The sequence below is a fragment of the Priestia sp. 179-F W1.4 NHS genome, assembly GCF_045369295.1.
Classification (GTDB): domain Bacteria; phylum Bacillota; class Bacilli; order Bacillales; family Bacillaceae_H; genus Priestia; species Priestia zanthoxyli.
Map to the genome: position 1 here is coordinate 115344 of NZ_JBIQFF010000001.1, position 57671 is coordinate 173014.

Consider the following 57671-nt stretch of genomic DNA (forward strand, 5'->3'; position numbering starts at 1 on the left):
TTGATATTGCCATTGATCAAGGCGGAATTTTTGAAACAACTGATCGTATTACCACTCACGATAACCCGACTTACTCGAAGCATGAGGTCTTGCATTATGCTGTTGCTAATATGCCAGGGGCTGTTCCCCGCACGTCGACCTTAGCGCTGACCAACGTAACGGTTCCTTATGCTCTGCAAATAGCAAATCAGGGATATAAAAAAGCGTGCTTAAAAAACCCTTCCCTTCTTCAAGGCATCAACACCCTAAATGGGTTTGTCACTTACGCGGCTGTTGCAGATGCACACGGTCTAACTTACGCTGATGCAACAACTTTATTAGACCAAGCATAATAAGGCATGTTTTTGCGCAGTTTGTGATATGATAGCCGCGTATTCACTCGTTTTGTAACCAAAACAGACGGGTAGAATATAGAAAAGGTTAGTGTAAAAGGAGAGAATATATGATGCACGTTTCTTATCATGGACATTCTGTTGTTAAAATTGAAACAAAAGGAAAAACAATTTTAATTGACCCGTTTATCACTGGAAATGAATCAACAGATTTACATGCTGAAGATGTAAAAGCAGATGTGATTTTACTGACTCATGGCCATAATGATCATGTAGGCGACACGGTGGAAATTGCTAAGCGCAGCGGTGCACTTGTTGTGGCAGTAGCAGAATTAGCTACATATCTTAGCTGGCAAGGCTTAAACGTACATCCAATGAGCATAGGCGGAGCCTATACATTTGATTTTGGTACGGTAAAATTGACACAAGCTTTCCACGGTTCAAGTTATACAGAAAATAATGAGAAAATTATTTATACAGGAATGCCGGCTGGTTTGCTTTTAACGATTGAAGGAAAGACAATTTATCATGCTGGAGATACGGCTTTATTTTCTGATTTAAAGTTAATTGGTCGCCATGAGCCTGACGTAGCATTTCTTCCAATTGGAGATAACTTTACAATGGGACCTGAAGATGCGGCTATCGCAGCGGAATGGGTGCAGGCAAAGCTTGTTGTGCCAATTCACTACAATACATTTCCTGTAATTAAGCAAGATCCTCATCAATTTGTTGAGTCTTTATCTGGTATTGAAGGAAAAGTATTAAAAGTTGGAGAAGGATTGGATCTTTAATCATAGAGGATGGGACAAAACGATTTCAGTTAAAGTTAAAAAAGAACGAGTAATCGATAATATCGATCACTCGTTCTTTTTTTATTGTTAAGGTGAACGTAGGTTTCACATTTGTTCATCTTTAGATTGAATCGATGCAGTTATGTCTTAATCTCTTTTTATTTGCAAAGAAACGTTCTGCTTTTTTTACTTTCCCGCATACGATAGTAATAATAAGGAGGGAGAGTTATGGAAAAAAATCGAGTTATTTTATCGCTTTTACTATGCGGAGTGATGCTTTACTATGCAATGCCGCACTTAGTGTTAACAACTGCGAGTTTGCAAGGGATTTTTAGTATAAGCTGGCTTACCTTTGCTCTTTTTGTAGCCGGAGGCAATTTGTCATCACTACTTTATGCACCGCGCCGTAAAAAGACAGGTATTCAAAAAAATAGTGCGAGAAAGCCTTTGCGTCAAAGAGGTTAGATTGAATCCATTTCACTTCCCCCGTATAATAAAAGAAAAGACATATGAAACGTAAAAACGTTTTAGAAGGGTGAAGTACACGTGGCGACAAAACATGAGCAAATTTTACAGTATATCGATTCGCTTCCAATTGGTGAAAAAATTTCAGTGCGCCAAATTGCCAAAGAACTGACTGTCAGTGAAGGCACGGCGTACCGAGCAATAAAAGACGCGGAAAATAAAGGATATGTTTCAACGATTGAACGAGTAGGGACTATTCGAATTGAACGAAAGAAGAAAGAAAACATTGAAAAGCTCACGTTTGCCGAAGTAGTAAACATTGTAGATGGACAAGTGCTGGGCGGACGTGAAGGTTTGCATAAAACGTTAAATAAGTTTGTTATTGGAGCGATGAAGCTTGATGCTATGATGAGGTATACCGAGGCCGGAAACCTTCTTATCGTAGGGAATCGAGTAAACGCTCATGAATTAGCCCTTGAAGCAGGAGCAGCCGTTTTAATTACGGGCGGCTTTGATACGGAAGAATGGGTTAAGAAGCTTGCGGATGATCTTAAGCTTCCTATTATTTCAACGAGCTATGATACATTTACAGTTGCAACGATGATTAATCGGGCTATTTATGATCAGTTGATAAAAAAAGAAATTGTGCTTGTAGAGGATATTTTAACACCCGTCTCTGAAGCGGTTAGCTTGCAGTTAACCGATACGATTGAAAAATGGCACGAATGTAACGATCAAACGCACCACAGTCGTTTTCCTGTAGTAGATCAGCATATGAAAGTTCATGGAATGGTTACCTCAAAAGATGTTATTGGATATGATCTTTCCACTTCGATTGAAAAAGTGATGACGAAAAATCCGATGACCGTTCACGGGAAAACATCGGTCGCTTCTTCCGCTCATATGATGGTATGGGAAGGGATTGAAGTGCTGCCTGTAGTGGACGATTACCACCGACTAGAAGGCATTATCAGCCGTCAAGATGTCTTAAAAGCGCTGCAAATGATTCAGCGTCAACCACAGGTAGGAGAAACCATTGATGACATTGTAACGAATCAATTTATGGACGTACAAGAGACAAAGGAAGCACCTGTCTATCGCTGTGAAGTAACGCCACAAATGACAAATTATATGGGAACTATTTCATACGGAGTTTTTACTACTATTGTGACGGAAGCTGCCAATCGTGTTCTGCGCTTATATAAAAAAGGTGATTTGGTTATTGAAAACATTACCGTTTATTTTATTAAACCGGTTCAAATTGAAAGTGTAATTGAAATTCGCCCTAAGCTATTAGAACTTGGTCGGAAGTTTGCTAAATTAGATGTAGAAGTCTACAACGCCGGAGTTGTAGTAGGAAAAGCGATGATGATGGCTCAGTTATTGGACAGAGTATAAAAAAAGAAGCTGGGACAAAAGTATGTTAGACGAAGTGAAAAACGAACCATTTATCAACCATGTTGATGAGTGGTTCGTTTTTTTTGTTAGGGTAAACGTAGGTTTCACCTGTTGAGATTCTTCTAGCCGTTGATTGGAGGGCAAGACGAAGACTCCCGCGGAAAGCGAAGTCTTGCACGGAAATCAACGGCGGTGTCTCAAGCGGTTCAGCTCATGTCTCCCATTTGTTCGTCTTTAGATTGGATTCCTCTCGTTATGCCTCAGCCTTTTTTACATTTGATTTGCTTCTTTTATTGCATAAGGCTGATAGTACTTATAAGCTTTGACACCTGCTATTATGCTACCTGAACCGAATAATACAAATAATATGCCGATGATAAGCGAAAGGTTTGTTTCGTAAATAAACCATTGATTGATCCCAAAAAATAATACAAAAGAGCCAAGACAAATACTCGACTTAGCGGAAATCCACTTTCGTTCCATTGGGCGTTTTGAACGTACGTATTTTACTTTTAAATACATGTAGAAAACAAAGGACACAACGATTAAAATCATAAAAAATGGCACAGACGCCCCTCCAGTCCGGTGTATTTCTATCCGTAATGTTTCTAGATGCTAGTAATGCGTAGTGTTGAAAGTGTTTACAGTAGTATCTATTATTTTACAGGTCAATAACAGAAAATTCTACTATTGATTGATTCTTCTTTTAAAAAGGAGAAGAGATATGATTTAATAAAGATTATGGATACAGCGCTGGGGAAATATAAGTGCATGTGGTACGTACATAAAACAAGAACAGTATTGACAGGAGAGAGAAAATGAAAGCACAAATATTAGAAGCTATTAAGCAGTTTGACACCATCATTATTCACAGGCACATTCGTCCAGATCCAGATGCATACGGATCTCAGTGCGGATTAGCGGAATTGTTAAAAACATCTTTTCCGGAGAAGAAGGTATACGTAACGGGAGAAGAAGCGGAGTCGTTAAAATTTTTATACCGTATGGATGATATCGCTGATGACACCTATGAAGATGCGCTTGTCATCGTTTGTGATACGGCGAATGAAGCGCGTGTATCAGATCAGCGCTACGCAAGTGGAAAAATGATCATTAAAATCGATCACCATCCGAATCAAACTCCTTACGGTGATTTACTTTGGGTTGAGACGTCTGCTTCTTCAACAAGTGAAATGATTTATGAATTTTACTTGGAAGGAAAAGAAAAGGGGTTAGCTCTTAATGATGAAGGAGCAAAGTTAATTTTCACTGGTATTGTCGGTGATACGGGCCGATTTTTATTTCCAAATACAAAGCCGAAAACGTTTTGCTATGCAAGTGAATTGATTCAATATGGCTTCAATTTTAAGGATGTATATAATCAGCTATACAAAACAAAAGAAAACGTCGCTCACTTACATGGATATGTGTTGCAAAACTTCACGATGTCTCCAGCGGGAGTTGCTCACATGAAAATTCCGAATGAAATTCTTCGCAAATATGATGTGACACCTGCTGATGCCTCTCAGCTAGTCGGCTCGTTAGGACAAATTGATGGAGTGAAAACGTGGGTATTTTTTGTAGAAGAAGAAAATCAGATTCGGGTCCGCCTGCGTTCAAAAGAGCTTGTGATTAATACAATTGCTAGAAAATACAACGGAGGAGGCCATCCTCTTGCGTCCGGCGCTTCCATTGACTCATGGGAAGAAGTAGAGCCTTTACTACTTGATTTAGAAGAGCTCTGCAGTCAGGAGTAATCTGTAAAATAAGCCGTTGATTTTAAATCAGCGGCTTTTTATAGTACTTTTTCCATCTTTTTAATTCGAACTTCAATCGAAAGCGTTGTATAAAAATAAATTTGATGAACTTCAACTTCATAAATCGTTTTATCGAATTCGTATTTTTTGTTTTCAATTGCTTTTTTTAAGATATCCCTGCTTCGATACGCACTTTCAATATCTTGGGCAATTAAGTGCTGCGCTTCTTCGTCGACGCTTTTTTGAATATTGTATTCCACCACAGAGTTTACTTTATAACGATGGCCGTTCACTAATTTTACTTTCACATTTTGAATAATCAAATGCTGCTTCATTTCCTTGTTTAATGCTTTTACATCTTCTTGCCATGCGCTAATTTGCAAATTTGCTTTTTTTAGCTTATCATTAGCAATTCGAATCTCCTCTAGCTCTCTATCTCTTGAAACGCCGTAAATTGTTAAAAACACTCCCCAGCTGACAATTGCTCCAATGACAATACCGGCGAAAAAACGCTGCCAGTCGGAGCGCTTGAACATTCGCTCGCTGGGTACTCTCATACAAAGTGCTCCTGCGTTAACCACTTGATGATCAGAGCTCCGGTCTGAGCTCCTCCCATAGCGGATAGAATTAAAAGAATTTGTTTGAATACATCTTTTGTCGCTCCTTCAAAGAGTCCTCGCTCAAAGCTGTAAAACGTATCAAATGTTCCTCCGATGGCTCCGACAATTGCCCAGATTTTTAAGCTATTGCTGAGGGTATGCATAACGTACAGGGGAGATTTTCCAATTAAAAACCCCGCAAATGCTCCGATTAATGAACCGCCTAAAATAATACCTAATGAAGTAAAGTAACTCCAAATGAAAAGAGACATAAAAGGCTCTTTTGTCATGACGCGTCCTCCTTTACTATTTTATTGATAACTCATGCTTCCTACATATATATGGACAAACGTTCAGAGTTATGTAATTTGTCTACGCCCGCAACAAAATTTATAATGAGAATAAAGAATTAAAGAAAGGTGGGAAGTCCTGTGCCTTTTGTTCACTTACAGCTTCAAAGTTCTTATAGCTTACTAAGCAGTTCCGTTCGTATTCATGAACTTGTAGAAACAGCTAGAAAAATGAACTATGAAGCGATTGCTTTGACCGATGAAAATGTAATGTACGGAGTCATTCCTTTTTATAAAGCCTGCGTGAAAGCGGGGATTAAGCCGATTATTGGGCTTACACTATCAATTTTGGAACATGAAGAAAGCGAGCAAGCGTATCCTTTAGTTTTGCTAGCAGAAAATGATAAAGGCTATGAAAATCTATTAAAACTAAGCAGTTTAGTTCAAACAAAGGAAAAACACGGTGTAAAGAAAAAATGGCTCCAGCATTATAGCAGCGGGCTGATTGCTATTACACCTGGCGTAAGGGGAGAAGTAGAAACTCTGCTAGCAGAAAACAAACTTCAAGATGCAAAGCGAGTGCTTCAATTCTTTAAAAAAGTATATTCTCAGTCTTTGTATATATCTATACAGCGCCATGGACAGGATGAAGCTTTGATAAATCAGCAGTTAACGGAGCTTGCTGCTGAAGAAAATGTCCCGCTCGTAGCAACGAATCAAGTAAAATATTTAAAAAAAGAAGATCGGGACGCATATGATTGCTTAGCGGCTATTCGAGACGGAGAGAAATTACATAGTGGTGAACAGGTGCAAGAAGAAAGCAGCGAGTACTATTTCAAATCACCTCATGAAATGGAAGTTCTCTTTCATGATCAGCATTTTTTAATAGAAGAAAGTATAAAAATCGCAAGACGATGCGAGCTTAAAATTTCTCTAGGCGTCATGTCTATTCCAAAATACCCTGTTCCTCCGTCCGTTACATCATCAACCTACTTACGCACTCTTTGCGAGAAAGGACTGCAAGAAAGAGTTCAAGTGATTACGGAACAATACCAGAAACGCTTAGATTATGAGCTGAACATTATTGAAAGTATGCGCTTTAGCGATTACTTCCTTATCGTGTGGGATTTTATGAATTATGCTCATGAACATGGTATTTTAACAGGTCCAGGTCGTGGCTCAGCGGCGGGCTCACTAGTTTCATACGCCTTACGAATTACAAATGTTGATCCAATTCAGCATCAGCTTCTCTTTGAGCGCTTTTTAAATCCTGAACGTATTTCGATGCCTGATATTGATATCGATTTTCCTGATAATAAACGGGATCAAGTCATTCAGTATGTGGCTCAAAAATATGGAGCGCTGCATGTAGCTCAAATTATTACATTTGGAACATTAGCGGCTAAAGCAGCCGTACGTGATGTAGGAAGAGTGATGGGATTTGATCAAGAGGCGTTAAACAAAATGTCTAAAGCGATTCCAACTAAACCAGGTACAACGTTAAAAAGCGCCCTTCGTGATTCAAGAATTCTTCAAACTTATTTAGCAGAAAATGAAGCCAGAAAGCAATGGTATAACATTGCCATGAAGATAGAAGGACTGCCAAGGCATACTTCCACACACGCAGCAGGCGTTGTGATCAGTGAGAAGCCGCTGACGCAATCTATAGCTGTACAAGAAGGACATGATGATGTATATCTGACTCAATATCCAATGGAAGCTCTGCAAGACGTTGGGCTTTTGAAAATGGACTTTTTAGGTTTACGTAACTTAACCATTTTAGATCACATTTTAAAGAAAATTGAGCGGGATATGAACCAAAAGCTGTCACTGTCTCGTATTCCATTTAACGATCAGAAAACTTTTGAACTGCTGAGCAAAGGAGATACGACGGGGATTTTTCAGCTAGAGTCAGATGGAATGAGAAGGGTTCTTCAGCAATTAAAACCTACAGAGCTAGAAGATATTGTAGCAGTTAACGCGCTGTATAGACCCGGTCCGATGGAAAATATTCCAACCTATATTAAGCGCAAGCACGGAGTGGAGAGCGTCATATATGACCATCCCACGCTTCAAGGCATTTTACAATCCACCCATGGCGTTATCGTGTATCAGGAGCAAATTATGCAGATTGCTTCAAAGATGGCCGGTTTTTCTCTTGGAGAAGCAGATTTATTGAGAAGAGCAGTTAGTAAAAAAGAACGATCCGTGCTTGATCGTGAACGATCACATTTTGTTCAAGGAAGCGAGAAGAAAGGATATGACCTATCCGTTGCTAATCGAGTATATGACCTTATTGTGCGCTTTGCTGATTATGGCTTCAACCGGAGCCATGCCGTTGCTTACAGTATGGTGGCTTATCAGTTAGCTTATTTAAAAACACATTATCCGCTACAGTTCTTTTCAGTGTTGTTAACGAGCGTTATTGGAAACGAAGGGAAAATTGCTCAATATATTAATGAACTCAAAAGAAAAAAAATACAAGTTCTCCCACCTTCTATTAACAAGAGCATGTATTCGTTTAATGTAGAAGGTGAAAGAATAAGATATAGCCTTGCAGCGATTAAACATATTGGTGCGGCAGCTATGCAGGAAATAACAGAAGAGAGAAAGAAAAAAAGATTTGAAGACTTATTTGATTTTTGTGCACGTGTTTCACCAAAAGCCGTGAATAAAAAAGCGCTTGAAGCTTTGATTTTGTCCGGAGGCTTTGATGAATTTGGAGAAAATCGAGCAACTTTATTAGCAACCATTGATGTAGCATTTGAACATGCAAGCTTGGTCCTCCCTGATGATGACTTTGGATTTGGAGCTGAATTTTCGTTAAAGCCTAAATATATGGAAAAAGAGGAACTGAAAATAGAAGATCGGCTTCAGTATGAAAAAGATATGCTAGGTTTTTATTTATCAAGCCACCCTGCTTCTCAGTATGAAGCACTGAATTCCTTTTATTCTGTTGTTTCTCTTCACGATATGAAAGAACACGCTTCAGGAAAAGCGGTCTCTCTTTTAGTATTTGTATTGGAAATTCGCGTCATTCGCACGAAAAAAGGAGAGCAAATGGCCTTTTTGCGCATTACGGATGAAAGTGGAGAAGGAGAAGTTGTTGCGTTTCCCCGCGTATTTGAGCAGAATCGTCTGCTGTTTGAACAAGGTAAGGTTTTACTGATACACGGAAAGATAGATGAAAGAAATGGGCAGCAGCAAATTGTTTGTCAACGTGCTGAAGCTGCTAGCGAAGCGGTTCAAAAATTACCGTCAGAAGAATTGTACTTACGTATAGAAACAAAGCAAGGTACGGAAAAGCTGCTTCATACTATTTATCAGCATTTTCAGTCTCATAGAGGGAAAATCCCCGTGAAAATTTATTATGAGGCAGAACGCCAATTGGTCAAGCTTCCTGTTCACTATTCTGTTGAACGAAGCGATGAGTTGATCAAAACGTTAAAAGCAATGCTTGGAGAGAAGCACGTTGTGTTCAAGAAGATATAGTCTTTACAGATTTCATGTGATGTTATATGGTAAAATAGTTAAAAAAGTGGTCTGACCACCGTTTTTTTATAAAATATACGAATTAGATGCGTTTTTCTTGAAATGAAATGCAATTGGATTTATAACATCATATGAGTGTGGGAAAGAACATGGTTCAGGCGCAGTATTTGTTATCATTTTGTTTATTGGGAGTGAAATTCATTGTCTTTACGTGAAGAAGCATTGCATATGCACCGCATTAACAAAGGTAAACTAGAATCAAAGTCCAAAATTCCTGTTCGAAACGCAGAGGATTTAAGCCTTGCTTATTCCCCTGGTGTAGCAGAACCTTGCAAAGAAATATATGATGATGTAAACAATGTATATGAATATACGATGAAAGGAAATATGGTAGCTGTTGTATCTGATGGCACTGCCGTATTGGGCTTGGGCAATATAGGCCCTGAAGCTGCTCTGCCAGTAATGGAAGGGAAAGCTGTCCTTTTTAAAAGTTTTGCCGGCGTAGATGCATTCCCAATTTGTTTAAACACGACAGATGTGGACAAAATTATAGAAACTGTTAAATTGCTAGAACCAACTTTTGGAGGCGTTAATTTAGAAGATATTGCGGCTCCTAACTGTTTTGAAATTGAAGAGCGGTTGAAAAAGGAAACAAATATCCCGGTTTTTCATGATGATCAGCATGGGACGGCTATTGTTACGGTAGCGGGTCTTCTTAATGCCCTGAAGCTGACAGGAAGAAAAATGTCACAAATCAAAGTAGTAGCGAATGGAGCAGGAGCTGCTGGCATTGCTATTATTAAATTATTATACAGCTATGGAGTGCGCGATATTATTATGTGTGATTCCAAAGGAACGATTTATGACAAGCGTCCTCACGGCATGAACCGTATAAAAGATGAAGTTGCAGCCTATACAAATCGAAGCAAAGTAGAAGGTACGTTAGCCGATGCGTTAGAAGAAGCTGATGTATTTATTGGAGTTTCGGTTGAAGGAGCACTCACATCGGAAATGATTGGAAAGATGAATCCAGACCCAATCATTTTTGCAATGGCAAATCCAGTGCCTGAAATTATGCCAGAAGAAGCTAAAAAAGCTGGCGCGAAAGTAATCGGCACCGGACGTTCAGATTTTCCTAATCAAGTGAACAATGTCTTAGCGTTTCCGGGGATATTCCGAGGTGCACTGGATGTGCGTGCTACTCATATTAATGAAAAAATGAAAATGGCTGCAGTTGAGGCCATTGCTAATTTAATTACGGAAGAGGACTTGAATACAGACTATGTGATTCCAGGGCCATTTGATGCACGAGTGGCTCCGGCAGTAGCCGCAGCTGTTGCAAAAGCAGCTATGGAAACAGGCGTTGCCCGAATAAAAGTAAAGCCAGAAGCCGTAGCTGAAAATACACGCCGTTTAGCGATTATTGAATAAGGTTACATCAACTGTTCTTTGACAGGCATGATGCTTCAAGCATGCCTGTTAAAGTAATGTAAAGTGAGTGGTAATAAACTTGAAGAATGAACGTTCAAAAGTATATGTAGAAATTCTAAAACAAATTCGCCAGCTAATGGAAGATGATCGTTTAACTACGGGTGATAAAATCCCGTCAGAACGAGAGCTTTCTGAACGGTTAGGCGCAGGACGTTCTTCCGTTCGAGAAGCGCTCAGAGCGTTAGAGCTAATTGGATTGATTGAAACTAGAAGAGGTGAAGGTACGTTTATTAAAGAAGTGGGAGATCATCAATTTATTGATTTATTAGCTACTTTTTTAATACAAGACGGCAAAACAAAGTCAGACTTAATTCAGACGAGATATATTCTGGAAAAAAGCTGTTTGTTTTCTGTTTTAGCGGAACAGAACAAAATCAATGTTTCAAAAGTAATTCAAAAGCAGAATGACGATCGCTTAAAGAACTTGTTTGACTATTTGTTTTCTTTGCAGGCTAATCGGCTATTGCACCGAATTTGGCTGATTATTTGCCGCTTTTCTCAAACCTTTCAACAAAACTCAGCGCCAAGCGACACTCTTATAAATGAATTAGTAGAGGCGCTAGTTAAAAAAGATGAAGCAGCTGTATTAAATCTTCACCATCAGTGCTACAAACAAGTGTGAAAGAAGGAATTTGTCGAAAGAGACATGCCATCTTTCTACACAAAATCAAACCGTCATCTAGTAAAGTAAATAGCAACTAATAAAGTGAAGCGAATAATTCATCCAATTTTTTCTTATATGTCGCTTGTTTTTGCGTTTGAGACGGGCTTTCATAACGTGTAAAGTAGAGGAAGAGGAAGAAGAAAGGTTCTTATGTTAAAGAAAAGAACCAAAAGGAGGTTACACCTTGTTACGAGATTTATTTACAAAAAACACAAAAACTCCAAAAAAACGAAAATATGCTACGATTCCTTCTGAGCATATGAGACAAGATGTACCTGAAGGGATTATGACCAAGTGTAAAAAGTGTAAGAAAATCATGTATACAAAAGAGTTAAATAAAAACTTAAAAGTATGCTTAAACTGTGGATACCATCATCAAATGACAGCACCAGAGCGTATTGAAAGCTTGATTGACAGCGGTACGTTTGTTGAATACGACAAAGATATGACGTCAGAAAATCCTCTTGGATTCCCGGATTATCTTGAAAAGCTCGAAAAAGATCGTGAGAAAACTAATTTAAGTGAAGCGATTGTTACGGGTGAAGGAGATATTGAAGGAATTAAAGTAGTGGTTGCTGTAATGGATTCACATTTCCGTATGGGAAGCATGGGTTCTGTAGTAGGTGAGAAAATTACTCGCGCCATTGAAAAAGCAAAGGAAATGCATGTCCCATTCCTTATTTTTACAGCTTCAGGCGGTGCACGTATGCAAGAAGGTGTTCTGAGCTTGATGCAAATGGCTAAAACTAGCGCAGCCCTTAAAATGTTCAGTGACGAAGGCGGCTTAATCATTTCGATCATGACACATCCTACTACGGGAGGAGTGTCAGCAAGCTTTGCTTCGCTAGGCGATTATAATTTAGCCGAGCCGGGCGCGTTAATTGGCTTTGCTGGAAGACGTATTATTGAACAAACAATTAGAGAAGAGCTTCCAGAAGATTTTCAGACGTCTGAATTTCTGTTGAAGCATGGTCAATTAGATGGAGTTATTGACCGTCACGATTTAAAAGACACGTTAACAACTATTTTAGATATACACGTAGCAGGAGGTGACATCGAGTGGTAAGTGAATTAGAGTTTGAACGTCCAATTGTTGAGTTACGCGACAAGATTGCAGAACTGAAAGAGTTTGCTAAAAATACAGAAGTGGATTTATCTAGCGAAATTGATAAGTTGGAAAAGCGCTTAGAAAAAGTAGAAAACGATATTTACAATCATCTAAGCCCGTGGAACCGTGTTCAAATTGCTCGTCATCCTGAGCGTCCTACAACACTCGATTATATTACTCGCTTGTTTACAAACTTTTTAGAGTGTCATGGCGATCGCTTTTATGGAGATGATGAAGCAATCGTAGGAGGAATTGCCAAGTTTAATGGCGTGCCTGTTACCGTGATTGGACATCAGAGAGGTAAAGATACGAAAGAAAATATTCGTCGTAATTTTGGTATGCCTCATCCTGAAGGCTACCGTAAAGCACTGCGTCTAATGAAGCAAGCGGAAAAATTTAACCGCCCAATTATTTGCTTTATTGATACAAAAGGAGCTTATCCAGGAAAAGCGGCAGAAGAACGCGGACAAAGCGAAGCTATTGCGAAAAATCTTTTCGAAATGGCTGGCTTAACTGTACCTGTTATTTGTATTGTCATTGGAGAAGGAGGAAGCGGAGGAGCCTTGGCATTAGGTTTAGGAAATCACCTTCATATGCTTGAGAACTCGACGTATTCAGTTATTTCTCCAGAAGGAGCGGCTGCCATTCTTTGGAAAGATTCTTCTCTTGCTAAAAAAGCTGCTGAAACGATGAAGATTACAGCACCAGATTTGAAAGAACTGGGTATTGTAGATGAAATGGTTTCAGAGGTAAAAGGCGGAGCTCATCGAGATATCGATGCACAAGCTGGATACATGGAAAGCATTATTAAGAAGTCATTAAAAGAACTGATGAATTTATCAAAAGAAGAGCTAGTGGAAGAGCGTTATTTAAAATACAAAAAAATCGGACAATTTGCAGCTGAAAACGATGCCATTACTATAAAATAAAGAAACGTGCACTCTTGAAAAATAAGGGTGCGCGTTTTTGTGCGGTTTGTATAGCCCTTCTCTATTGTGTTTACAAGTTCTTCGTGGTATTTTATAGACAGCAAAAACCTTTAAGTAAAAGTAGAAAAAGAGTGTTTTTAAAAAAATTCCTATGGTTATTAGTAGCTGTGCGAGCGTTTGTCTTTTCTCTAAAACGTGAGATATATAAGACAAATCACGCAGCAAGTATTGCTGTATGAATTGCAGGGAATAGTAAAACAAGAAGCAAACGATGAAGAAATTCATCGTTAAAGTGCTGTGTATTTGTTTGCTATTTGATTCAGCGCTATGTAGGTATTTCATAAGTTACACGTAAAGCAAGGTGAACAGGTTAAGGCAACAAAATATTTGTTCACAGCCTGCTTGTAAAAGGTTAGTAAAGGAAATAGCTGTTTGCTCTACCTAAAGAGTAAATAGTAAATATATAGGAGGAAATTTGAATGCGTAAAACTAAAATTGTATGTACTATTGGACCAGCGAGTGAAAGTGTAGAAAAATTAGTTGAACTAATTAACTCAGGCTTAAACGTTTGTCGCCTAAACTTCTCTCACGGTGACTTTGAAGAGCATGGTGCACGTATCGTTAACATTCGTGAAGCTGCGAAACAAACAGGTAAAACAGTAGGTATCTTACTTGATACAAAAGGACCTGAAATTCGTACAAACACAATGGAAAATGGTGCAATTGAGTTAGAAGAAGGCGCTGAAATCATTGTTTCTATGACAGAAGTAGTGGGAACAACTGAAAAATTCTCAATTACATATCCAGGTCTAATTGATGACGTACACGTAGGATCAAAAATCCTTTTAGATGACGGTTTAATCGGTCTTGAAGTACTAGATGTCAATAAAACTGATGGTGAAATCAAAACGAAAGTACTTAACCCTGGTACATTAAAAAATAAAAAAGGTGTAAACGTGCCAAACGTAAGTGTAAACCTTCCTGGTATCACTGAAAAAGATGCAAACGATATTGTATTTGGTATCGAACAAGGCATTGATTTTATCGCTGCTTCTTTTGTGCGTCGTGCATCTGATGTATTAGAAATTCGTGAACTACTAGAAAAACACAATGCAGCTCACATTCAAATCATCTCAAAAATCGAAAACCAAGAAGGCGTAGATAACATCAAAGAAATCCTTGAAGTTTCAGACGGCTTAATGGTTGCTCGTGGTGACTTAGGAGTAGAAATTCCTGCTGAAGAAGTACCATTAGTACAAAAAGATCTAATCAAACAATGTAATGCACTTGGCAAACCAGTTATTACAGCTACACAAATGCTTGATTCAATGCAACGCAACCCGCGCCCGACTCGTGCGGAAGCAAGTGACGTTGCCAATGCTATTTTTGATGGTACAGATGCAATTATGTTATCTGGTGAAACAGCTGCGGGTTCTTACCCAGTTGAAGCTGTACAAACAATGCATTCAATCGCTTCTCGTGCTGAGCAAGCTCTAAACTACTCTGAGATTTTACAACAGCGCAGCAAGCAAGTTGGCCCATCTATTACAGATGCAATCGGACAATCTGTTGTACACACAGCGCTTAACTTAAACGCTAGTGCAATCGTAGCGCCAACAGAAAGTGGTTATACAGCGAAAATCGTTTCTAAATATCGTCCGCAATCTCCAATCGTAGCTGTTGCAGCAAACGATTCTGTTGCACGTCGTCTTTCTCTAGTATGGGGTGTTACACCAGTTGTTGGTGAGCGCGTAAGTACAATTGACGATATGTTAGATCACGCTGTAAATGACGCAGTAAAAACAGGCGTTGTAGCACACGGTGATTTAGTTGTTATTACTGCTGGTGTTCCAGTTGGAGAATCAGGTGCAACGAACTTAATGAAAGTTCAAGTTGTAGGTGACGTTCTGGCTAAAGGACAAGGAATTGGTCGTAAAGCAGCAGTTGGTAAAGTAGTTATTGCTAAAACTGCTGAAGAAGCAAATGCAAAAATGACTGAAGGTGCTATCCTTGTTACAAACAGCACAGATCGCGATATGATCAGTGCAATCGAAAAAGCAGGGGCTCTTATTACGGAAGAAGGCGGTCTAACAAGCCATGCAGCTGTAGTAGGATTAAACTTAAGCATTCCTGTCATTGTAGGTGTAGAAAACGCAACAAGCGTATTCTCAGAAGATCAAGATATTACAGTTGATGCTTCACGTGGTGTTGTATACAACGGACACGCAAGCGTACTGTAAGAAACACGTAGATGATTGAAAAAAAGAGAAGGGGAAATCCTTCTCTTTTTGTTTAGGCAATTCAATAAGCGAAGAGGTGATGATGGTGAGGAAGCTTCTTCCGCTCCTTCTTATTGTACCTGCTGTTGAGGTAATGATTTTGATTTATTCAAGTCATCTCATTGGTGTAATGTCAACATTTTTACTGATTATTGCTACCAGTTTTATTGGTGCGTTTCTAGCGAAAAAACAAGGAACATCTCTTTTTCAAAAAGCACAGCGTCAGATGAGCCAAGGACATGTTCCAAGCGGTGAAATCCTTGATGGTATGTGTGTACTATTTGGCGGTTTGTTTCTACTGTTTCCAGGCTTCTTGACAGATGTTGTAGGCTTTATCTTTTTACTGCCATTTACACGCAAAATCGTTAAGCCTTTCCTTTTAACGTGGCTAAGAAGATTTTTTCAAGGACGTAATCGAATGACGATTATTCGTTAACTAGAAAGTGTGTGAAAGAAGCTTCTTTCACACACTTTTTCATTTTCCTATAATAAACTGCCACGTTTCTTTAAAAACCCCCGTTGTATGAAGTGTTTTTAGAATAACAAGAATAACAGGGCCAACTATTAATCCAAAAAATCCAATCAATTGATATCCTACAAATAAAGCAATTAATGTAGCAAGAGGGTCAAGACCAATGCTCGATGACAGAATCTTGGGTTCCATAATTTGTCGCTGGACAAGTACTACAGCATATAGTACCGAAAGTCCTACAGCAAATGACACATTATCTGTTGCAAACGCATAAATCATCCAAGGAACAAAAACCAGTCCCGTTCCGAGGTAAGGAAGAATATCTACTAAGCCGATTAATAAAGCGACTGTAATAGCATAATCAACCTTAAGAACAAGTAAACCAAAAAGAACGATGATGGTGGTAATCGAAATAAGCGTAAGCTGAGCTTTAATAAAACCAAACAGTGCATTTTTAAGTTCCATAACAACTGTCTGTCCATTTTCTCTTACTTTTTTAGGAATAAACACGCTGCTTTTAGCCATCAGCTTGTACCAATCTTTACTAATAAAAAAAGTAGCCAGCAATGAAAAAATAATCACAGTAGCTGCATTAGGCAATACGGATAAAAATACTGGGATGCTTTGCAATACATTTTGCAGAAAATCGCCCACCGTTTGAGCGATATGGTTGCCTACCCCTTTAATGTTCGATAAAATAGTTGCTTGCTGACCGGTATTTAAGTTATTAAACATAGAAGTAATGCGTTCATAAAACGGAAGTATTTGTTCTGTAGCAATATTTTCAATAAATATGACCACTTCTTTGAAATTTGTGGGAACAACTTTCGCTAAATACGTACTTCCTGCAATAATTTCTGTGATAAGTAACGTAATAAGTCCAGCCAAAAGAGAGAAGATAAGAACCATTGACAGTAAAACAGCTAAGTAGCGTGGTAAGCGCAGCTTTAATTCAAATAGATTAACCATAGGATTTATAAAAAAAGCGATGCAGCAGGCGATAATAAATGGATAGAGGAGAGAAGAGACATAATAACTAAGAAATACAGCTGCTGCAATAATTACCAACACACAAGCTAAGCGAAATAGGCGATGTAAATGAAGCTTGTACACAATAAATAGAGGCCTCCTTGTAAACGATAGTCAACAAAAGAAAAAGCTACTCATAAAATAGTTACGTAATACGCTTTAGAATTATCACAATAAAAAAAGAAAGGATGAGTAAAATGTTTTCACAACCGATGCTTTTTTTAGCTGTTTTACTCGTAATTGGATTAGTGGCTAAAAATCAATCATTAATCATTGCAGTTGCATTTTTACTTATTTTAAAATTAATCGGGTTAGACAGTAAGGTTTTTCCTTTTCTACAATCAAAAGGAATTAATATTGGGGTAACGGTGATTACAATTGCCGTTCTTGTGCCAATTGCAACAGGAGACATAGGGTTTAAACAATTAGGAGAAGCTGTGAAATCTTCTTATGCCTGGATTGCTCTAGGAGCCGGCATTGCTGTAGCAATTATTGCCAAATATGGGCTTACGCTCTTGGAAGATGATCCGCATATTACGACCGCTTTAGTTTTTGGCACAATTCTTGCTGTGGCGCTGTTTCAAGGGGTAGCAGTAGGTCCGTTAATCGGTGCTGGAATTGCTTATTTATTTATGAAATTAACTGAACTTTTTTCGTAGAAATTTTTGTATAATAATAATTTTTTTAAAATTTCTTCTCTCTTTTGATTCACAAAAGTCAGATAATTGTTTATAATATATTTTGAGGCCGCATCTTTTTACATACAATTGTATGTTTTACCTATAGGGCTGTAACAAAGCAATGACACATGCAGATGTTTTAATTTTGTGTGTTATTGAAACAAATGGAAATGTAAGCATTTTCTTTACGTGGGGTGAAGGAATGTTCTTCCAAGATATATATTCAAAAGAGGCGCTTCGTATATCATTTAATGTCTAGTTGAGCAGAAGCTCAATTTTGTTTTTCACGTTTTACACAGAAAGGTATGGGGAATTTTTTCTGTAAAGGAGTGGAGATTTATGACAGCAACTCGAGGTCTAGAAGGGGTAGTCGCTACAACGTCAGCAGTAAGTTCAATTATTGATGACACTTTAACATATCAAGGCTACAATATTGATGATTTAGCGAATTATGCAACATTTGAAGAAGTGGTGTATTTACTATGGCACGGAAAATTACCTAATAAAGAAGAATTATCTGTGTTTTCTAGATTACTAGCAGAAAACGCTAAATTACCCCAAGAAGTCTTAAATCATTTCAAAACTTATCCAATTCAAGATGTTCATCCAATGGCAGCTTTAAGAACAGTCGTATCACTATTGGGGTTGTACGATCCTGAAGCTGATTTAATGGATGAAGAAGCAAATTATCGCAAAGCTGTTCGTTTGCAAGCACAATTACCAACAGTGGTGACGGCTTTTTCAAGAGTTCGCAACGGATTAGAGCCAATTGAGCCAAACGAAAATTATAGCATTGCCGCTAACTTTTTATATATGTTAACCGGCGAAGAGCCAACTGATATCCAAGTAGAAGCGTTTGATAAAGCACTTGTCTTACACGCTGACCATGAGCTAAATGCTTCAACTTTTACAGCGCGTGTCTGTGTGGCAACGTTATCCGATATTTATTCAGGGATTACAGCCGCTATTGGGGCGTTAAAGGGTCCTCTTCACGGGGGAGCGAATGAAGCTGTTATGAAAATGTTGTCTGACATTCAAACAGTTGAAAACGCAGAACCTTACATTCGCGAAAAGCTCGCGAAAAAAGAAAAGATTATGGGATTTGGACATCGTGTGTATCAGCAGGGTGATCCTCGTGCCAAGCACTTGAAAGAAATGTCTGAAAAACTTACAAAACAAGCAGGAGATACAACGCTATACGATATGTCAGTGAAAATTGAGGAAATCGTAACAGGCGAGAAAAAGCTTCCGCCAAACGTTGATTTCTATTCAGCTTCTGTATACCACAGCTTAGGTATTGATCACGATTTATTTACTCCGATTTTTGCCGTAAGCCGCGTATCAGGATGGATTGCTCACATTTTAGAGCAGTATTCAAACAATCGTTTGATTCGTCCAAGAGCTGATTATATCGGTCCTGGAAAACAAACGTACATTCCGCTTGAAGAGCGCAGCTAAACAATGTGACGAAGGTGCTCACGTTCGTTGAGCACTTTTCCATAAGTGAAAGTAGACAATTTTTTAAGGAGGTCATTCTCATGACAAAAGGTGAACAAATTTCTGTAGCAAACGGCGTTTTAAACGTACCAAATAACCCAATTATTCCATTTATCGAAGGTGACGGAATTGGTCCGGATATCTGGGCAGCAGCTTCCCGCGTATTAGAAGCAGCAGTTGCAAAAGCATACAGTGGTGAAAAAGAAATCGTTTGGAAAGAAGTATTAGCAGGTGAAAAAGCATTTAATCAAACTGGCGAATGGTTACCGGAAGAAACGTTAGATGCAATTCGCGAATACATAATTGCAATCAAAGGACCATTAACGACACCAGTAGGCGGTGGAATTCGTTCTCTAAACGTGGCATTGCGTCAAGAATTAGACTTATTCACATGCTTACGTCCTGTTCGCTACTTTGACGGCGTACCTTCTCCAATTAAGCGCCCAGAAGATACAGATATGGTTATCTTCCGTGAAAATACTGAAGATATTTATGCTGGTATTGAATATGCGAAGGGTTCTGAAGAAGTACAAAAACTTGTTTCATTCCTACAAACGGAATTAGGCGTAAATAAAATCCGTTTCCCTGAAACTTCTGGATTAGGTATTAAGCCTATTTCTTCTGAAGGAACAGAGCGTCTTGTGCGTGCAGCAATCAACTATGCGATTGAACAGGGCCGCAAGTCTGTTACGCTTGTACACAAAGGTAACATTATGAAATATACAGAAGGCGCATTTAAAAATTGGGGCTATGAGCTAGCTGAAAAAGAATTCGGCGATAAAGTATTTACTTGGGCTCAATATGACCGCATCGTTGAAAAAGAAGGTGCACAAGCTGCAAACAAAGCTCAAGCAGAAGCGGAAGCAGCAGGAAAAATTATTGTAAAAGATTCTATTGCAGATATCTTCTTACAACAAATTTTAACTCGTCCACGTGAATTCGATGTAGTAGCAACAATGAACTTAAATGGAGATTACATTTCAGATGCATTAGCAGCACAAGTTGGCGGTATCGGAATTGCTCCAGGAGCAAACATCAACTATGAAACTGGACATGCTATCTTTGAAGCAACTCACGGTACAGCACCTAAATATGCTGGTTTAGATAAAGTAAACCCATCTTCTGTATTATTATCAGGTGTGTTAATGCTTGAACACCTTGGCTGGAATGAAGCAGCGGATTTAATCATGAAATCAATGGAAAAAACAATTGCTTCAAAAGTAGTAACATATGATTTCGCACGTTTAATGGACGGCGCAACAGAAGTGAAGTGTTCAGAGTTTGCTGATGAATTAATTAGCAATCTAGGAAAACAAGTAACAGTTTAATAGCTATTCATTTAGGGGAGGAATTATAATGGCAAATATGCGTAAAAAAGTATCTGTTATCGGAGCGGGCTTTACGGGAGCTACAACTGCTTTTTTAATTGGTCAAAAAGAATTAGCTGATGTTGTATTAGTTGATATTCCGCAATTAGAAAATCCAGCTAAAGGTAAAGCGCTGGATATGTTAGAAGCAAGTCCTGTACAAGGCTTTGACGCTAACATTACAGGAACAGCCAACTACGAAGACACAGCTGATTCTGACATTGTCATTATTACAGCTGGTATCGCGCGTAAGCCAGGTATGAGTCGCGATGATTTAGTCACAACGAACCAAAAAATTATGAAATCTGTTACTCAAGAAGTTGTTAAATACTCGCCAAACTGTCACATTATCGTGTTAACAAACCCGGTAGATGCTATGACGTACACAGTATTTAAAGAATCTGGTTTTCCTAAAAACCGCGTAATCGGTCAATCAGGCGTATTAGATTCTGCACGTTTCCGTACGTTCGTAGCGCAGGAGTTAAACATTTCAGTGAAAGATATCACAGGTTTTGTACTTGGTGGACATGGCGACGATATGGTACCTCTTGTACGCTACTCATATGCTGGCGGTATTCCTCTTGAAACGCTTATTCCAAAAGCGCGTCTTGAAGCAATTGTTGAAAGAACACGCAAAGGCGGCGGCGAGATCGTTAACTTATTAGGCAACGGAAGTGCGTACTACGCTCCTGCTGCTTCTTTAGTGGAAATGACAGAAGCGATCTTAAAAGATCAGCGTCGTATTTTACCAGCGATTGCTTACCTAGAGGGTGAATATGGTTATAACGGCATCTACTTAGGTGTTCCGACCGTATTAGGAGCTGCAGGAATTGAGCAAGTAATTGAATTAGAACTTACTGATTCTGAAAAAGCTGCGTTAGATCAATCAGCAAAATCAGTCAAAACTGTCATGGGTGTATTAGCTTAATACAATAAAGTAGGTTTGAGTATAGGTTTTTATGGATATTCAAACAATAGTCACAAGGAAAATTCGAGGGAAACCTCGAATTTTTCTTGTATATAAAGAAAAACTATTACTTTATACAAAAGGTGGAATGATGATGGTATTAGGTAAAAAACAAAAAATAGGTCGAAGTCTTGAAGATATAAAAGTTGGAGAAAAATTAACGCTAACTGAACGAATTGAAGATAAAGATATCTTATTGTACTTAGGGCTGACAAATGATTCTAACCCTTTATACATTCAGCATGATTATGCATCTCAGACACCTTTTAAGAAACCTATTGTGCCAAGCATTATGATTACCGGTATTATGACAGCAGCCATTTCAAAGTACTTGCCCGGACCTGGAAGCCATGTTGCAGAACATACGGTTGCCTTTCCCAAAAAAATTCATCATTATAGTACGATTGAATTTTTATTTGAAGTCACAGAGGTAGATGTTTCTTCTAAAACTGTTACGATTGAAGTAGAAGCGGTCAATGAACAAAAAGAGAAAGTAGTAACGGCTCGGTTTCTTGTGTATCCGCCGCTTAGACTTCCATCAGTAGAGACACATGACTTTGAAAATTTTTAAAACGCCCTAAATATTGATAAATATAGAAGAAGCTCTTTAGCCATATTTTCTGAAAATGTTGAAATGTATTGGAGAACGAGGCTAAAACATTGTATGATAAGAGAAGATAAATAGAAAATAATATCATTTGGATGAAGCTGCGGTTTAATTTAACTAGATGGAGGCTTATATCGTTAATATGAGTAAGAAATTATTAGTCGTAGATGATGAACAATCAATTTCAACATTATTACAATATAATTTACAACAAGCTGGCTTTACAGTAGAAACAGCTGAAGATGGGGAAGAAGGATACAACAAGGCATTAGAAGGAAAACCTGATTTAATTGTGTTAGACTTGATGCTTCCTAAAATGGATGGAATTGAAGTTTGTAAAAAGCTTCGTCAGCAAAAAGTGATGACGCCTATTTTAATGTTAACTGCAAAAGACGATGAGTTTGACAAGGTATTAGGGCTAGAACTTGGCGCAGATGACTACATGACGAAACCATTTAGTCCTCGAGAAGTAGTAGCCCGTGTAAAAGCCATTTTACGCAGAACACAAATTATTGCTCAGGAAAATGAACAGGAGGAAGATGGCGAACGCATCATGATTGGTGATTTAAAAATTCTTCCAGATCATTATGAGGCCTACTTTAATCAACAGCAGCTTGAGCTTACTCCGAAAGAATTCGAGTTATTATTATATTTGGCAAAATACAAAGGACGGGTATTAACTCGTGATCAGCTGCTGAGTGCAGTGTGGAATTATGATTTTGCCGGAGATACGCGAATTGTAGATGTGCACATCAGCCATCTGCGTGAGAAAATTGAACATAATACGCGAAAACCGGTTTATATAAAAACGATTAGAGGATTAGGATATAAGCTGGAGGAACCAAAGGTAGATGAATAAATTTCGTTCAAGGCTACTTTTGGCTCTATTAGTACTTATTATTATTGTATTAGTAGGTCTTGGCCTGCTGCTGGGGCAGTTGTTTAAAAACTTTTATTTTCAAACGTTTCAAGAGCGAATGGAAAAAGAAGCAAAGCTTGTGGAAATGTACATTAGTGAAGAAGGCATCACAAGTCCTGCTTTAAAATCTAAAGTTGATCAAATCAGTCATTCGCTAAGTGTACGAACGACTGTCGTTCAAAAAGATGGAAAAATATTAGTTGACTCAAATCCAGGTAGCAAGCAGCAAAGAATCGAAAAAAGTATTGTAATCCAACAAGTATTAAAAAAGCAGTTAAACAGCAAAAAAAGCTTTGATCAAATTAAAGAAGATTACGACTTATATTACTATGGTATCCCGCTTATTATAGAAGGTAAGCAAGAGGGATTTGTTGTTTTGAGTACATCGTTTGATTCATTAAAACAAGTAAATCAGCAAATCTGGGGGCTTCTTATTGGAAGCTTAGGTCTAGCTTTGATTGTGATTTTACTCTTAGGTGTAAAGATTATGGGGCGCTATACCCGTCCTATTGAATCGGCAACCAAGGTGGCTATGGAACTTGCAAAAGGGAATTATAAAGCTCGTACATATGAAGATTATGTAGATGAAACAGGGATGCTGAGTCAGTCTATTAACGCACTTGCTCGTAATCTGCAAGAGTCTATCACTAATCAAGAAATGCAGCAGGACAGGCTGCGCACCCTAATTGAAAATATGGGAAGCGGTATGCTTCTTATCGATAGTCGAGGCTATATAAACTTAGTGAACCGAGCTTATAAAGAGCAGTTTCATATACATCCGGACGACTTCCTTTATCACTTGTATTATGAGGTATTTGAGCACAAAGAAATCATTAAACTTGTGGAAAAAATATTTATGACCGAAGTAAAGGTTCGAAAACAAGTCGTTTTGCCTTTAAATATTGAACGAAGATATTTTGATGTTTACGGAGCGCCGATTATTGGCTTAAACGATGAATGGAAAGGCATTGTGCTTGTTTTCCATGATATTACCGAGCTGAAAAAACTAGAACAAGTGCGCCGTGACTTTGTAGCGAATGTGTCTCATGAACTAAAAACGCCTATTACGTCCATTAAAGGGTTTAGTGAGACATTGTTAGACGGTGCCATGGAAGATCCAAAGCTGCGAGAGCAGTTTCTATCTATTATTCTAACGGAAAGCCAGCGCATGGAGAGCTTGATTCAAGATCTTTTGGATTTATCTAAAGTTGAACAGCAAGGTTTTAAACTAAGCATTCATTCAGTAGATTTGAATACCCTTCTCTATGAGGTCATAACAGTGCTATCGAACCGAGCGAATGAAAAAGAAATCACTCTAACGTTAGATACGCTTCCTGAAGAAGCGTGGATTGATGGTGACAGTCAGCGCCTTATGCAAGTGTTCGTTAACTTAATTGGCAATGCACTCATGTATACAATGCCTGGAGGAACCGTTCACGTTTCGCTTGAAGAGGAAGAAGAAACGATTACGGTTCATGTTCAAGATACAGGTATCGGTATTGATTCTGATGAAATTTCACGTATTTTTGAGCGTTTTTACAGAGTAGATAAAGCAAGAAGCCGCAATTCCGGAGGAACAGGTCTTGGATTAGCAATTGTTAAACATCTTGTTGAAGCTCATAAAGGGGAAATTGAAGTGAAAAGTGAAGTCAATAAAGGGACAACTTTTTCGGTGAAGCTGCACAAGTATTTGCCGCAGATGTAAAATGTTTACGTTCCTTTTACAATTTATTTAATGTAGCTTAATAATTAATTGATACAATTTTTCATGGAAACCCCTTCATCCAAGGAGCCAATATGTAAGGCGAAAATAGCTTTAACCGTGCTATTTTCGCCGATTCTTTTTGACAATTTCTATCCATTCACATGCTACACCGCCTAAAATAACCAGGCGGTGTTTTTTATTTTATGATGTATAGATCTTATCACCATATGAAAATAAAACGTTGAATTCAAGAGTACTTTTTGTCCTTAAAGCTTATTGTTTGCTAAAATAAAGGTAAGATAAGAAGAGAGCGAAATGGAGGAACATGAATGACACAAAAACTAGTATTAATTGACGGGAATAGTATTGCCTACCGTGCATTTTTTGCTTTGCCGCTTTTAAACAATGATAAAGGAATACATACAAATGCCATATACGGCTTTACTACAATGCTGACACGTATTTTAGAGGAAGAGAAGCCAACGCATTTACTGGTGGCTTTTGATGCAGGGAAAACAACGTTTCGTCACAAAACATTTACAGAATATAAAGGAGGCAGACAAAAGACGCCTCCTGAACTTTCAGAGCAGTTTCCCTTTATTCGTGAGTTATTAGATGCATATGGAATTAAGCGCTATGAACTGCCTGAGTACGAAGCAGATGATATTATCGGTACACTTTCAAAACAAGCAGAACAAAAAGGAATGGCCGTGAAAGTCATTTCCGGTGATAAAGATTTACTTCAGCTTGTGTCAGAGCATGTAACCGTAGATATTACGAGAAAAGGAATTACGGATGTGGATTCCTATACGCCTGCAGCCATTGATGAAAAATATGGAATCACGGCTGCGCAAATCATTGATATGAAGGGTCTTATGGGAGACAGCTCAGATAATATCCCAGGTGTGCCTGGAGTTGGAGAAAAAACAGCCTTAAAGCTATTAAAAGAGTTTGAAACCGTTGAAAATGTATTGCAATCTATCGATCAAGTCAGCGGTAAAAAATTAAAAGAAAAGCTAGAAGATAATCGTGAATCAGCCATCATGAGTAAAAAGCTTGCAACTATTTATTGCGAAGCGCCTCTTGAAGTATCTGTAGAAGATGCGAAATATGACGGGTTTGAATCTTCAAAGGTCATCTCTTTATTTAAAGAGCTTGGGTTTAATTCTCTGCTTGCTAAATTTGGTGAATCAGCAGAAGAGGAAGCAGATTTTGAAGAACTGACGTTTGAAATAGTGCAGGAAGTTCACGATGATATGTTAACAAGCGAAGCAGCTCTGATCGTAGAAGGTTATGAAGAAAACTATCATCACAATCAGCTGCTCGGTTTTGGAATCAGCAACAAAAACGGCCACTATTTTATTGATAAAGACACAGCTCTTTCATCTCCCAAGTTTACAGCATGGCTAGAAGATGAAGATGTAAAAAAGACGGTATTTAATGGAAAACGTACGATTGTATCGTTAAAATGGGCGGGGCATGAAATTAAAGGAATTGAACATGATGTAATGATTGCTTCTTACATCTTAAATCCCGCTGAAGCAAATGATGACCTAGCGACAATTGCAAAATTAAAAGGATATCATCAAGTGCAATCAGATGAAGCGGTGTATGGAAAAGGAGCTAAGCGAAGCATTGCGGAAGCTGCTCAGCTAGCTGAGCATGTTATAAGAAAAGCAGCCGCCGTAGCTTATTTAAAAGAAGTGTTGGAAAAAGAATTGGTTGAAAATGAACAGTTTGAGCTGTTTGAAAAGCTTGAAATGCCTCTTGCCATTGTCCTTGCCGATATGGAATATCAAGGGGTGAAAATTGATCGGGCGCGTTTGGATGAAATGGGCGAAGATCTTCGAGAACAGCTTGAAAAAATTGAAGCGAAAATCTACGAATACGCTGGACAAGAATTCAATATTAATTCACCAAAGCAGCTAGGAGTTGTTCTTTTTGAAAAAATGCAGCTTCCAGTCATAAAGAAAACAAAAACAGGCTATTCCACATCAGCTGATGTATTAGAGCAATTAGCTAGCGCCCATGATATTATCCCAGAGATTTTACAATACCGTCAGCTAGGAAAATTACAGTCTACGTATATCGAAGGGTTAAAAAAGGTTATTCATGAAAGCGATGGAAAAGTTCATACCCGCTTTAATCAAACGTTAACTCAAACGGGAAGGTTAAGCTCAGTAGATCCTAACTTGCAAAACATCCCGATTCGTCTTGAAGAAGGTAAAAAAATAAGAGGTGCGTTCGTGCCTTCACAGCCTGATTGGTTAATATTTGCGGCGGATTATTCACAAATTGAGCTGCGCGTACTGGCTCATATTGCAAATGATGAAAAGCTAATTGATGCGTTTAAGCATGACTTAGATATTCATACGAAAACAGCGATGGATGTGTTCCACGTCGAAAGAGAAGAAGTAACGTCGAATATGCGCCGTCAGGCTAAAGCAGTTAATTTTGGAATCGTCTATGGCATCAGTGATTACGGTTTATCGCAAAGTTTAGGAATTACAAGAAAAGCAGCGGCTACTTTTATTGAACGCTATTTAAAAAGCTTCCCGGGTGTACAGGAGTATATGGATACGATTGTGCGCGATGCAAAAGAAAAGGGATACGTAACAACGCTCTTGCACCGCCGCCGTTACTTGTCTGAAATCACGAGCCGAAACTTTAACCTCCGCAGCTTCGCTGAGCGTACAGCTATGAATACGCCTATTCAAGGGACAGCAGCTGACATTATTAAAAAAGCAATGATTGAAATGGATAAGCGCTTAAAAGATGAAAATCTTCAGGCTAAGCTGCTGCTTCAAGTACACGATGAGCTGATTTTTGAAGCCCCAGAAGAAGAAATTAAAATTTTAGAGAAAATCGTACCACAAGTAATGGAGCATGCTTTAGAGCTAGAAGTTCCGTTGAAAGTAGATTATTCTTACGGAAAGACTTGGTACGAAGCAAAGTAGTGGAAAAAGGATGTGACAAACGTGCCAGAATTACCAGAAGTTGAGACCGTCAGACGTACGTTGATTGAATTAGCCAGTGGTAAGACCATTGAGCGTGTAACCGTTAAATGGCCTAATATTATCAAACGTCCTGAGCAAGTTGAGCAGTTTTGTGACGCGCTTGTTGGACAAACCATTCGAGATGTTGAACGCAGAGGTAAGTTTTTGAAAATTGTACTCGATGATTATACGATGGTTTCTCATCTGCGTATGGAAGGAAAATATGCTCTCCATGAAAATGCAGACGAACCAGATAAGCATGTACACGTCTTTTTTCACTTCACCGACGGAACAGAATTACGATACCGGGATGTAAGGAAATTTGGTACCATGCACTTATTTAAAAAGGGAGAGGAAGATCTGTTTCCTCCTCTTATTGGCCTTGGACCTGAACCGTTTGACGAAACATTTAATCCAAGTCAGTTAAAAATGCGAATCGGCAAAACCTCTCGAAAAATCAAGCCGGTTTTACTCGATCAAAATGTCGTGGTTGGGCTAGGGAATATTTATGTAGATGAAGCACTATTTCGCGCAGGGATTCACCCTGAACGAGTGGCCAGCCAATTAACAGACGAAGAGTATGAAAAATTGTACGAAGAAATTGTAGCGACCCTTCAAGAAGCGGTGAAACAAGGGGGAAGCACAATTCGCACGTATGTAAACACACAGGGGCAAATAGGCATGTTTCAGCAGCAGCTTTACGTGTACGGAAGAAAAGGCGAATCCTGTAAAATTTGCGGTACCCCAATTGAAAAATTTGTTGTAGGCGGTAGAGGAACACATATCTGCCCAAATTGTCAGCCGGCTAAAAAATAACAATGGATGGGCTCCTTTCATATACTACGTATAGACAGAAGGGAAAGGAGTCCTCTCATCATGATAACATTTTCTTTACTTATTCTTGCTTTTGCCGTAAGTCTTGACAGCTTTAGCGTTGGCCTGACATACGGACTTCGAAAGGTGAAAATCCCGCTGAAATCCATTTTTATTATTTCATGTTGCTCAGCATTTTCTTTAATGTTTTCTATGTTTTTAGGAAAGGTACTTACGCATCTATTTTCAGTGGATGTACTAAATAAAGTAGGCGGAGGTATTCTTGTTCTACTTGGAATGTGGATTTTATACCAGTTTTTTTGTCCGGCAGATTCATCTCGAGTGAAAGAAGAAAAAACATTAGTGAAAATTGAAATTAAGTCAATTGGCTTAGTCATTAACGTATTGAAAAAACCAACGGCAGCAGATTTAGATAATTCAGGTTCCATCACTGGGATTGAAGCATTTATACTTGGAATTGCATTATCTCTTGATGCATTTGGAGCAGGGTTTGGAGCAGCTTTATTAGGTTATTCGCCGTATGCTTTAGCAATTGCTGTAGCTCTTATGAGTTCACTTTTTTTAAGTGCTGGCATACAGTTTGGCAAAGTTTTTTCACGTTTATCATGGATGAAAATGTTTTCCTTTTTACCGGGAGTTCTGCTTATTATTTTAGGTATTTTTAGATTTTAAATAAAGCGATAAAGGAGAGGCCAATGTCAATTGTAATTGGATTAACGGGCGGAATTGCTAGTGGAAAAAGTACGGTAACCGGAATGCTGAGAGATATTAATATTCCAGTAATCGATGCTGACCACATTGCAAAAGAAGTCGTCGAACCAGGAAAAGAAGCATATAACCAAATTGTAGAGACGTTCGGCCGTGCCATTCTTCACGAAAATGCGGAGATCAATCGAGCGGCTTTAGGGGGAATTGTGTTTTCTCAAGAGGAAGAACGTAGAAAGTTGAATGCAATTGTACACCCTGCGGTAAGAAAAGAAATGCTTTCTCAAAAGGAAAGGTATATCGAGGAAGGATATGATGCTGTGGTATTAGATATTCCGCTGCTGTTTGAAAGTGATTTGACGCATTTAGTCGATAAAGTAGTGGTTGTATATGTCGATGAGCCTGTGCAGCTAGAAAGGTTAAAATCTCGTAATGATCTCTCGACGAAAGATGCCTATGCACGTATCCACGCACAGCTGCCTTTGATTCAAAAAGTAGCCTTAGCCGATGCGGTGATCAATAACAACGGACCTGTAGAGGAAACAAAACAACAGCTTTTAAGTATATTAGCCCTATGGCTAGATTAAAGAGGCTGAGATAAACGTATGTTAGCTGAAGGGAAATCCGAACGAGCTTGATTCTTGAGGTAGAATCAAGCTCGTTCGGATTTTTTTATTGAGAATATTTACGAGCTTCTAAAAAAGAATGTGTTAAATATCTGTTCTCGCTATATACATATAGTAAAACTTAATTAAAATAATTTATTAAAAAAAATTAATATTATTCACTTTTTAAATATTTATGTTATACTATTCAATATAAAAAGTTAAATAGTATAACACATATAGAGAGGGGTATAGCCATGAAAGCACGTATTGCCATTAATGGTTTTGGGAGAATAGGAAGAATGGTTTTTCGCACAGCGATTATAGAGGAGAATTTAGATATTATTGCTATAAATGCATCTTATCCAGCAGAAACATTAGCACATTTAATCAAATATGACTCTATACACGGACCATTTAATGGAGATGTTAAATGTGATGATGATGCGCTAATTGTTAACGGTAAAAGAATCCAGCTATTAAATTCACGCGATCCGCTGAATTTGCCTTGGAAAGAGCTTGGGATTGATTTAGTTGTTGAAGCAACAGGGAAATTTAATTCAAGAGAAAAAGCGCAGTTACATATTGAAGCAGGTGCTAAAAAAGTTGTCTTAACGGCACCGGGTAAACAAGAAGATATTACTATTGTGATGGGCGTAAACGAACGAGAGTTTGATGTGAATCAGCATAACATTATCTCTAATGCCTCTTGTACGACAAATTGTCTAGCTCCAGTTGTCAAGGTGTTAGACGAAGCGTTCACAATTGAAAACGGTTTAATGACGACCGTTCACGCATATACAAATGATCAAAAGAATATTGATAACCCGCATAAAGACTTGCGAAGAGCCCGTGCGTGTGCTCAATCAATTATTCCTACAACAACTGGAGCAGCCAAGGCGCTTTCATTAGTTCTTCCTCATTTAAAAGGAAAGCTTCATGGAATGGCGCTGCGCGTTCCTACGCCGAACGTATCGCTTGTCGATTTAGTTGTGGATGTAAGGAAACCTGTGACGATGGAAGATGTTAATCTAGCGTTCATTAAAGCTGCTGAAGGACCATTAAAGAATATTTTAAATTTAACAATGGAACCACTCGTATCAATTGACTTTAATACAAATCCTCATTCAGCGATTGTAGATGGACTATCGACTATCGTAATGGAAGATCATAAAATTAAAGTGTTAGCTTGGTACGATAACGAGTGGGGCTACTCTCAGCGCGTAGTCGATTTGGTAAGATATATTGCTGCAGAAATGCGTAATGGATCAAAGATAAGAGTAAGCTAAGAAAGCTATAGATTGCTTTTTTAAAAAAACAGGGAGCTATCGCCCTGTTTTTTTTGTTTTTATTCAAAAGAATAGGGAAAAGCAATAAGATAATCATGCAAAGGAGTGTTTCTTTTCCTCAATTTTAATAAAAAAATGAATAGTCGTTTAGCAGCTTTTACACACTGTCTCACGAGAATACAGGGGTAATTTGTATAGGTCTATCTGCGGGAACAATCTTTAATAAAATCAAAACACGTATTGCAAAATAAATGTAAACAAAGTATACTATGTTTCGTGAACTTCTTGTGTACCTTTCGGTGATGTGGCTACTTAAAGGGTTAGGACCTCTTTGGACTAACTTTCCCCCGTGGTAGTTAACATGCTATATGGCGAAAGAACTTCATGTTTAACGATTAAAAATTGTTAAAGGGGGAAATATCATTATGGAAACAATGGGTCGTCATGTCATCTCAGAATTATGGGGATGCGATTTCGATAAGTTAAATGATATTGATTATATTGAAAAAACGTTTGTTGATGCAGCTTTAAAATCTGGTGCGGAAGTTCGCGAAGTAGCGTTCCATAAATTTGCACCTCAAGGTGTAAGTGGCGTTGTTATTATTTCAGAATCACATTTAACGATTCACAGCTTCCCAGAGCATGGTTATGCAAGTATCGATGTTTATACTTGTGGTCATTTAGATCCTACAATCGCAGCAGATTATATTGCAGATGCTCTAAGTGCACAGACACGTGAAACAATTGAATTACCACGTGGAATGGGTCCTGTTCAGGTAAAACAAACTAAAGCGAATGCACTTTAATAGTGTCGATTGATTACGTAAGTTAAGAGGTGTATTACACACCTCTTTTTAGTATATAAATTTTTAATATGCAAAAACAAAGGGGATAACAACATGGGGGTAGTACAAGTAGTTAAATCTTTATTTTCTAATCATGTAGAAACAAGCGATCGTCATTCAGATCCGACTCTAAAAACGCATTATTACAAAACAACGGCTGGGAATGCATTTAAGCAAGTTCATGAAATGTTGAAGCATATGCAAGGGATAGAGATACTTGCTGCGTATGAAGAGCGAGGAGAAATTAGCTTAAACGTTGTAAAAGGAAGAAAAGCTTTTGTTGTGATTACCATTATTAGCGTACGTCCTCTTGAAACCGCTATCGATTTTTCTGCTACAACAGAGTCAAAAGTGGTGCCAGTTGATTTTGGTTTTAGCAAAGAACTTGTACGTACGCTTTATAAGAGCTTTGATCAAAAACTTATTCCTCTTTCTTCGTAAGTTCCTTATCATTTTTGAATTTCAGGAAATAAAATGGGGAAATTCCTTTTCCTTTACTTGTATTCAAGCCTTGTTTTCTATAAGATGGAATAAAGTAAATCCTTTAATATAGCATCGTGTTTGATAAAGGAAATGATGATGACAATCATAATAAATGGCGAATAGCCGGCTAACATAGATGAAAATTAACTTATATGAGAGAAAATAAAAAGAAAAACAAGGTTTATTATTGGAGCTGAGAATATGAAGTGCCCATCCTGTCATTACAATGGAACGAGAGTGCTGGACTCGCGCCCTGTAGAAGAAGGCCGCTCTATTCGTAGAAGACGTGAATGCGAAGAGTGTCACTATCGTTTTACAACTTTTGAGAAAGTAGAAGAACTTCCGTTAATTGTTGTAAAAAAAGATGGAGCGAGAGAAGAGTTCAGCAAAGACAAAATCCTTCGAGGGTTAATTAAGGCGTGTGAAAAACGCCAAGTAAGCTTAAAACAACTGGAAGATACCGTACACGATATTGAAACAGAGCTGCGCAGTCAGGGTACATCAGAGGTGCAGTCAGATGTGGTAGGAGAAATGGTGATGGAGCGATTAGCTGCTATCGATGAAGTCTCTTATGTTCGATTTGCTTCGGTATACCGACAATTTAAAGACATCAATGTATTTATTGATGAATTAAAAGATTTAATTAAGAAGGAACGACTGTAAAAGAGCTATTGAAGTATTCTTTAGGCTCTTTTTTTGTCATTTCTATTACTTTAAAAGTAGGTAGGGAACGACATGAAAGAACAACATTGGAAAGAAATGATACCGGTCGATCGTTATGTTGTTCGTTCGAGCGGCATACTGCAGGAATACGACCGAAAGATTTTAACAATGCTCTATCAGCCGTTGGTGGGTACGACGTGTTTTGGTTTGTATATGACGCTATGGAGCGAGCTGGAACAAGATCGTTTATGGGGAAAAGAGTCTACGCATCATCACCTAATGTCAATGATGCAAATTAATTTGAAAGCTATTTACCATGAGCGGTTAAAATTAGAAGGTATTGGTTTGTTAAAAACATATATTAAGGAAGAAGATGATGTTCGTGTGTTCATTTATGAGCTCATTCCTCCTCTTACGCCCCATCAGTTCTTTAACGATGGCGTGTTAAATGTATATTTATATAACCGACTAGGAAAATCCATCTTTCAAAAAATAAAAAATTATTTTTCGGATTCACTCGTGGATGATCAATCGTTCAAAGATGTGACGCATTCATTTAACGATGTATTTAAATCAGTTAAAGCAACGGAGCTGGCTCCAAGTTTTCAGTCTGAAAGCAAGGATGTATTTTCTCCTGATGCTCAAACGGACTTTATAGATTCTTCAAACCGTGCTTCTATTGAGATGAGCCCGGATTCCTTTGATTTTGATTTATTTTTAGCAGGCCTAACAGATTCAATGATTTCGAAAAGGTCCATTACATCTAAAGTAAAACAAGCGATTGAAAAGTTAGCTTTTTTATATGGCATTGATCCTCTTCAAATGAAAAATGTAGTGCTCGATTCGCTAAATGAGAATGATCAAGTTGATATTGAATTGCTTAGAAAAGCAGCACAGTCCTTTTACCAATTTGAAAATGGAGAAGCACTTCCCAATCTAAGCGAACAAATTCAGCCTCCTATGCTTCGTACCATGCAGGAAAAGCAGCCTCAGACTAAGGAAGAGCAGCTCATTCAACAGCTAGAAGTCACCTCTCCTCGACAGCTATTGATCGAGTTTTCAGGGGGGGCAGAGCCATCAAAAGCAGATTTGCAAATGATTGAAGAAGTGATGTTTAATCAAAAGCTTTCACCAGGGGTAGTAAATGTTCTGATTTACTATGTTATGCTAAGGTCCGATATGAAATTATCTAAGAGCTATGTAGAGAAAATTGCTGGACACTGGGCGCGCAAAAAGGTACAAACTGTTCAAGATGCCATGAATTTAGCTAAAAATGAACAGAAAGAATATCAGAACTGGACCGAGGCAAAGCAAAATAAAAAAACGGCCGGACGAAAAATTGTGCGTAAAGAAATGGTGCCAGAGTGGTTGAGCGATGAAGAAAAAGAAGAGAAAAAGCAGCCTTCAAAAGAAGTGGATGGATTTGAAGAAGAAAAACGAAAGCTACAAGAAGAGCTCAAGCAGTTAGATCAAGAGCTAAAACAAAAGCATAAAGAATAAAAAGCAGGTATGATAGAGATGAGGTGAAAAAGATGAAGCCTATCAATGATTCACTAAATCAGTTAGTGAACAAAAAGGATTTTAAAGCACGTTTAGAAGCATTAAGAAACAGTATTCTGTCTAATCCCGAAGTTAAAACGTTTCTGCAAGAGCATCGCCATGAGTTAGATGAGCAAATGGTCGACCGAGGCTTGATGAAGATGCATGAATTTATCGATCAGAGCAAATGCTGTGACAAATGCCCTTCTCTGCAAAGCTGTGTCAATATGGTGAAGGGGTATCACCCTCAGCTGGTTGTAAAAGGCCGTAATATTGATTTACAGTATGAACGCTGTCCTAGAAAAGTACAAGAAGATGAGCGAAAAGAACAAGAATCTTTTATTCAGTGTATGTACGTGCCCAAAGAAATTTTACAGGCAACGATGTCTGATATTGAAATTGAGCAGGGAAGATTTGAAGCCATTAAATTAGTAAGAGATTTTGTGCGAGAATATGAGCCAAATAAGAAAATGAAAGCTTTATATTTACACGGTTCGTTTGGTGTGGGGAAGACGTATTTTCTTGGAGCAATTGCCAATGCGTTAGCCGAAAAGAAAGTGAAATCTACGATTCTGTATGTCCCGGAGTTTTTGCGTGAGTTAAAAGGTTCGTTTCAAGATCAAAGCTTCAATGAGAAAATAGAGTATGTCAAAAAAGTACCGGTTCTTATGCTTGATGATCTCGGAGCAGAATCTGTAACGAGCTGGATGCGAGACGATGTGCTCGGAACCATTTTACAATTCCGCATGCTCGAAAATTTGCCGACATTTTTCAGCTCGAATTTAAATTTTAAAGAGCTTCAACATCATTTGACTTATACCCAACGAGGCGAGCAGGAAGAGCTCAAAGCCGCTCGTGTCATGGAACGAATTAAGTCTCTAGCCATTCCCGTTGAAATGAATGGAGAGAATAAACGAAATAGATGAGCAGGTCGTTTTACATTTCTTGTAACGACTTGCTCATTTTTTTGCATGTTGCCCCATATACATTAATAAAGCGTGTCCAAAGGGGGGCTATGAGGAATGAAAATATTCTTTAAATATGTAGAAGACGCAGTCATTGTATATGAGTCTTTATGCGCGAAGCGAAGCGCTTTATCATATGGTTCACAGTGCTTGAAGTTGGTGAATAATCAGCTTTTAGTTATTGATGAGACATACAATCGAGAGGCCATTTTACAAGACATGGTGATACCGGTATTAACGCACGTGATTTTAAAAAAGAAAGAAAAAAAGATGATGGTAAACATATTAAAAGAACAATTTTTCTATTCAGAAGAGGAAGAACAAGATTTGCTGCTTCAAATTATGGGGGGGATTATGGAAGGAGAGAGAGGCGAAATTCCGCAAAAAACATTTTCCCTTCCAAGAGAATTACTTATCCGCCAGGCTCTTCAAGACTTCTTCATTCATAATGTAACATTCACCTTTGAGTCTTTTCTCCAATTCCGTTTAAAAGAATATCAAGAGCGGCTGCGCTATTATGCTGAGCTGGCGATTGATGAATATAAGCTTGAACAAGACTATCAAATTCTTATTCATCAGCTGCGTCAAGCAGCTAATGAAAGACAGTCATCTACAGGCGATGTGTATGTAATGCATTTGAATAAAAACAAGTTTGTATTGTACGACCAAAGCAGTAGATATGTTCCGGAGCGTGAATGTGCAGCCCTAGCAGAGGCCTTTCTATCTGAACAAGAATCAGTATACATAGACTCAACTATCATCGCGCCTTTGCTGAGTTTATCTCCAGCTGCTATTCATCTGTATAGCGACCAGCATGATCATGATTTTGTTTATACCATTCAAAATATTTTTCAAGAAAAAGTGATGTTATACGAAAAAAATGAATTTCCGTTTGATCAAAAGCAAAATATAACGTGAAAGGTTGATTTCTATTTTGAAAATGAATATAATAAATGCATATTGAAAAACAGCTATATGTCACAAGTTATGATGAGGACATGAGTGTATATTTACGGTTTATAGAGAGGGAGATCTAGGCTGAAAATCTCCTAACACGGAATATATTCTTACCACCTCTAAACTTCAGTAGTAAACGAGCAGCGTCTCTAGTAATTACTGACGGAATTTCCGTTATAAAACCTCGAGCCGCTTCGGGTTATTTGGGTTATCCAAGATACGAAGAGGAAACAAGGGTGGTACCGCGTGTATACACAACTCGTCCCTTTTTATAAGGGACGAGTTTTTTGTTTTTACAAAAAGTTTATTAGTTATGTTAAAGGAGTGGAAAGTTGTGTCAGAAGTAATCAAAATGACATTTCCTGATGGAGCTGTTAAAGAGTATCCAAAAGGATCATCAACAGAAGATATTGCGGCTTCTATTAGCCCGGGATTAAAGAAAAAAGCATTAGCAGGTAAAGTAAACAGCGAGCTGCTGGATTTACGTACGCCAATCGAACAAGATGGCAGTCTTGAAATCATTACGCAAGATGCTCCTGAAGCGCTTGAAATTATGCGCCATAGTACAGCGCATTTAATGGCTCAAGCAATCAAACGTTTATACAAAGATGTAAAAGTACAGCTAGGTGTAGGCCCGGTTATCGAAAATGGGTTTTACTATGACATCGATATGGAAGAATCAATTACTCCTGAAGATTTAGGTAGAATTGAAAAAGAAATGAAAAAAATCGTTAATTCAAATATTGAAATTGAACGAAAAGAAGTTTCTCGTGAAGAAGCCATTCAACTTTTTAAAGAAGTTGGCGATGAACTAAAGCTTGAATTGATCGATGCGATTCCAGCAGGTGAAAAGGTGACGATTTACCAACAAGGCGAATTCTTTGATCTTTGCCGAGGTGTGCACGTGCCGTCAACAGGTAAAATTAAAGAGTTTAAACTATTAAGCGTAGCAGGTGCTTATTGGCGCGGAGACAGCGACAATCAAATGCTGCAGCGTATTTACGGTACAGCATTCTTTACAAAAGCAGATTTAGACGAGCATCTTCGTCTTCTTGAAGAAGCAAAAGAACGTGACCACCGTAAACTTGGTAAAGAGTTAAACTTATTTACAAATTCTCAAAAAGTAGGACAAGGTCTGCCTTTATGGCTTCCAAAAGGTGCGACGATCCGCCGTATTATCGAGCGTTATATCGTAGATAAAGAAGTAAGCCTTGGTTATCAGCACGTTTACACGCCGGTGCTTGGAAGTGTAGAACTTTACAAAACGTCTGGTCACTGGGAGCACTATCAAGATGACATGTTCCCTGCAATGGAAATGGATAACGAAGACCTGGTTCTTCGTCCAATGAACTGTCCTCATCACATGATGGTGTACAAACAAGGTATTCACAGCTATCGTGAGCTTCCAATCCGTATTGCTGAACTTGGAACAATGCACCGCTACGAAATGTCAGGAGCATTATCAGGACTTCAGCGCGTTCGAGGCATGACGTTAAATGATGCACATATCTTTGTACGTCCCGATCAAATCAAAGAAGAATTTATTCGTGTGGTTCGCTTAGTTGAAGCGGTTTATAAAGATTTTGGATTTGAAAATTATTCATTCCGTCTATCTTATCGTGATCCTGAAGATACAGAAAAATACTTCGATGATGATGCAATGTGGGAAAAAGCACAAAGCATGTTAAAAGATGCAATGGATGAGCTTGACCTTGATTATTATGAAGCTGAAGGCGAAGCGGCATTCTACGGTCCAAAACTAGATGTTCAAGTTAAAACAGCTCTTGGTAAAGAAGAGACGCTATCTACGGTTCAATTGGATTTCTTACTTCCTGAACGCTTTGATTTAACGTATGTAGGGGAAGACGGAAAACAGCATCGACCTGTTGTTATTCACCGCGGCGTGGTGTCAACAATGGAACGTTTTGTAGCTTTCTTAATCGAAGAATACAAAGGAGCTTTCCCAACGTGGTTAGCACCTGTACAAGTTCAAGTGATTCCGGTATCACCTACGGTTCACCTTGAGTATGCAAAAGAAGTGCAAGAACAGCTTCAGCTTGCGGGTATTCGCGTGGAACTTGATTCTCGCGATGAGAAAATTGGCTATAAAATCCGTGAGGCTCAAATGCAAAAAATTCCTTACATGCTTGTTGTAGGGGATAAAGAAGTAGAAGATAAAGCAGTAAACGTACGTAAATATGGTGAGCAGAATTCAGAAACAGTGGATTTCCAAGCCTTTTTACAAAATGTAAAAGCAGAAGCATCTCGTTAATGAAAAAAGCAGAGAATTGAAATTCTCTGCTTTTTTATCTAACATTTATAAAAAACTGTTGCATAAATGGTTTTCCTTTGATACAATAACTTTTGTTGTGAAAAAAGAACGAAATCATTGACTTTTGTCTTTGTTGATACTATAATAGCTTAAGTAATTGAATACTTGTTTATACAGAAGAAGAAGCACCCGCTTCTCACCTGAGTGACGCATAAAGCAGTTAGCAGGTACATCGTATCTTAATTAAAACGATAGAAGTGTGGGTGCAGTATGTACTCACACTTTTTTGTGTGAGTTAATAATCGGTCTAAGCAAGCGTATTCGCTCATTAAACCTTGGAGGTGGCTACTTATTAGCAAGGACATGATGGTAAACGAGGGCATTCGAGCTCGCGAAGTTCGTCTAATTGATCAAAATGGTGAACAATTAGGAATTAAATCAAAAAATGAAGCATTAGAAATTGCTTCACGAGTAAATCTTGACTTAGTAATGGTTGCTGCAAATGCGAAACCGCCGGTATGTCGTATTATGGACTACGGTAAATTCCGCTATGAGCAACAACGTAAAGAAAGAGAAGCTCGTAAAAACCAAAAAGTTGTAAACTTAAAAGAAGTTCGTTTAAGTCCAACAATTGATGAACATGATTTTAACACTAAACTTCGTAACGCACGCAAGTTCCTTGAAAAAGGTGACAAAGTGAAAGCGTCTATTCGCTTTAAAGGTCGTGCCATTACTCATAAAGGGATTGGCCAAAAAGTACTTGAACGTTTTTCACAAGCTTGCGAAGATGTAAGTTCAGTTGAATCGGCTCCTAAAATGGAAGGCCGCAGCATGTTCTTAGTCTTGGCACCTAAAAACGAAAAGTAATAGAACGAGGAGGAACACCCCATGCCAAAAATGAAAACACATCGTGGCGCTGCAAAGCGTTTCAAAAAGACTGGAAGCGGTAAATTAAAACGTGCTCGTGCTTACACAAGCCATTTATTCGCTAACAAATCTACAAAACAAAAGCGTAAATTACGTAAAGGTTCTTTAGTAAGCAAAGGTGACTTCAAACGTATCCGTCACTTATTAGATAACATTAAGTAATTTGGGTTGAGATAGAAACAATACAGGAGGTAAACAATTATGCCACGCGTAAAAGGCGGTACAGTAACACGCAAACGTCGTAAAAAAGTTTTAAAATTAGCTAAAGGTTTCTTCGGTTCGAAGCATAGATTATATAAAGTTGCTAATCAGCAAGTTATGAAATCTCACATGTATGCTTATCGTGACCGTCGTCAGAAAAAACGTGACTTCCGTAAATTATGGATCACACGTATTAATGCAGCTGCTCGTATGAACGGTCTTTCTTACAGCCGTTTAATGCACGGTTTAAAATTAGCAGGTATTGAAGTTAACCGCAAAATGCTTGCTGACTTAGCTGTAGCTGATGAAAAAGCATTTGCTGAATTAGCAACTGCTGCTAAAAAAGGCTTAGATAAGTAATGAATATAAAGTCTCGTCATCTTTAGATGATGAGGCTTTTTTGCTATCGGAGGACATATCATGAATGAACTGCTGCTTACCTATTTTATTGTTATTAACATAGTAGGGATAGGAATGATGTATAGAGATAAACAAAAAGCGAAAAGACATGAATGGAGAATTGCCGAAAGCACACTGTGGACGGTAGCTGCTATCGGAGGAGCCATTGGAGGACTGATTGGTATGTATTGCTATCGTCATAAAACGAAGCACACATCGTTTACAGTAGGTTTTCCTATTCTTGCCGCTCTTGATTTACTTTTCTTTTTTGTTATCAGCTGAGCACAAATGATTTTGTGCTCAGTGTAAAAATTCTCGAACGGGGCTTTTCCAGCGAATAGGAGCATTTGGATACATGTTGTGTACGTGATTTTCCAGCAGCTTGAAATCTTGTTTTTGCAGTTCATGCAATCGAGATGGATCTGTTAACACCATTGTAATCGACAAAGACTCTGGTTCATTGGGATTGCGGTATTTTTCTCCTTCAAATAAAATACCTTTATACGTTAGTAGAAAATTTTTGCGGATATTCGTTTTTTCGTCAACGACAAAAAATTGCTGATGTTCCTGAGCTGCTACAAGCTTCCGCTTTGGACTGCGAAAATGCTGAACCAGCTTTAATAGTGTGTAAGCAACAAGCGCGAAAATGAACACGCGAACGATAACAATAACAAACATAACGCTCCCTCCTTTACAAGGCACAGTTTTCTTACTTTACGTTTCAGTCTCTAAAAAGTTTCACGATTTTTGATATAATTTCTTTATTGGTTTAAAAAGAAGAAGATATACATAATTACAGGAGTGATTACATTGAATTTACAACAGCTATTTACCATGCAGCGCCAGCTGGATCAGCATATAGAGGACAAGCATCAGCTTCATAAGGAAGACTTGGTTCCAAGAAAACTTTTAGCTCTGCTTGTTGAAATGGGAGAGCTGGCAAACGAAACGCGCTGCTTCAAATTTTGGAGCGTTAAACCTCCGGCTGAAGATGCTGTTATTTTAGAAGAATTTGTGGACGGCGTACATTTCATTCTTTCTTTAGGTATTGAAAAAGGATACGATGATTTAACTGAGCTGCCAAAAGTAAAAGCAGCTGGTTCAAAAACAGCACAATTTTTACAGGTATTTGCACAAGTTTCTGCTTTCGAGCAGGACCTGTCAAAAGAAAACTATGTGAACATGTTTGCATCTTACATGACGCTTGGCGATATGTTTGGTTTTTCTGCTGAACATATTGAAGAGGCGTACATGTCAAAAAATGAAGTGAATTTTAAACGCCAAGAACAAGGATACTAGAAATAAAGGGATGGGAAATTTTACTTCAACCTCTTTTTAGCTATAATAGAGGTATACATATGAAAGGGGTAATCCATATGACAAAGTTAGATGAAACATTGACGATGCTTAAAGCACTAACAGATGCAAAAGGAATTCCTGGAAATGAGCGTGAACCGCGTGAGGTTATGAAGAAATATATTGCACCTTATGCAGATGAAGTAACGACGGATGGGCTAGGCAGTTTGATTGCAAAAAAAGTAGGCAACGAACAAGGGCCTAAAATTATGGTAGCCGGTCACTTGGATGAAGTTGGTTTTATGGTGACTCAAATTGATGAACGCGGCTTTATTCGTTTTCAAACGGTAGGCGGATGGTGGTCTCAAGTTATGCTTGCTCAACGCGTAACCATCGTGACATCTAAAGGAGAGGTAACGGGGATTATTGGCTCAAAGCCACCTCATATCTTGCCTCCAGAAGTTCGCAAAAAGCCAGTTGACATTAAAGATATGTTCATCGATATTGGTGCTTCTAGCAGAGAAGAAGTAGCGGAGTGGGGAGTAAAACCTGGTGATCAGGTTGTACCTTATTTCGAATTTACGGTTATGAACAATGAAAAGATGCTGCTAGCGAAAGCCTGGGATAACCGTATTGGTTGTGCAATCGCTATCGATGTATTAAAAGCTTTAAAAAATGAAAAACATGAAAATGTTGTGTATGGTGTAGGAACGGTGCAAGAAGAAGTTGGACTCCGAGGTGCAAAAACATCTGCTAACTTTATTGAACCGGATATTGCATTTGCTGTTGATGTCGGTATCGCTGGAGATACACCTGGTGTTTCTGATAAAGAAGCCTCTTCTAAAATGGGGCAGGGTCCGCAAATCATTTTATATGATGCTTCCATGGTCTCTCATAAAGGACTTCGAGATACAGTGGTAGATGTGGCAGATGAATTAAATATTCCGTATCAATTTGATGCAATTGCTGGAGGCGGTACGGACTCGGGTTCTATCCATATTTCAGCTAACGGGGTGCCAGCACTTTCGATTACAATTGCAACTCGTTATATCCATTCTCATGCAGCAATGCTTCATCGTGATGATTATGAAAACGCAGTTAAATTAATTGCGGAAGTCATTAAGCGCTTAGACCGAGATACGGTTAACGCCATTACGTATAATTGAAAAAAGCTCATTCTCCTAGGAGAATGAGCTTTTTGTTGTACATAGGAAAAGGTTATTTATTTTAAACCGTTTTCAAGCGTTGTCAGAATTTCTTCTTTTTCTGATTCCGGAGACTTTTCCCAAAGCACTTCAAATAAAACACCAAGTCCAGGGAGCATTTTTTCTTCACCGCTTTGAATAGCGTCAGAAATTGTAGCCTCAAGCTCTTCTTTTGAGTTTCCTGAAACGTTTGCAATAACAGCATTTCGTAAATTAAGATCCATCATTTTCACCTCAGCTATCGTAAAGTTACCAATAGTTTTTGTTTTCTTTGCGATTTCTATGTACAATAAAGTGAAACTTATCTAATGATTATTGAACAAAATGTAATCGAACTATTTATTTTTGTATAGATAAAGGAGTTATGTTTGTGAAACAAATTGATTCAGTTAAAAATCCGCAGGTAAAAGCGTGGAAAAAACTGCATAATAAAAAAGACCGTGATAAGCAGGGCCTTTTTATGGTAGAAGGCTTTCATTTAGTCGAAGAGGCTATCAAAAATAAGGATTGCGTAAAGGAACTAATTATACGCGAATCGACCGAAGTGCCCGCACAGTGGGATATAGACGGTATCGAAATAATCGTTGTAAACGAAGCAATTAGTAAGTTATTATCTGACACAGAAACACCTCAAGGAATTATTGCCGTGTGTTTTCAAACAAAGCATGCGGAAATTATTCATACAGCACAGAAAGTATTGCTTTTAGATGCCGTGCAAGATCCAGGTAACCTAGGCACCATTATCCGAACCGCTGATGCTGCGGGAGTGGAGGCTATTATCATTGGAGAGGGCAGCGTGGATGTGTACAACCCAAAAGTCGTTCGTTCAACGCAAGGAGCTATTTTTCACCTTCCAATTGTAAAAGGCGATTTACTCGAAATAATTTCATTGTTAAAAGAAAGAGGAATAGCAGTTTACGGCACGTCGTTACAAAATGGAAAGGTCTACACACACGTAAAACCTTCAAACGAATTTGCGCTGATTGTGGGAAATGAAGGAAATGGCGTAAGTGAGAAAGTGTTGGAACAAACGGATCAGAATCTGTACATTCCCATCTATGGAAAGAGCGAGTCGTTAAATGTTGCCATCGCTTCTGGAATCTTACTTTATTATTTACGCGGAATGTAGTTGCATCGAGAACGTGTTTTCACTATAATAATACAATAGTTACATATGTAAAAAACGATGAAAGAGAGCAGTAGCTTATGTCCGTTTATGCAGGGAGAAAATGCCGTGACTGAAAGCATTTTTATAAATGTAATAAGTGAATTCACCTCTTGAGTTGACACTTAGACCATCTTACATAGATGTAAAGGTGTTCCGGAGATTCCGTTAACTTGAATGAAGTGAACTGTATACGTCTGTGTATATAGTTAACAAGGGTGGTAACGCGACTAATCCTCGTCCCTTTTTTGGGAGGAGGTTTTTTTATTTGTCATTTTTTACGTTAAAAGGAGGAATAAGTGATGAAAGAACGTTTACAAGAACTTCAACAAGAAGCAATTGCAAAAGTCGAAGCAGCAAGTGCTTTAAAAGAATTAAACGACGTACGCGTAGCTTATTTAGGAAAGAAAGGCCCTATCACAGAAGTACTTCGCGGTATGGGAAAACTTTCAGCTGAAGAGCGTCCTGTAATGGGAGCACTTGCAAATGAAGTACGTGAAGCGATTGCATCTAAAATTGAAGAAAAACAAACGGCGTTAGAAGCAGCCGAGGTAGAGCGTAAACTTGCTTCAGAAACAATTGACGTAACGCTGCCGGGACGCCCGGTTAAAGCAGGTACGCATCACCCGCTCACAAGCGTGGTTGAAGAAGTAGAAGATTTATTCTTAGGAATGGGCTATGAAGTAGCAGAAGGACCAGAAGTAGAGCAGGACTACTATAATTTCGAAGCGCTGAACTTGCCAAAAGGTCACCCAGCACGTGATATGCAAGATACGTTCTATATTACGGAAGAAACGCTTCTTCGTACGCATACATCAACTGTCCAAGCTCGTGTTATGAACAAGAATGAAGGCAAAGGACCTGTTAAAATTATTTGCCCAGGTAAAGTGTACCGCCGCGATGACGATGATGCTACGCATTCACATCAATTTATGCAAATTGAAGGTCTTGTAGTAGACGAAAACATTCGTATGAGCGATTTAAAAGGCACGCTTGAAGTATTTGTGAAAAAGATGTTCGGTGCAGACCGTGAAATTCGTCTTCGTCCAAGTTTCTTCCCATTCACTGAGCCGTCTGTAGAAGTAGACGTATCGTGTGCAAAATGTGGAGGTAAAGGCTGTAATGTATGTAAACAAACAGGCTGGATTGAAATTTTAGGAGCCGGTATGGTTCATCCAAATGTTCTTGAAATGGCTGGATACGATTCAACTAAATATCGTGGTTTTGCTTTTGGAATCGGTGTAGAGCGTATTGCTATGTTAAAACACGGCGTGGATGATATTCGTCATTTCTATACAAATGATGTTCGTTTCTTAGATCAATTTAAACAAGTATAAAGGAGGGACTACGATGTTTGTATCTTATCGTTGGTTACAAGAGTATGTTGACTTATCAGGCGTAACGGCAGAAGAGTTAGCTGATAAAATCACAAAAAGTGGAATTGAAGTTGAAGGTGTAGAAAACTTAAATAAAGGCATCAGCGGAGTGGTAATTGGTCACGTTGTCGAACGTGAACAGCATCCAAATGCGGATAAATTAAGCCGCTGTCAAGTAGATCTTGGCGGAGGAGAAATCGTTCAAATCGTGTGCGGAGCACCTAACGTGGCACAAGGTCAAAAAGTAGCGGTTGCAAAAGTGGGAGCTGTACTTCCAGGTAACTTTAAAATCAAGCGTGCTAAGCTTCGCGGTGAAGAATCGAACGGTATGATTTGTTCTCTTCAAGAGCTTGGCATTGAAAGCAAGCTTGTGGCAAAAGATTATCAAGAAGGCATCTTCGTCTTCCCAAGTGATGCTGAAGTAGGAGCGGATGCGCTAGATGCATTAAACTTAAACGATGAAGTATTAGAACTAGGGCTAACACCAAATCGTTCAGACTGCTTAAGTATGTTAGGTGTAGCACATGAGGTGGCTGCTATTTTACGTCGTGAAGTGAAGTATCCGTCAGTAAACGTGCAAACGTCTGATGAGCAAGCAGCTGATTATATTTCCGTTAAAGTAGAGGCAAAAGAAGACAATCCCCTTTACGTAGCGCGCGTTGTGAAAAACGTAAAAATTGCTCCGTCACCATTATGGATGCAAACGCGTTTAATGGCAGCTGGTATTCGACCTCATAACAACGTTGTTGATATTACCAACTATATTTTGCTTGAATACGGCCAGCCGCTGCATGCTTTTGACTATGATCGTCTTGGTTCAAAAGAAATTGTTGTACGTCACGCGTCAGAAGGCGAGAAGTTTGTAACGCTTGACGATCAAGAGCGCGTATTAAAAGGCAATCAGCTTGTTATTACAAACGGCAGTGAACCGGTAGCCCTTGCAGGTGTAATGGGGGGAGCAAACTCTGAAGTAAAAGACGATACGGTAAATGTTCTTATTGAATCAGCTTACTTCAAAGGTTTAACAGTTCGTCAAGCTTCCAAAGACCACGGTCTTCGCAGTGAGGCAAGTGCTCGTTTTGAAAAAGGAATTGATCCTAACCGTACGCGTGTAGCTGCTGACCGCGCAGCAGAATTAATGGCTGAATACGCTTCAGGTGAAGTGGTAAGCGGTACTGTAGAAGTAGATACACTAACTGTGGAACCTGCTGTTGTAGCTGTGTCACTTGGACGTATTAACAATGTGCTTGGTACAGAACTATCGATGGAAGAAGTACAAGATATTATGAACCGTCTTCAATTTGAAAGCAAAGTCGAAGATGAAACAATCGTTGTAACGGTACCGACTCGTCGAGGCGATATTACAATTGAAGAAGATATCGTGGAGGAAGTAGCGCGCATGTATGGCTATGACAACCTTCCTACAACGCTTCCTGTAACAGTGGCAACTCCAGGAAAATTAACAGAGTATCAGCTTGGACGCCGTAAAGTTCGCCGTTTCTTAGAGGGAGCAGGGCTAGCGCAAACAACAACCTATTCGTTAACGAGCGCTGAAAAAGCTACTCAGTTTGCACTCAATGCAACAAGTACGATTGGTTTAGCAATGCCGATGAGTGAAGATCGCAGCATCCTTCGTCAAAGCTTAGTGCCTCATTTACTTGAAGCAGTGAAGCACAATAATGCTCGTCAATCGGATTCTATTGCGCTATACGAAACAGGCTCAGTGTTCTTATCTAAAGGTGAAGGGGAATTACCGGATGAGCAGGAGCGCGTAGCTGGTGCAATCACGGGTCTATGGCATGCTCACGGCTGGCAAGGTGAAAAGAAAGTCGTTGATTTCTATGTGATTAAAGGTGTACTAGAAGGGTTATTTGCACAGCTTGGTTTAGAGAAACGAATCTCATATGCTCCCGTTAAAAAAGACGGTATGCACCCTGGACGTACAGCGGCTGTATGGTTAGATGAAAAAGAAATTGGATACGTGGGTCAAGTTCATCCTGTTGCTCAGAAACAGTATGGCCTTCGTGAAACATACGTGTTTGAATTACACCTTCAAGAGCTATTAGCTGCAGATGTCGAAGAAGTTCGTTATTCAGCTATTCCAAGATTCCCATCTATTACACGTGATATTGCACTTGTTGTAGATAAAAACGTTCTTGCAGGAGAAGTTCAGCGCGTCATCTATACGACGGGCGGAGAACTTTTAAAAGACGTGACAGTATTTGATCTATATGAAGGCGAGCGTATGGAAGAAGGCAAGAAATCTGTAGCTTTCTCTTTACGTTACTTAGATCCTGAACGTACATTAACAGATGAAGAAGTAGCAAAAGCACATGGTGCAGTTTTAGAAGCTGTTGAAAAAGAATTTGGTGCAACGCTTCGTTCATAAGAATAAAAAAAGAGATGTGGATTTCCACATCTCTTATTTTTTAGCTAATTTTAAAGCTTTTTCTGTATTAGCAAAATGGATTTTAGCTAAAGAGTTCAGCGCATTGACGCCATGTTTTTTAATGATTTTAGCAGCGGCGATATCAACTTGTGCTCCAGCTCCGCGAGGAATGACCATCCCCGTCTTTTCCGTTAGTAAATCCATTTGTTTTAAAAATGCGTATCTGGCAATAATGGAAGCAGCGGCTACAGATAAATGAACGCTTTCTCCTTTTGTACTGAAAAAGACATTTTCTTTGATAATCTCTTTTTCCTTTACGATGTGTTTATAATAGGTATTTTTTTCAACAAACTGGTCAATTAAAATCGCATCAGGTTTTTCAGGATCCAATTTTTTTAACACGTTGGATAAAGCTTTGTTGTGCAACAGAGCTTTCATTTTACCTTGTGACATGCCTTTTTCTTGAAATGCATTATACTTTTCGTTATGTAAGACAAGCAAACTGTAAGGAATAAACGAAACAAGCTGCTTGGCAATTTCAATGATTTTAGCATCCGTTAACTCTTTTGAATCTCGTACTCCTAATTCTTTTAACAAAGGAAGCTGCTCTTTTTGAACATAGGCAGCAACTACGGTCATGGGACCAAAATAATCTCCCGTTCCTACTTCATCAGAACCAATGACCGATAGTGAACTGAAGTTTGATGGGAGGTGTGAGACGGGAGCCTTTTTAGCAGCATCTAAAGGACCTCCCCACTTAGCTGCTTCTGTTTCAGCTTCTCTTCCTTGAAAAAGTACTTTTCCAGAGCGGTATGCAGTGATAGAACAGCCGGGAGTTTTAGCCGAAAAAATACTTCCCTGCGGCAATTTAGGCTGCAAATAGGATGTGTAATGAAGCTTCATTTTAGCTATCTGATCAGCTGATACCTTAATAACAGCATGTGACATAATGCTTCACTCCTTTCGGGGTATTTTAGTTTACTTTATAAGCACTATCCCTTATGATAGCTTAAATATAGATATGTTTCCATTGAAGTCTTCTTCGTGGTATGATAGGGATTAGGATTTTTCGTGGAACGGAGGATTTTCTCGTGTCAAGACAAGATAAAACACGTGCGACAGTTGACATCTTTGGTCAGCAGTACAGCATCGTCGGTAGCGAAAGTACAAGCCATATTCGACTTGTCGCCTCTATAGTGGATGAAAAAATGCGTGAAATCAGTACTAAAAACCCTTCTTTAGATATCAATAAATTAGCAGTATTAACAGCTGTGAATGCTGTACACGAATATATAAAACTGAAAGAAGACTATGAGAGACTTGAACAAAAACTTTATGGAAAAGAGGAATGACTGAGTCAATGCTTAATATCATTTTAATTATATTGCTTCTTTTAGGCTTTGTAACAGGTCTTAAAAGGGGATTTATTTTGCAGCTCATTCATATTGTCAGTTTTGCGGTTTCGTTTATCGTCGCTTATATGTTTAGTGGAGATTTGGCAAGCCGACTTCGCTTGTTGATTCCGTTTCCAGACAATATTCAGCAGCAAAGTGTCGCATCGTTTGTATTTGATTCTGGAACGATAGAAGACGCTTTTTATCGAATGATTGCATTTGCGATTTTATTTTTTGCTACTCACATTGTACTTCGCCTTGCAGGCTCTGTTTTAACGGCTTTAACCGAACTGCCAATTCTGCGCCAGTTAAATAAATGGGGCGGAGGTGCACTTGGATTCGTTGAAGTGTATATCATCGTTTTTATTTTGTTATACATTGGAGCCGTGATTCCTGTAAGTGAAATTCAAACGCCAATTCAACAGTCTTCAATTGCAATCAATATCGTACAAAATACTCCATACTTATCGTCTGCCATTCAAGATTTGTGGACTCAGTATGGTGTAATGTAATGAAATTACAATAGCTTGTTGAGAGGGTGTGTCGAAAGTGTCATAATACTTTTGAGATACCCTCTTTTTTTATCGCAGTCTGTTCTGCGGTTTTCACGGAGATAAAAGTATGTCTAGATAAAAATTTGAGAGAGTACATATGTCACTCATCATGTTTTGAAAGTTTCGTTATTATGATAATAGGCTGGTGAAAAGAGATGAATAAAAAGGATATTATTAAATTGTTAGAAACAATTGCTACATATATGGAATTAAAAGGAGATAACCCTTTTAAAATTTCTGCTTTTCGAAAAGCAGCTGCAGCGCTAGAAACGGACGAGAGAACGCTGACAGAGATTGAGGATTTTACCAAGCTCCAAGGGATTGGTAAAGGAACGGCTGCAGTTATTACAGAGTATATGGAAACAAATGAGTCAAGCGTACTAGAAGAACTAAAGCAAGAAGTTCCTGAAGGACTTATTCCTCTGCTTAAGCTGCCGGGGCTTGGAGGTAAAAAAATCGCTAAATTATATAAAGAGCTAGATATTAAAGACATGGAATCACTGCATCAGGCCTGTATGGAAAATCGAGTGCAGGGACTAAGCGGTTTTGGTAAAAAGACGGAAGAAAAAATTATCGCTGCTATTGAGGAGTTTGGGAAACGTCCTGATCGTTTGCCTCTTGCTTTTATGCTTCCAATAGCGGAAGAAATTTTAGAAGCCCTTAAACATATGCATAGCATTGAGCGTTTTTCTCAAGCAGGGAGCATTCGCCGCATGAGAGAAACTGTAAAAGATCTTGATTTTATTATTTCAACAGCTGAGCCTCATGCTGTCCGTGAACAGCTAGTATCGCTGCCAAATGTGAAGGATGTCATTGCAAATGGAGATACAAAAGTATCGGTAACGTTAGCCTATGAGTACGATGTGTCCGTGGATTTTCGTCTTGTAGAAGATAAAGCGTTTGCCACGACGCTTCATCATTTTACAGGATCAAAAGATCATAATGTGCGCATGCGTCAATTAGCAAAAGAACGCGGTGAAAAAATTAGCGAGTATGGCGTTGAAAATGCGGAGACAGGCGAAGTTATGACATTTGAGTCTGAACAAGCATTCTATGAACATTTTGGGCTGTCTTTTATTCCGCCGGAACTTCGTGAAGATGGAACGGAAGTAGATGCATTTATAAAACCTCAAACGCTTGTGACCTACGGTGCGGTAAAAGGTGATTTGCATATGCACTCCACGTGGAGCGACGGAGCGTGTTCAATTGAAGAAATGGCGGAAGCATGTCGCGCGCGAGGCTATGAATACATGGCGATTACAGACCACTCTCAGTATTTAAAAGTAGCTAACGGTCTAACGCCTGAACGCATTCGCAAACAGCGTGAAGAAATTAATCGTTTAAACGCACAGTTTGATGATTTTACAATACTAGCAGGAATTGAAATGGATATTTTGCCCGATGCAACACTTGATTATGATGATGAAATGCTAGCTGAGCTAGATTTTGTTATTGCGTCCATTCACTCTAGTTTTTCACAATCACGCGAAGAAATTATGAATCGTTTAAAGCAAGCGTTAAATAATGTTCATGTAGATTTAATCGCTCATCCGACTGGTCGTTTGATTGGTCGCCGCAACGGATATGATGTAGATATTGATATGCTAATTGAATTAGCTAAGGAAACAAAAACGGCTCTTGAACTAAACGCGAATCCAAACCGTTTAGATTTAGCCGCTGAGCACATAAAAAAAGCACAAGAGGCAGGAGTTAAAATTGCAATTAATACAGATGCTCACAATCTAGACATGCTAGAGCATATGGAAATTGGGATATCTACGGGAATTAAAGGCTGGCTTAAACCAGAAACGGTATTAAATACGTATAGCCTCAAAGAATTAACCGCCTTTTTAAATCGACATAAATAAGCAACAGGAGGAATCAGTTTTGCAATCACGTATTTTCCATGTACTAGAGTTTAATAAAGTTAAGGAACAGCTTCAGAAAAAAGTAGCTTCTTCTTTAGGCCGAGAAAAAGTAGCGAATTTGATTCCCTCGACTCAGTATGAAGAAGTAGTCAAATGGCAGGAAGCAACAGATGAAGCTACAACCGTGCTGCGATTGCGTGGCAACGTACCGCTAGGAGGCATCTTTGACGTTCGACCTAGCGTAAAGCGCGCTGAAATTGGAGGAACGCTAAGCTCTAATGAACTTCTTGATGTAGCAAGTACTATTTATGCTGCAAGACAAGTCAAGCAATTTATCGAGCAAGTAGTAGAAGACGAAGATTTACAGCTTCCAATTATAATTGAACATATCGAAAAACTAATGCCTCTTCCTGAGGTAGAGCAAACAATTAAAATGAGCATTGATGAGAATGGCACAGTACTAGACGGTGCAAGCGACCAGCTAAGAGGCATTCGTCAAAAACTTCGCTCGACGGAGTCTCGTATTCGCGAAAAGCTAGATAGTCTTATTCGCTCCTCGTCTGCTCAGAAAATGTTGTCAGATGCGATTGTTACCATTCGAAACGAACGTTTCGTTATTCCTGTTAAGCAAGAATATCGCAGTGCGTATGGAGGCATTGTGCACGATCAGTCTTCATCTGGAGCAACGTTATTTATTGAGCCACAGGCGATTGTGACGTTAAATAATGAGCTTCAAGAAGCAAAAGTAAAAGAAAAACAAGAAATTGAGCGTATTCTTATTGCTCTAACCGTTCAGGTAGCGGAAGTGGCAAATGAACTCCGTCAAAACGTTTATTTGTTAGGTGAGCTGGACTTCATGTTTGCTAAAGGGCGCTATAGCCATGAGCTAAAAGCTTCAAAACCTAAAATGAACGATCGAGGCTATATTAAGTTAGTGAAGGCAAAACATCCTCTTATTGCCCAGGAAGATGTCGTTGCAAATGATATTGAGCTAGGTGATCAATATACGTCTATCGTTATTACAGGACCAAATACCGGCGGTAAAACCGTAACGCTAAAAACACTTGGGTTATTCACATTGATGGCTCAAGCAGGTTTGCAGATTCCTGCGCTGGATGGATCGGAAATGGCTGTGTTTAAACACGTATTTGCTGATATTGGAGATGAGCAGTCCATTGAACAAAGTCTGAGTACTTTTTCATCTCATATGGTCAACATTGTAGATATTTTACAAAAAGTAGATCATGAAAGTCTGGTCTTGTTCGATGAATTGGGAGCCGGAACAGATCCCCAAGAAGGTGCAGCGCTTGCGATTTCGATTTTAGATCAAGTATATGAAAGAGGCGCTCGCGTAGTTGCGACTACTCACTATCCTGAATTAAAAGCGTACGGCTATAACCGTGAAGGAGTGGTCAATGCTAGCGTAGAGTTCGATATTGAAACATTGAGCCCTACTTACAAGCTGCTGATTGGTGTACCGGGTCGAAGCAATGCTTTTGAAATTTCAAAACGTTTAGGTTTAAGTGCAGAAGTAATTGAACGTGCCAAAGGCTATATTGGCTCAGAAACAAATAAAGTAGAAAATATGATCGCTTCTCTTGAAGATAGCCGCCGTCAATCAGAACATGAGCTAGAAGAAGCTGAACAGCTAAGAAAAGAGGCTCAGAAGCTTCATAAAGAATTACAGAGTCAGATTATTGAGTTTAATGAAAAACGAGATAAGCTGTACGAAAAAGCTGAAGAAAAAGCTCAAGCCACAGTTCAAGCAGCATCTGAAGAAGCAGAGAAAATCATTAGCGATTTGCGTAAAATGAGTCAAAAAAATCATGCGCTTGTAAAAGAGCATGAATTGATTGAAGCACGTAAGCGTCTAGAAGATGCAGTTCCAACTCTTGAAAAAAGTAAAAAGAAACCGGCTGTGCCGAAAAAACAAGAGCGCACTCTTCAAGCTGGAGATGAAGTGAAAGTCTTAAGCTGGGGACAAAAAGGAACGCTTGTGGAACGAGTAAGTAATAATGAATGGCAAGTGCAAATGGGAATCATGAAAATGAAGGTGAAAGAAAAAGATCTCGAATATATTAGTTCCCCAAAACCTGTAGAAACAAAGCCGCTTGCTACGGTAAAAGGAAAAGATTATCATGTAAATCTAGAACTGGATTTAAGAGGAGAGCGCTATGAAAATGCGCTGATTCGAGTTGAAAAATATATTGATGATGCCTTGTTAGCCAACTATCCGCGCGTTTCGATTATCCACGGTAAAGGAACTGGAGCTCTTCGTAAAGGTGTACAGGAATATTTGAAAAATCATCGTTCTGTTAAAAATATTCGTTTCGGAGAAGCTTCTGAAGGAGGTTCTGGCGTTACGGTTGTGGAATTTAAGTAAAAGAATGCTGAGATAAAGGTGTCAGTCGATGCGCTGAACAAGCATATATGAAGATGGAAAATCCGACATGGCTCATGAACTATGTTGGGTTTTCTATCTCTTTTAAGAACGATGCAAGTAAAGGAAAGAGACCTGTCAGTTCATTAGGTGGAGTGTAATATAAATTAGGAGTGATGCAAAAATGAGGGATTTTTGGAAAGACCCGTATATTGAATCCGCCGCTTATTACAGCGTGGTTGTCTTGAGCATTGTCGTCTTTCTTGTTGTGTTTGAGCTCGTTACTAAATATAAGAATTGGGAAGAGATTCAAAAAGGAAATATGGCTGTTGCGATGGCAACAGGTGGGAAAATATTTGGATTAGCTAATATTTTTCGCTATTCGATTGAGCACAACGACAATTTGTTAAGAATGCTTGGATGGGGAATATATGGGTTTGTTCTTTTACTAGTAAGCTATTTTATTTTCGAATTTTTGACGCCGAAATTTCGAATCGATGATGAAATTGAACAAGATAACAGAGCCGTTGGGTTTATTTCACTTGTTATTTCAATCGGTATGTCCTATGTAATAGGAGCAGGGATAGGATAGGAGAGAGTCATGGAGAAGTTAGCGAAAATTTTACTCATTTTATGCGGAGTGTTTATGCTTATTGGTCTTATCTATTTATCTATATAGCTTTTCCTAACATTGTGATGACAGCAAAAAAGCTGACCTTAAAGCAGGTCAGCTTTTTTAATGATTACTTCCATACATCTTCAGCAATTGCAATCACGTGCTTTACTTTATCCCACTGCTGTTCTTCAGTTAGTAAATTTCCTTCTTCTGTAGAAGCAAATCCGCACTGGGGACTCAAACAAATTTGATCAAGAGAAACAAATTCTGCCGCTTCAGCAATTCGTTTTTTCACTGCTTCAGGATCTTCTAAATCTCCAAATTTTGATGTGATAAGACCAAGGACAATCTGAAGGTCATTTCGCTTTACATGTCGAAGAGGTTCGAATCCTCCTGAGCGTTCATCATCAAATTCTAAAAATAGTCCATCTACGTTTAACTGACTGAAAATAGCTTTTGACGCATTTTCATATCCGCCGCTTGCTGTATAAGTAGACTGGAAATTCCCTCTGCAAATATGCATTGTAATAACCATATCATCTGGCTTATGCGCAATGGATTCATTGATCGCATCCGTAAAACGTTTCAGTAATTCTTGGGGCGTAAATCCTTTTGACGCGATTTGTTCTTGTCCTTTTTCTGAGAAAAAGACCGCCCACGCAGTATCATCTAACTGTAAATAGCGGCATCCAGCATCATAAAATGCTTGAATGGCTTTTTGATATGTTTTAACTAAATCAGCAAAAAATACATCCGTATCCGAGTAAGCAGACTCTTCAATATGACCTCTGAAAAACAGCATATTGGGACTTGGAATGGTGAACTTAGCCACGTGTTCTTTTCCGGCCGCTTGATGAAGAAATTTATAATCTTCAATCATAGAGTGGTGATTAAAATCTAGTTTTCCAGTAACTTTTATACCGTGAGCTTTTGTTTGGACCCCGTGAAACTGAATTCCCGACTCTGCTTCGTAAAGTTCTACGCCCACAAGTTCTGATAGAAAATCAAAGTGCCACCACGCACGGCGAAACTCACCGTCTGTTATGGCTTTTAATCCAATTTGTTTTTGCTTTTCTACGAGCTTACTAATTTCTTCATCTTCAATTGCTCGAAGCTGTTTCTTTGTCATTTCCCCGTTTTCTACCTGTAATCGTGCTTGCTTGATACGCTCAGGACGCAAAAAGCTTCCAACGTGATCTGCTTTGAACGGTCCTTTAGTCAATGTTGTTATCAATTTATACAGCTCCTTAAAAAAATCTAATTTTTATTATATACAAAAAATTCGGATAATGTACAGGGATAAATCCAATTTTTATTTATTACGCTGCAGGATGAAAGAGTGATTAGACAGGAAAGAGAACATTCAATAACGATTGCATCTAAAAAAAGAATGAACTATAATTTTAATTAGAAAATTCTAATTTTTTATTTTTTTGAGGGAGAGGATACGTGTGGAATCCACCGAAAAGATATGGCTTTCTCAATACCCAGAGGAAATATCTGCTACGCTTCATTATGAGCAAAAAAATTTAGCACAGCTTTTTGAAGAAGCAGTTCAAAAAGCCCCTAAAAAAAACGCAATCTATTTTCTAGGGAAAAAAATGACGTTTTCCCAACTGCATCAAGATTCTTTGAAACTGTCATCTTACCTTATTGAACTGGGATTAAAAAAAGGGGATAGAGTAGCCATTATGCTTCCAAATTGCCCTCAAGCTGTCATTTCCTTTTATGCTGTTCTTCTTGCCGGAGGAGTAGTCGTTCAAACAAACCCTTTGTATACGGAAAGGGAGTTAGAGTATCAGCTGAATGATTCAGAAGCGACCATAATTATTGCACTCGATTTGCTATATCCGCGTGTAGTAAAAATGAAAGCGTTAACAAGTGTAAAACACGTAGTCATCACCTCTATTCAAGACTATCTCCCATTTCCCAAAAACATAATCTATCCATTTATTCAGCGCAAACAGCAGAAGATAAGCGTGGATGTGAGTCATACGGAGACTACTCATTTATTTAAACGCATTATAAGTGAATCCTCTCCAGCAGTATGTAATGCTGAGGGAATTTCAGACGAAGATATCGCGATTTTACAATACACCGGGGGAACAACAGGTTTTCCAAAAGGAGTCATGCTTACTCATAAAAACTTGGTAGCCAATGCAACGATGTGTTCACATTGGTTATACCGCTGCAAGCATGGAGAAGAAAAAGTGCTTGGAATTATCCCGTTTTTTCATGTGTATGGTTTAACAACGGTTCTGGTTCTATCGGTTTTGCAAAACTACGAGATGGTGCTTCTGCCTAAATTTGATGCAAAAACGACGCTCAAAACCATTCATAAGCAGCAGCCTACTTTATTTCCAGGTGCTCCGACAATTTACATCGCATTATTAAACCATCCTGATTTAGCAAAATACAACCTATCTTCTATTGATTCATGTATGAGCGGTTCGGCTCCTCTTCCTGTGGAAGTGCAGGAGCAGTTTGAAAAGCTCACTGGAGGTAAACTAGTGGAAGGATATGGATTGACGGAAACCTCTCCTGTTACTCATGCTAATTTTCTTTGGAAAGAGAGAATACCAGGAAGCATTGGAGTGCCTTGGCCAGACACAGATGCCAAAATTCTCTCGTTTGAAACAGGTAAAGAAGCTGCTGTAAGCGAAGTAGGAGAAATTGCGGTTAAAGGTCCTCAGGTCATGAAAGGATATTGGAAGCAGCCTGAAGAAACGGAGTCTGTTATGCGAGACGGGTGGTTGCTAACAGGTGATGTTGGCTATATGGATGATAAAGGTTATTTTTATGTAGTAGATCGAAAGAAAGATATTATTATTGCCGGGGGATATAATATCTATCCTCGAGAAGTTGAAGAAGTATTATATGAGCATGAAAAAATTCAAGAAGCTGTAGTGG

54 protein-coding genes and 3 other annotated features (2 of these 57 cut by a window edge) are annotated in these 57671 nt (G+C 38.7%); of the genes, 46 read left to right on the forward strand and 8 right to left on the reverse strand.

The features are described 5' to 3' along the window. The 4 genes from ald to ACH0CI_RS00585 all read left to right on the forward strand — a co-directional run. A protein-coding gene (ald, locus tag ACH0CI_RS00570) for an alanine dehydrogenase (RefSeq protein ID WP_406900761.1) crosses the window boundary here: on the forward strand, window positions 1-332 show its 3' end. The gene continues 790 nt to the left of window position 1, outside the view; 332 of the gene's 1122 nt are visible here — the last part of the coding sequence; its start codon lies beyond the left edge, outside the window; it ends in the stop codon at window positions 330-332. Between the two features lie 113 nt (window positions 333-445). Further along, entirely contained in the window at window positions 446-1123 is a 678-nt protein-coding gene (locus ACH0CI_RS00575) for a metal-dependent hydrolase (RefSeq protein ID WP_406901367.1), read from the forward strand. Window positions 1124-1351: 228 nt separating this feature from the next. Next, the gene (locus ACH0CI_RS00580; RefSeq protein ID WP_033579613.1) at window positions 1352-1588 is read left to right on the forward strand and encodes a hypothetical protein; all 237 of its coding nucleotides are present in this window, start codon (window positions 1352-1354) and stop codon (window positions 1586-1588) included. 81 nt (window positions 1589-1669) lie between these two features. Further along, window positions 1670-2986, forward strand: coding sequence for a CBS domain-containing protein (locus ACH0CI_RS00585; RefSeq protein ID WP_028411790.1), 1317 nt, complete (start codon window positions 1670-1672; stop codon window positions 2984-2986). A gap of 270 nt (window positions 2987-3256) precedes the next feature. Here the strand turns inward: ACH0CI_RS00585 and ACH0CI_RS00590 are convergent, their stop codons facing one another. After that, window positions 3257-3553 carry a YtpI family protein gene (locus tag ACH0CI_RS00590; protein ID WP_243495198.1) on the reverse strand — a complete coding sequence of 99 codons (297 nt, stop codon included), beginning with the start codon at window positions 3551-3553 and terminating at the stop codon, window positions 3257-3259. Window positions 3554-3804: 251 nt separating this feature from the next. On the opposite strand from ACH0CI_RS00590, the gene ACH0CI_RS00595 reads away from it, so the two are divergent. Next, window positions 3805-4743, forward strand: a complete 939-nt coding sequence (locus tag ACH0CI_RS00595) for a DHH family phosphoesterase (RefSeq protein WP_406900762.1) — start codon at window positions 3805-3807, stop codon at window positions 4741-4743. Between the two features lie 38 nt (window positions 4744-4781). Here ACH0CI_RS00595 and ytrI read toward each other — a convergent pair whose 3' ends face one another. Further along, window positions 4782-5300, reverse strand: a complete 519-nt coding sequence (gene ytrI / locus ACH0CI_RS00600; protein ID WP_014458035.1) for a sporulation membrane protein YtrI — start codon at window positions 5298-5300, stop codon at window positions 4782-4784. After that, the gene (gene ytrH, locus ACH0CI_RS00605; protein WP_013059455.1) at window positions 5297-5632 is read right to left on the reverse strand and encodes a sporulation membrane protein YtrH; all 336 of its coding nucleotides are present in this window, start codon (window positions 5630-5632) and stop codon (window positions 5297-5299) included. Before ytrH ends, ytrI begins: the two co-directional genes overlap by 4 nt. 141 nt (window positions 5633-5773) lie before the next feature. On the opposite strand from ytrH, the gene dnaE reads away from it, so the two are divergent. The 7 genes from dnaE (at window position 5774) to ACH0CI_RS00640 (ending at window position 16031) form a co-directional block, all read left to right on the forward strand. Then, the gene (gene dnaE / locus ACH0CI_RS00610) at window positions 5774-9124 is read left to right on the forward strand and encodes a DNA polymerase III subunit alpha (RefSeq protein ID WP_406900763.1); all 3351 of its coding nucleotides are present in this window, start codon (window positions 5774-5776) and stop codon (window positions 9122-9124) included. Between the two features lie 201 nt (window positions 9125-9325). Then, window positions 9326-10555 (forward strand): NADP-dependent malic enzyme, encoded by a 1230-nt coding sequence (gene ystJ, locus ACH0CI_RS00615; protein ID WP_028411786.1) that lies wholly within the window; start codon window positions 9326-9328, stop codon window positions 10553-10555. Window positions 10556-10634: 79 nt separating this feature from the next. After that, window positions 10635-11237 (forward strand): FadR/GntR family transcriptional regulator, encoded by a 603-nt coding sequence (locus ACH0CI_RS00620; RefSeq protein WP_047749768.1) that lies wholly within the window; start codon window positions 10635-10637, stop codon window positions 11235-11237. A gap of 226 nt (window positions 11238-11463) precedes the next feature. Beyond that, complete coding sequence (gene accD / locus ACH0CI_RS00625) at window positions 11464-12345, forward strand: acetyl-CoA carboxylase, carboxyltransferase subunit beta (protein WP_028411784.1); 882 nt, start codon at window positions 11464-11466, stop codon at window positions 12343-12345. After that, complete coding sequence (gene accA, locus ACH0CI_RS00630; RefSeq protein ID WP_047749772.1) at window positions 12339-13316, forward strand: acetyl-CoA carboxylase carboxyl transferase subunit alpha; 978 nt, start codon at window positions 12339-12341, stop codon at window positions 13314-13316. The genes accD and accA overlap by 7 nt, the downstream gene beginning before the upstream one ends. 479 nt (window positions 13317-13795) lie before the next feature. Beyond that, on the forward strand, window positions 13796-15556 hold the full coding sequence (pyk, locus tag ACH0CI_RS00635; protein WP_045291184.1) for a pyruvate kinase: 1761 nt from the start codon (window positions 13796-13798) through the stop codon (window positions 15554-15556). Window positions 15557-15638: 82 nt separating this feature from the next. Next, window positions 15639-16031, forward strand: coding sequence for an FxsA family protein (locus ACH0CI_RS00640; RefSeq protein WP_033579618.1), 393 nt, complete (start codon window positions 15639-15641; stop codon window positions 16029-16031). A 39-nt stretch (window positions 16032-16070) separates the two neighbouring features. On the opposite strand, the gene ytvI is transcribed toward ACH0CI_RS00640, so the two are convergent. Then, the gene (gene ytvI / locus ACH0CI_RS00645; protein WP_047749773.1) at window positions 16071-17180 is read right to left on the reverse strand and encodes a sporulation integral membrane protein YtvI; all 1110 of its coding nucleotides are present in this window, start codon (window positions 17178-17180) and stop codon (window positions 16071-16073) included. Between the two features lie 113 nt (window positions 17181-17293). Between ytvI and ACH0CI_RS00650 the strand changes: the two genes are divergently transcribed. The 23 genes from ACH0CI_RS00650 (at window position 17294) to ACH0CI_RS00760 (ending at window position 40800) form a co-directional block, all read left to right on the forward strand. Then, window positions 17294-17755: a DUF441 domain-containing protein gene (locus tag ACH0CI_RS00650; protein WP_033579620.1), complete on the forward strand. Its 462-nt coding sequence runs from the start codon at window positions 17294-17296 to the stop codon at window positions 17753-17755. A gap of 360 nt (window positions 17756-18115) precedes the next feature. Then, window positions 18116-19234: a citrate synthase gene (gene citZ / locus ACH0CI_RS00655; protein ID WP_033579621.1), complete on the forward strand. Its 1119-nt coding sequence runs from the start codon at window positions 18116-18118 to the stop codon at window positions 19232-19234. A gap of 74 nt (window positions 19235-19308) precedes the next feature. Further along, window positions 19309-20601 carry an NADP-dependent isocitrate dehydrogenase gene (gene icd, locus ACH0CI_RS00660; protein ID WP_255906663.1) on the forward strand — a complete coding sequence of 431 codons (1293 nt, stop codon included), beginning with the start codon at window positions 19309-19311 and terminating at the stop codon, window positions 20599-20601. A 28-nt stretch (window positions 20602-20629) separates the two neighbouring features. Beyond that, complete coding sequence (gene mdh, locus ACH0CI_RS00665) at window positions 20630-21568, forward strand: malate dehydrogenase (RefSeq protein ID WP_013059443.1); 939 nt, start codon at window positions 20630-20632, stop codon at window positions 21566-21568. Window positions 21569-21701: 133 nt separating this feature from the next. Then, window positions 21702-22178, forward strand: coding sequence for a MaoC family dehydratase (locus ACH0CI_RS00670; protein ID WP_098112321.1), 477 nt, complete (start codon window positions 21702-21704; stop codon window positions 22176-22178). A 178-nt stretch (window positions 22179-22356) separates the two neighbouring features. Further along, on the forward strand, window positions 22357-23073 hold the full coding sequence (locus tag ACH0CI_RS00675) for a response regulator (protein WP_406900766.1): 717 nt from the start codon (window positions 22357-22359) through the stop codon (window positions 23071-23073). Continuing rightward, window positions 23066-24838 (forward strand): two-component system histidine kinase PnpS, encoded by a 1773-nt coding sequence (pnpS, locus tag ACH0CI_RS00680; protein ID WP_028411777.1) that lies wholly within the window; start codon window positions 23066-23068, stop codon window positions 24836-24838. The genes ACH0CI_RS00675 and pnpS overlap by 8 nt, the downstream gene beginning before the upstream one ends. Before the next feature lie 329 nt (window positions 24839-25167). After that, window positions 25168-27795 (forward strand): DNA polymerase I, encoded by a 2628-nt coding sequence (gene polA / locus ACH0CI_RS00685; protein WP_335707174.1) that lies wholly within the window; start codon window positions 25168-25170, stop codon window positions 27793-27795. A 21-nt stretch (window positions 27796-27816) separates the two neighbouring features. Continuing rightward, the gene (gene mutM, locus ACH0CI_RS00690; protein ID WP_028411775.1) at window positions 27817-28650 is read left to right on the forward strand and encodes a DNA-formamidopyrimidine glycosylase; all 834 of its coding nucleotides are present in this window, start codon (window positions 27817-27819) and stop codon (window positions 28648-28650) included. 60 nt (window positions 28651-28710) lie between these two features. Then, entirely contained in the window at window positions 28711-29340 is a 630-nt protein-coding gene (gene ytaF, locus ACH0CI_RS00695) for a sporulation membrane protein YtaF (protein ID WP_033579623.1), read from the forward strand. A gap of 23 nt (window positions 29341-29363) precedes the next feature. Then, window positions 29364-29960 carry a dephospho-CoA kinase gene (coaE, locus tag ACH0CI_RS00700; protein ID WP_325074917.1) on the forward strand — a complete coding sequence of 199 codons (597 nt, stop codon included), beginning with the start codon at window positions 29364-29366 and terminating at the stop codon, window positions 29958-29960. A 275-nt stretch (window positions 29961-30235) separates the two neighbouring features. Further along, window positions 30236-31267 carry a glyceraldehyde-3-phosphate dehydrogenase gene (locus ACH0CI_RS00705; protein ID WP_013059435.1) on the forward strand — a complete coding sequence of 344 codons (1032 nt, stop codon included), beginning with the start codon at window positions 30236-30238 and terminating at the stop codon, window positions 31265-31267. Window positions 31268-31692: 425 nt separating this feature from the next. Further along, complete coding sequence (speD, locus tag ACH0CI_RS00710) at window positions 31693-32073, forward strand: adenosylmethionine decarboxylase (RefSeq protein ID WP_013059434.1); 381 nt, start codon at window positions 31693-31695, stop codon at window positions 32071-32073. 93 nt (window positions 32074-32166) lie between these two features. Beyond that, on the forward strand, window positions 32167-32553 hold the full coding sequence (locus ACH0CI_RS00715) for a hypothetical protein (RefSeq protein ID WP_028411774.1): 387 nt from the start codon (window positions 32167-32169) through the stop codon (window positions 32551-32553). 243 nt (window positions 32554-32796) lie between these two features. Continuing rightward, window positions 32797-33258: a transcriptional regulator NrdR gene (gene nrdR / locus ACH0CI_RS00720; RefSeq protein WP_013059432.1), complete on the forward strand. Its 462-nt coding sequence runs from the start codon at window positions 32797-32799 to the stop codon at window positions 33256-33258. 72 nt (window positions 33259-33330) lie between these two features. Next, complete coding sequence (locus ACH0CI_RS00725) at window positions 33331-34758, forward strand: replication initiation and membrane attachment family protein (RefSeq protein WP_033579625.1); 1428 nt, start codon at window positions 33331-33333, stop codon at window positions 34756-34758. A 32-nt stretch (window positions 34759-34790) separates the two neighbouring features. Continuing rightward, window positions 34791-35723 (forward strand): primosomal protein DnaI, encoded by a 933-nt coding sequence (gene dnaI, locus ACH0CI_RS00730; RefSeq protein ID WP_013059430.1) that lies wholly within the window; start codon window positions 34791-34793, stop codon window positions 35721-35723. A gap of 96 nt (window positions 35724-35819) precedes the next feature. Continuing rightward, window positions 35820-36680, forward strand: coding sequence for a sporulation protein YtxC (ytxC, locus tag ACH0CI_RS00735; protein ID WP_028411772.1), 861 nt, complete (start codon window positions 35820-35822; stop codon window positions 36678-36680). A 60-nt stretch (window positions 36681-36740) separates the two neighbouring features. Continuing rightward, window positions 36741-36989: a binding site (T-box leader), on the forward strand. 43 nt (window positions 36990-37032) lie between these two features. Beyond that, window positions 37033-38991 (forward strand): threonine--tRNA ligase, encoded by a 1959-nt coding sequence (gene thrS, locus ACH0CI_RS00740; protein ID WP_406900768.1) that lies wholly within the window; start codon window positions 37033-37035, stop codon window positions 38989-38991. Between the two features lie 171 nt (window positions 38992-39162). Continuing rightward, window positions 39163-39285 (forward strand) — a sequence feature (ribosomal protein L20 leader region). A 69-nt stretch (window positions 39286-39354) separates the two neighbouring features. Then, on the forward strand, window positions 39355-39858 hold the full coding sequence (gene infC / locus ACH0CI_RS00745; RefSeq protein ID WP_013059427.1) for a translation initiation factor IF-3: 504 nt from the start codon (window positions 39355-39357) through the stop codon (window positions 39856-39858). A 21-nt stretch (window positions 39859-39879) separates the two neighbouring features. Continuing rightward, window positions 39880-40080 carry a 50S ribosomal protein L35 gene (gene rpmI, locus ACH0CI_RS00750; RefSeq protein WP_013059426.1) on the forward strand — a complete coding sequence of 67 codons (201 nt, stop codon included), beginning with the start codon at window positions 39880-39882 and terminating at the stop codon, window positions 40078-40080. 39 nt (window positions 40081-40119) lie between these two features. Further along, a complete protein-coding gene (rplT, locus tag ACH0CI_RS00755) occupies window positions 40120-40479 on the forward strand; it encodes a 50S ribosomal protein L20 (RefSeq protein ID WP_013059425.1) in 360 nt (119 codons plus the stop codon). A gap of 60 nt (window positions 40480-40539) precedes the next feature. Continuing rightward, window positions 40540-40800 (forward strand): DUF1294 domain-containing protein, encoded by a 261-nt coding sequence (locus ACH0CI_RS00760; protein ID WP_406900769.1) that lies wholly within the window; start codon window positions 40540-40542, stop codon window positions 40798-40800. 18 nt (window positions 40801-40818) lie between these two features. On the opposite strand, the gene ACH0CI_RS00765 is transcribed toward ACH0CI_RS00760, so the two are convergent. Then, the gene (locus tag ACH0CI_RS00765) at window positions 40819-41196 is read right to left on the reverse strand and encodes a hypothetical protein (protein WP_406900770.1); all 378 of its coding nucleotides are present in this window, start codon (window positions 41194-41196) and stop codon (window positions 40819-40821) included. Window positions 41197-41328: 132 nt separating this feature from the next. On the opposite strand from ACH0CI_RS00765, the gene ACH0CI_RS00770 reads away from it, so the two are divergent. Further along, the gene (locus ACH0CI_RS00770; protein ID WP_176343387.1) at window positions 41329-41817 is read left to right on the forward strand and encodes a dUTP diphosphatase; all 489 of its coding nucleotides are present in this window, start codon (window positions 41329-41331) and stop codon (window positions 41815-41817) included. A 77-nt stretch (window positions 41818-41894) separates the two neighbouring features. Further along, complete coding sequence (locus ACH0CI_RS00775; protein ID WP_028411767.1) at window positions 41895-42980, forward strand: M42 family metallopeptidase; 1086 nt, start codon at window positions 41895-41897, stop codon at window positions 42978-42980. A 56-nt stretch (window positions 42981-43036) separates the two neighbouring features. On the opposite strand, the gene sspI is transcribed toward ACH0CI_RS00775, so the two are convergent. Further along, window positions 43037-43243, reverse strand: a complete 207-nt coding sequence (sspI, locus tag ACH0CI_RS00780; RefSeq protein WP_013059420.1) for a small acid-soluble spore protein SspI — start codon at window positions 43241-43243, stop codon at window positions 43037-43039. Window positions 43244-43383: 140 nt separating this feature from the next. Between sspI and ACH0CI_RS00785 the strand changes: the two genes are divergently transcribed. From ACH0CI_RS00785 to pheT, 3 genes are all read left to right on the forward strand, one after another. Continuing rightward, window positions 43384-44148, forward strand: coding sequence for a TrmH family RNA methyltransferase (locus ACH0CI_RS00785; protein ID WP_176343388.1), 765 nt, complete (start codon window positions 43384-43386; stop codon window positions 44146-44148). Window positions 44149-44196: 48 nt separating this feature from the next. Continuing rightward, window positions 44197-44432, forward strand: a binding site (T-box leader). 54 nt (window positions 44433-44486) lie between these two features. Next, a complete protein-coding gene (gene pheS, locus ACH0CI_RS00790; RefSeq protein ID WP_014458064.1) occupies window positions 44487-45521 on the forward strand; it encodes a phenylalanine--tRNA ligase subunit alpha in 1035 nt (344 codons plus the stop codon). A 13-nt stretch (window positions 45522-45534) separates the two neighbouring features. Further along, entirely contained in the window at window positions 45535-47949 is a 2415-nt protein-coding gene (pheT, locus tag ACH0CI_RS00795; protein ID WP_028411765.1) for a phenylalanine--tRNA ligase subunit beta, read from the forward strand. 33 nt (window positions 47950-47982) lie between these two features. On the opposite strand, the gene rnhC is transcribed toward pheT, so the two are convergent. Then, the gene (gene rnhC / locus ACH0CI_RS00800) at window positions 47983-48897 is read right to left on the reverse strand and encodes a ribonuclease HIII (RefSeq protein ID WP_406900772.1); all 915 of its coding nucleotides are present in this window, start codon (window positions 48895-48897) and stop codon (window positions 47983-47985) included. Between the two features lie 143 nt (window positions 48898-49040). Between rnhC and zapA the strand changes: the two genes are divergently transcribed. From zapA to ACH0CI_RS00825, 5 genes are all read left to right on the forward strand, one after another. Next, window positions 49041-49301: a cell division protein ZapA gene (gene zapA, locus ACH0CI_RS00805; RefSeq protein ID WP_013059415.1), complete on the forward strand. Its 261-nt coding sequence runs from the start codon at window positions 49041-49043 to the stop codon at window positions 49299-49301. Continuing rightward, the gene (locus ACH0CI_RS00810; RefSeq protein WP_014458067.1) at window positions 49298-49855 is read left to right on the forward strand and encodes a CvpA family protein; all 558 of its coding nucleotides are present in this window, start codon (window positions 49298-49300) and stop codon (window positions 49853-49855) included. Before zapA ends, ACH0CI_RS00810 begins: the two co-directional genes overlap by 4 nt. 197 nt (window positions 49856-50052) lie before the next feature. Beyond that, a complete protein-coding gene (gene polX, locus ACH0CI_RS00815; RefSeq protein WP_406900773.1) occupies window positions 50053-51765 on the forward strand; it encodes a DNA polymerase/3'-5' exonuclease PolX in 1713 nt (570 codons plus the stop codon). A gap of 19 nt (window positions 51766-51784) precedes the next feature. Continuing rightward, entirely contained in the window at window positions 51785-54148 is a 2364-nt protein-coding gene (locus tag ACH0CI_RS00820; protein ID WP_406900774.1) for an endonuclease MutS2, read from the forward strand. A 181-nt stretch (window positions 54149-54329) separates the two neighbouring features. Next, the gene (locus ACH0CI_RS00825; protein WP_013059411.1) at window positions 54330-54737 is read left to right on the forward strand and encodes a DUF350 domain-containing protein; all 408 of its coding nucleotides are present in this window, start codon (window positions 54330-54332) and stop codon (window positions 54735-54737) included. A gap of 151 nt (window positions 54738-54888) precedes the next feature. On the opposite strand, the gene ACH0CI_RS00830 is transcribed toward ACH0CI_RS00825, so the two are convergent. Then, window positions 54889-55995 (reverse strand): 5-methyltetrahydropteroyltriglutamate--homocysteine S-methyltransferase, encoded by a 1107-nt coding sequence (locus ACH0CI_RS00830; protein ID WP_406900775.1) that lies wholly within the window; start codon window positions 55993-55995, stop codon window positions 54889-54891. A 217-nt stretch (window positions 55996-56212) separates the two neighbouring features. Here ACH0CI_RS00830 and ACH0CI_RS00835 point away from each other — a divergent pair, with 217 nt between their 5' ends. Next, window positions 56213-57671, forward strand: the 5' portion of a protein-coding gene (locus ACH0CI_RS00835; protein WP_406900776.1) for an AMP-binding protein. Its footprint extends 233 nt past the window's final position; 1459 of the gene's 1692 nt are visible here — the first part of the coding sequence; its start codon is at window positions 56213-56215; its stop codon lies off the right edge, out of view.

Bases quoted from the DNA above. Each gene is read 5' to 3' on its own strand.
- coaE (WP_325074917.1), top strand. From the start codon at position 29,364: ATGTCAATTGTAATTGGATTAACGGGCGGAATTGCTAGTGGAAAAAGT.
- ACH0CI_RS00775 (WP_028411767.1), top strand. From the start codon at position 41,895: ATGACAAAGTTAGATGAAACATTGACGATGCTTAAAGCACTAACAGAT.
- pheT (WP_028411765.1), top strand. From the start codon at position 45,535: ATGTTTGTATCTTATCGTTGGTTACAAGAGTATGTTGACTTATCAGGC.
- ytaF (WP_033579623.1), top strand. From the start codon at position 28,711: ATGATAACATTTTCTTTACTTATTCTTGCTTTTGCCGTAAGTCTTGAC.
- ACH0CI_RS00580 (WP_033579613.1), top strand. From the start codon at position 1,352: ATGGAAAAAAATCGAGTTATTTTATCGCTTTTACTATGCGGAGTGATG.
- pnpS (WP_028411777.1), top strand. From the start codon at position 23,066: ATGAATAAATTTCGTTCAAGGCTACTTTTGGCTCTATTAGTACTTATT.
- citZ (WP_033579621.1), top strand. From the start codon at position 18,116: ATGACAGCAACTCGAGGTCTAGAAGGGGTAGTCGCTACAACGTCAGCA.
- ACH0CI_RS00825 (WP_013059411.1), top strand. From the start codon at position 54,330: ATGAGGGATTTTTGGAAAGACCCGTATATTGAATCCGCCGCTTATTAC.
- mdh (WP_013059443.1), top strand. From the start codon at position 20,630: ATGGCAAATATGCGTAAAAAAGTATCTGTTATCGGAGCGGGCTTTACG.
- ACH0CI_RS00575 (WP_406901367.1), top strand. From the start codon at position 446: ATGCACGTTTCTTATCATGGACATTCTGTTGTTAAAATTGAAACAAAA.
- dnaI (WP_013059430.1), top strand. From the start codon at position 34,791: ATGAAGCCTATCAATGATTCACTAAATCAGTTAGTGAACAAAAAGGAT.
- speD (WP_013059434.1), top strand. From the start codon at position 31,693: ATGGAAACAATGGGTCGTCATGTCATCTCAGAATTATGGGGATGCGAT.
- ytxC (WP_028411772.1), top strand. From the start codon at position 35,820: ATGAAAATATTCTTTAAATATGTAGAAGACGCAGTCATTGTATATGAG.
- ACH0CI_RS00595 (WP_406900762.1), top strand. From the start codon at position 3,805: ATGAAAGCACAAATATTAGAAGCTATTAAGCAGTTTGACACCATCATT.
- polX (WP_406900773.1), top strand. From the start codon at position 50,053: ATGAATAAAAAGGATATTATTAAATTGTTAGAAACAATTGCTACATAT.
- rpmI (WP_013059426.1), top strand. From the start codon at position 39,880: ATGCCAAAAATGAAAACACATCGTGGCGCTGCAAAGCGTTTCAAAAAG.
- ACH0CI_RS00705 (WP_013059435.1), top strand. From the start codon at position 30,236: ATGAAAGCACGTATTGCCATTAATGGTTTTGGGAGAATAGGAAGAATG.
- ACH0CI_RS00725 (WP_033579625.1), top strand. From the start codon at position 33,331: ATGAAAGAACAACATTGGAAAGAAATGATACCGGTCGATCGTTATGTT.
- pyk (WP_045291184.1), top strand. From the start codon at position 13,796: ATGCGTAAAACTAAAATTGTATGTACTATTGGACCAGCGAGTGAAAGT.
- sspI (WP_013059420.1), bottom strand. From the start codon at position 43,243: ATGGATCTTAATTTACGAAATGCTGTTATTGCAAACGTTTCAGGAAAC.
- ACH0CI_RS00765 (WP_406900770.1), bottom strand. From the start codon at position 41,196: ATGTTTGTTATTGTTATCGTTCGCGTGTTCATTTTCGCGCTTGTTGCT.
- ACH0CI_RS00760 (WP_406900769.1), top strand. From the start codon at position 40,540: ATGAATGAACTGCTGCTTACCTATTTTATTGTTATTAACATAGTAGGG.
- ACH0CI_RS00670 (WP_098112321.1), top strand. From the start codon at position 21,702: ATGGTATTAGGTAAAAAACAAAAAATAGGTCGAAGTCTTGAAGATATA.
- ACH0CI_RS00715 (WP_028411774.1), top strand. From the start codon at position 32,167: ATGGGGGTAGTACAAGTAGTTAAATCTTTATTTTCTAATCATGTAGAA.
- ytrH (WP_013059455.1), bottom strand. From the start codon at position 5,632: ATGACAAAAGAGCCTTTTATGTCTCTTTTCATTTGGAGTTACTTTACT.
- rplT (WP_013059425.1), top strand. From the start codon at position 40,120: ATGCCACGCGTAAAAGGCGGTACAGTAACACGCAAACGTCGTAAAAAA.
- pheS (WP_014458064.1), top strand. From the start codon at position 44,487: ATGAAAGAACGTTTACAAGAACTTCAACAAGAAGCAATTGCAAAAGTC.
- ACH0CI_RS00640 (WP_033579618.1), top strand. From the start codon at position 15,639: ATGGTGAGGAAGCTTCTTCCGCTCCTTCTTATTGTACCTGCTGTTGAG.
- polA (WP_335707174.1), top strand. From the start codon at position 25,168: ATGACACAAAAACTAGTATTAATTGACGGGAATAGTATTGCCTACCGT.
- nrdR (WP_013059432.1), top strand. From the start codon at position 32,797: ATGAAGTGCCCATCCTGTCATTACAATGGAACGAGAGTGCTGGACTCG.
- infC (WP_013059427.1), top strand. From the start codon at position 39,355: ATGATGGTAAACGAGGGCATTCGAGCTCGCGAAGTTCGTCTAATTGAT.
- ACH0CI_RS00675 (WP_406900766.1), top strand. From the start codon at position 22,357: ATGAGTAAGAAATTATTAGTCGTAGATGATGAACAATCAATTTCAACA.
- ytrI (WP_014458035.1), bottom strand. From the start codon at position 5,300: ATGAGAGTACCCAGCGAGCGAATGTTCAAGCGCTCCGACTGGCAGCGT.
- ACH0CI_RS00785 (WP_176343388.1), top strand. From the start codon at position 43,384: ATGTTTGTGAAACAAATTGATTCAGTTAAAAATCCGCAGGTAAAAGCG.
- rnhC (WP_406900772.1), bottom strand. From the start codon at position 48,897: ATGTCACATGCTGTTATTAAGGTATCAGCTGATCAGATAGCTAAAATG.
- thrS (WP_406900768.1), top strand. From the start codon at position 37,033: ATGTTAAAGGAGTGGAAAGTTGTGTCAGAAGTAATCAAAATGACATTT.
- ACH0CI_RS00810 (WP_014458067.1), top strand. From the start codon at position 49,298: ATGACTGAGTCAATGCTTAATATCATTTTAATTATATTGCTTCTTTTA.
- ACH0CI_RS00650 (WP_033579620.1), top strand. From the start codon at position 17,294: ATGTTTTCACAACCGATGCTTTTTTTAGCTGTTTTACTCGTAATTGGA.